Below are 56,550 nucleotides of genomic sequence, written 5' to 3'. Positions count from 1 at the left end.
GCTGCGGATCAAGCCCGAGGCGCAGGACCGGGACGTGGAGCTCGACCTGCGCAAGGACACCGACACGGCCAAGTCCCTGCTGCTGCACCGGCTGCGGCTGCTCGGCGTCGACTGGGGCGTCCCGACGGCCTCCCGGGGGAGCACGGGCACCTTCCGCGAGACCTGGCGCCTGCGCTGGGAGCCGGAGCTCGCGGTGAGGGTGGCCGAAGCCGGCATCTGGGGAACCACCGTGCTCGGGGCGGCCACCGCCCGGGCCGAGGCCGACGCCGCGGGCGCCGCGGAGCTGGGCGAGGTCACCGCCCTGGCGGAGCGGTGCCTGCTGGCCGGGCTCTCCGGGGCGCTGCCCGCCGTCCTGCGGGCCCTGGCCGACCGGGCCGCCCTGGACACCGATGTGGCGGGCCTGGCCAAGGCCCTGCCCGCGCTGGCCCGTTCGCTGCGGTACGGGGACGTACGCGGCACCGACGCGGCGGCGCTGGGCACGGTGGCGGCCGGGCTCGCGGAGCGGATCTGCGTGGCGCTGCCACCCGCCTGCGCGGCGGGCCTGGACGCCGACGCGGCGGAGGAGCTGCGGGGGCACGTGGACGCCGTGCACGGAGCGATAGGACTGCTGGACGCGGAGGGGCTGCGCGAGCGGTGGTCGGCGGTGCTGCGGACCCTGGCCGGGCGGGACACCGTCCCCGGGCTGATACGCGGGCGGGCGGCGCGGCTGCTGCTCGACGACGGGAGGCTCGCGCCCGAGGAGACCGCCCGGCTGATGGGGCTCTCGCTGTCCCCGGCCTGCGCGCCGGCCGACGCGGCCGGCTGGATCGAGGGGTTCGCGGGCGGGGGCTCGGGCGGCGGCACGCTGCTCGTGCACGACGAGCGGCTGCTGGCGCTGATCGACGGCTGGCTGGTGTCCGTGCCGGAGCGGGCGTTCGTCGATGTGCTGCCGCTCCTGCGGAGGACCTTCGGCGGGTACGAGGCGGGGGTGCGGCGGACGCTGGGGGAGCTGGTCCGCCGCGGGCCAGGCGGGGCGGGGGCCTCCGTCCCGGGGTCCGGGACGGCGCCGGCCGGCTTCGGGCCGGAGCTGGACCCCGTCCGGGCGGACGCGGTGGTGGACCTGGTCCACCTGCTGCTGGCGGGGGCACGGGGCTGACCGGGCCGGGGCCCGGCGCCGGGCGGTCCGGCTGTGCCCGGCTGCGCCCGGGCGGGGGCTGCGACGGTGCCGCTGCGCGGGGCGGAGTTCCCCTCCCCGCCCTTCCACCGTTCCCCGGGCTCCGCCCGGACCCGTTTGCCGGGTGCGGCGCCGTTGCCGGGGGCCGGCCCCCGGGACCCCCGCTCCTCAAACGCCGGAGGGGCCGATTTCGGCCGGTGTCTGAGACCCGGGGAACGGGCGAAGGGCGGGGAGGGGAACTCCGCCCCGCACAGCGGCACCGGTTGGCGGTGGTCGACGGCATTGGGTCGAGAGCGGGAGGTACGACAGATGGGTGGGGCAGGCGTGAGTGACGGCGAGCGGTTGCGGCGGTGGCGGATGGTGCTGGGCGGGGGAGAGGGGGAGGGGACCGGGTGTGTGCTGAGCGGTGCGGACGCCGGGATGGATGCCGCGCTCGGGGCGCTGTACGGCGGTGACGCGGGGCGCAAGCGGGCGGGGGAGCGGTCGGCCGGGCTCGGGGGGTCCGCGCCGCAGGTGGCGCGGTGGCTCGGGGACATCCGGACGTACTTCCCCACCTCCGTGGTGCAGGTCATGCAGCGGGACGCGATCCAGCGGCTCGGGCTGTCCGCGCTGCTGCTGGAGCCGGAGATGCTGGAGGCGGTGGAGCCGGACGTCCACCTCGTCGGCACCCTGCTCTCCCTCAACAAGGCCATGCCCGAGACGACGAGGGAGACCGCCCGCGCGGTCGTGCGCAAGGTGGTCCAGCAGTTGGAGAAGCGGCTCGCGAGCCGGACGCGGGCCACGCTGACGGGCGCGCTCGACCGGTCCGCCCGGATCAGCCGGCCGCGCCACGCGGACATCGACTGGGACCGGACCATCCGGGCGAACCTGAAGAACTACCTGCCCGAGTACCGGACCGTCGTGCCGGAGCGGCTGGTCGGCTACGGCCGCGCCGCGCGGGCGGTGAAGAAGGAGGTCGTGCTGTGCATCGACCAGTCGGGGTCGATGGCCGCCTCCGTCGTCTACGCCTCCGTCTTCGGGGCGGTGCTGGCCTCGATGCGTTCGATCGCGACCCGGCTGGTCGTCTTCGACACCGCGGTGGTCGATCTGACCGACCAGCTCGACGATCCCGTCGACGTCCTCTTCGGCACCCAGCTCGGCGGCGGCACCGACATCAACCGTGCGCTCGCCTACTGCCAGTCGAAGATCACCCGCCCCGCCGACACCGTCGTCGTCCTCATCAGTGATCTCTATGAGGGCGGCATACGCGACGAGATGCTGAAGCGGGTCGCGGCGATGAAGGCGGCGGGGGTGGAGTTCGTGACGCTGCTCGCGCTGTCCGACGAGGGCGCGCCCGCCTACGACCGGGACCACGCCGCCGCCCTCGCCGCACTCGGCGCCCCGGCCTTCGCCTGCACTCCCGACCTGTTCCCGGAGGTGATGGCCGCGGCGCTGGAGAAGCGGCCCCTGCCCGTCCCGTGACCGCGCGGAGGGACGCGCCGGGGACGTGCGGGAACGTCCGCGCCTCGGCGGATCGCACGAAGACGCAGTTCAACCGTGAGGCGATCTGTGACAGGTATCACCGCTCAGGTGTGATCTGCGATTTAGGGACCTACGTCCCACGGGGATAACCTGCGGGACGGACATGCCGCGTCCACGGTCACCGTGTGCGCCTTCCTTGTGACAGCGCCGTCACGTTGCCCTCCGCGGCACGCCCACGCAGATAGCAGACAACCGCGAATCACTGCGAATCTTTGAAGACAAGGGACGGACGCGCGTGGACCTGTTCGAGTACCAGGCGAGGGACCTCTTCGCCAAGCACGGTGTACCGGTGCTGGCCGGTGAAGTGATCGACACGCCTGAGGCGGCGCGCGAGGCCACGGAGCGGCTCGGCGGCAAGTCGGTCGTCAAGGCGCAGGTGAAGGTCGGCGGCCGCGGCAAGGCGGGCGGCGTCAAGCTCGCCGCCACCCCGGACGAGGCCGTCGCCCGTGCGACGGACATCCTCGGGATGGACATCAAGGGCCACACGGTCCACAAGGTGATGATCGCCGAGACGGCTCCGGAAATCCTGGAGGAGTACTACGTCTCGTACCTCCTCGACCGCACCAACCGCACCTTCCTGGCCATGGCCTCGGTCGCGGGCGGCATGGACATCGAGCAGGTCGCCGAGGAGACCCCGGAGAAGCTCGCCAAGGTCCCGGTGAACGCCAACGAGGGCGTGACCATCGAGAAGGCCCGCGAGATCGTCGCGCTGGCGCAGTTCCCGGCCGAGGTCGCCGAGAAGGTCGCCGAGGTCCTCGTGACCCTGTGGGCGACCTTCATCGCCGAGGACGCGCTCCTCGTCGAGGTCAACCCGCTCGCGAAGGTCGCCAACGGCGACGTCATCGCGCTCGACGGCAAGGTCTCGCTCGACGAGAACGCCGAGTTCCGCCAGCCGGGCCACGAGGAGTTCGTGGACCACGCTGCCGCGAACCCGCTCGAGGCCGCCGCCAAGGCGAAGAACCTCAACTACGTGAAGCTCGACGGCGAGGTCGGCATCATCGGCAACGGCGCGGGTCTCGTCATGAGCACCCTCGACGTCGTCGCGTACGCCGGCGAGAACCACGGCGGCGTCAAGCCCGCCAACTTCCTGGACATCGGCGGTGGCGCCTCCGCCGCCGTCATGGCCAACGGTCTCGAGATCATCCTCGGCGACCCGGACGTCAAGTCCGTGTTCGTCAACGTCTTCGGTGGCATCACCGCGTGTGACGAGGTCGCCAACGGCATCGTCCAGGCGCTGCAGCTGCTCGAGGACAAGGGCGAGGCGGTCACCAAGCCGCTGGTCGTCCGCCTCGACGGCAACAACGCCGAGCTGGGTCGCAAGATCCTCTCGGACGCCAACCACCCGCTGGTCCAGCGCGTGGACACCATGGACGGCGCGGCCGACAAGGCCGCCGAGCTCGCGGCTGCGAAGTAAGGGCAGAGGTCACAGACTCACATGGCTATCTTCCTCAACAAGGACAGCAAGGTCATCGTCCAGGGCATGACCGGTGCCACGGGCATGAAGCACACCAAGTTGATGCTGGCTGACGGCACCAACATCGTCGGCGGCGTGAACCCGCGCAAGGCCGGCACGACCGTCGACTTCGACGGCACCGAGGTCCCGGTCTTCGGCTCCGTCGCCGAGGCGATGGAGAAGACGGGCGCCAACGTCTCCGTCCTCTTCGTCCCGCCGGCGTTCGCCAAGTCCGCCGTGGTCGAGGCGATCGACGCCGAGATCCCGCTGGCCGTCGTCATCACCGAGGGCATCGCGGTGCACGACTCCGCCGCCTTCTGGTCGTACGCGTCCGCCAAGGGCAACAAGACGCGGATCATCGGCCCGAACTGCCCGGGTCTGATCACCCCCGGCCAGTCCAACGCCGGCATCATCCCGGGCGACATCACCAAGCCCGGCCGCATCGGTCTCGTGTCCAAGTCGGGCACGCTGACCTACCAGATGATGTACGAGCTCCGTGACATCGGCTTCTCCTCCGCCGTCGGCATCGGTGGCGACCCGGTCATCGGCACCACGCACATCGACGCCCTGGAGGCGTTCGAGGCGGACCCCGACACCGACCTGATCGTCATGATCGGCGAGATCGGCGGCGACGCCGAGGAGCGTGCGGCGGACTTCATCGCGAAGAACGTCACCAAGCCGGTCGTCGGCTACGTCGCGGGCTTCACCGCCCCCGAGGGCAAGACCATGGGTCACGCCGGTGCGATCGTCTCCGGTTCTTCTGGCACCGCACAGGCCAAGAAGGAAGCCCTGGAGGCCGCGGGCGTGAAGGTCGGCAAGACGCCGACCGAGACCGCGAAGCTGGCGCGCGAGATCCTGAACGCCGCGCAGTAGGCAGCGCAGCAGGCCAGTAGTGAGCAGCCGGTTCGGCTGTGCGTGCAGACGGGCGTGGCCCGCACCCTGTGAGGGGTGCGGGCCACGCCCGTTTCCGGTCCGCGGGTGACACCCGCCGCGCCGTTATTCGAGGCTCGGCGAGATCCGGGAGGGTCCGGCCGACGGATCGGACAGCAGCTTGTCGTGGAGCTGGCGGCCCTCGTCGGTGAGCTGCTGCGGGCCGCTGTGCGGGGGCACGCCCGACACGCTCGCGCCGGGGGCGCGCGGGGGCTCGTACTCGGTCGGAGCGGTCACCCAGGTGTAGGCCGTCGCCGCGGCGATGACCGCCGACACCCCGATCACCGCACGCGTCCACAGCCGGGTCCGGTGCTCGCCGGCCATCCGTACGACCGCTGCCGCGCGCGGCTCCAGCCGGCCGGCCGGCGTCAGCGTGCCGAGCCGCTCGCGCAGCACCGCGGACTGCTTGGCGGGCTCTACGCCGTCCAGTTCGGGGAGCAGGTCGGCGAGATCGGCGTGGGCGTTGAGGAGCCGGCTGCCCGCGGTCGGCGTGGACGCCTCGGTCTCGGCGGCGGTGTCGGGGAGGTCGAGCCCGACGCCGTCGTAGAGCAGCACGGTGCGGCGGTGGGCCGGGGGCAGCCCGAGCATCGCGTCCAGGAGGATGCGGTCCGCGGGGTCGGCCGGGGGCTCGTCGAGGTGCCGGTGGGAGCGGCGGAAGCGGTGCCACGGGGAGAGCGCGTACTCGTACGTGGCCGCGCGCACCCACCCCACCGGATCGGGGTCGGTGGCGACCTCGGGCCAGCGGTCCCACGCCTGCTGGAAGGCGCGCTCCACCGCCTCGCAGGCGAGGGCGTGGCGGCCGGTGAGGAGGTAGGCCTGGCGGGCCAGGGCGGGGGCGGTGCGGTCGTAGAGGGCGTCGAAGGCGGAGACCGGCGTGGCCTTCGGGGCATGCGCGTCGGAGTCCGGGCCGGGAGTCTCGCCGTGGCCGGTACGGGCCTCCCCGGCCCGGGCGTCCGCCTTGGCGGAGCCCGCCCCGGGTGCGGCCGGTGCCGCCGGTGCCGGCGATGCCGCCAATGCGGAGGCGCGGGGGCCCTTGCGGGCCGGCGCGGAGCCAGGGGGAGAGCCCGGCGCCGGGCCAGACGGGGCGTCAGTCGCGGAGCGGGTCGCGGAGCCGTGCGCTGGGCCGGGCGTGGAGCGGGTCGCGGAGCCGGACGCCGGGCCGGGCGTGGAGCCGGACGCGGACCCGGACGCTGGGTCGGACGTGGACCCCGACGCTCCGCCGGTCGCGGAGCCGGTCGCGGAGTCGGTCGCGGACCCGGACGTGGATCCGGACCCCGGGCCGGGCGTGGAGCCGGGCGTGGAGCCGGACGTGGACCCGGACGCTGGGTCGGACGTGGACCCCGACGCTCCGCCGGTCGCGGAACCGGTCGCGGAACCGGACGTGGACCCGGACGCTGGGCCGGTCGCGGAACCGGACGTGGAGTCAGGGCCGGTGCCGGGACTGGAATCAGGGCCGGAGCCGCGTGCGGGGGCCTTGCCCGTGGCCGACGCGGGATCCGGGCCAGTGGCTGCGCCGGAGCCGGAGCCGGAGCCGGTGGTGCGCGTCCGGGCGGCGGCATCGGAGGCCGGACCGGCGGGGTTCCCCGTGAACGGCTCGGTGTTCTGTGCGGCGGCGGCCTTGCCGGAGCGTGGCGTGGTGTCGGGTGCGGTGGCCTTGTCGGAGCCTGACCCGGTGTCGGGGGCGGTGGCCTTGCCGAAGCGCGGCGTGTTGTCCGGCGCGGCGGCCTTGTCGGGGCCTGACCCGGTGTCGGGTGCGCTTGCTTTGCCGGAGCTTGATCCGGTGTCGGGTGCGGTGGCCTTGCCGGAGCCTGACCCGGTGTTCTGTGCGGCGGCGGCCTTCTCGGAGCGTGGCGTGGTGTCCGGCGTGGCGGCCTTGTCGGGGCCTGACCTGGTGTCGGGTGTGGTGGCTTTGCCGGGGCCTGACCCGGTGTCGGGTGCGGTGGCCTTGCCGGGGCCTGATCCGGTGTTCGACGCGGCGGCCTTGCCGGAGCTTGATCCGGTGTCGGGTGCGGTGGCCTTGTCGGAGCGCGGCGTGTTGTCCGGCGTGGCGGCCTTGTCGGGGTCTGACCCGGTGTCTGGTGCGGAGGCCTTCCCGGAGCGGCGTCCGGAGTCCTGGCCGGTGCCTGAGCCGGAGTCCGGGCCAGTACCCGCTCCGGTGTCCGGGCCGGTGTCGGGGGGCGTGCCCGCTCCGGTGTCCGTACTCGTGCTCGGGAGGAGGGGGCCGCCGGGGCGCAGGCCCGCTCGGCCGCCTCCGCCGTGGCCGCCGCCCGACGCGGCTCCGGTTTTGACCGGGGACTTGGCCTCGTACCGGGGCATCCCGACGGGGGGCTTCGCGGCTCGCTTGGCGGCGGACTTGGGCCGGGTCTGCGCACCGGCGGGCCGGGTGAGCCCGCGCATCATGTGCAGCCCGAACCGCCCCGCAGGGGCGTCCGCGGTCGCCGCCGCTTCCGCGTCCAGGTCCACGTCCGCATCTGCGTCCGCGTTCATTTCCGCGTCCATTGCCGCGTCTGCGTCCGCGTCCACGTCAGCGCCCGCCTTCATTTCCGCGTCCGCGTCCGCGTCCAAGTCCGCATCCGCGTCCGCGCCCGCGTCCAAGCCCGCGTCCGCGTTCATTTCCACGTCCACGTCCGCGTCAGCGCCCGCGCCCGCACCCGCGTCCGCAGGACCCGGCCCGGCCGGTGCCCCGGCGCCCCCGGCGCCCTCGGCGGCGCGGTTGGGACGGCTGTCGGGGGCGGTGCCCGGGGCTGACGGTGTGTCCGTGTCCGTTCCGGCGGGGCCGGTTGATGACGGCGGCTCGACGGCTGCCGCCCCCGCGGCCTTGCCGCTCGTCCGCGGTGTGGCCGTGCCGGCGGGCTGCGGCGTGGGCCGGGCGGGCGTGTCCGCGGTGGTCCGCGCCGGGCCGGCGGCGCCCCGGGCCTGGGAGCGGTCGATGGCGGGGCCGTCGGGGCGGGATCGGGTGCCTTGGGTCCGGGCGGCCCGGGCGGCCGAGCCTTCGGTGCGGGCCGTGGGGCCCGAGGGGGCGCGGTCACGGGACGCTTCGGCCGACAGGCGGGCCAGGAGCTTGGAGTAGGCCTCCAGCTTGCGGCCCCGGGGGTGGGTGCGGCCGGTCTCCCAGGAGCGGACCGTGCTCGAGGTGACGCCCACCGCCGCCGCGACCTCTTCGTGCGTCAGATCGGCTGCTTCGCGCAGGCGTCGGCGTTCCTTCGGGGTGGGGAGGCCCAGCTCCGTGACGCTTTGTGTCATGCCACACTCCCCGCGACCCGGACGCCCTGACCGAAAAAGTACATAAACGTATATTGAGCGACACCACGGTCATTCGCCTGTTACCCGCCCATAGCGCGTGTCGTTGGCACCATGACGGGGTGACCCAAGTGACCGAACGCGGGACCTCGTTGCCCACGCCCCCACGGGCCCCCGCACGGCGACGTTCACCGGCCGCCGCCGCGTGTGTCGTGGGTGGCGCCGTCGCCGCAGGACTGGGGCTCGGTTTCCTCGCCGTGCTCGTCATCGTGCTGTGGATCAGCTCCCCCTACCCCGACAGCGGCCCCGGTGGCGCCCTGCACCTCGCCGCGGGCCTCTGGCTGCTCGCCCACGGGACCGACCTCGTCCGCTACGAGACCCTCTCCGGGGTGCCCGCCCCCGTCGGCCTCACCCCGTTGCTCCTGGTGGCCCTGCCCGCACTGCTCATCCGGCGCGCCGCCCGGCTGGGCAGCGCCGCGCAGGAGGACCGGGGCGCGGAGCCGCTGCCCGCGGGCGTGGTGTTCTCCGCCGTGCTGTGCGGCTACCTCGGGGTCGGCGCCCTCGCCGTCGTGTACGCCGCCGCCGGGCCGATGCCCGCCGACCCCCTCAGCGCGGCCTGGCACCTCCCGGCCGTCGCCGCCCTCGCCGCCGCGGGCGGGGTCTGGGAGGCCCGGGGGAGGCCGCTCGGGCAGCTGCCCGGCCGGTTCACCCGGCCCCGCTACGCCCTCGCGCTGCGGGCCGGCGCCGGCGGGGCGCTGGTGCTCCTCGGCGGCGGAGCCCTGCTGGTCGGCGCCTCGCTGGCCTGGCACGGGCCGGAGGTGCAGGGCTCCTTCGCGGCGCTGACCGGGGTCTGGTCGGGCCGCTTCGCGGTGCTGCTGCTCGCCCTCGCGCTGATCCCGAACGCCGTCGTCTGGGGCGCCTCCTACGCCCTCGGTCCCGGCTTCGCGCTGGGCACCGCCGCCACCGCGACCCCGCTCGGCTTCGGCGGCGCGCCCGCGCTGCCGGGCTTCCCGCTGCTCGCGGCGCTGCCCGCGCAGGGCACCGGCACGCCGCTGACCTGGGCCGCCGGCGCGGTGCCGGTGGTGGCCGGGCTGGCGGTGGGCTGGTTCGCGGTACGCCGGGCGCGCGACGTCTCGTACGGGGAGACCGCGCTCACGGCGGCGCTCGGCGCCCTGGTGTGCGCCCTGGTGACGACCGCGCTCGCGGCGGCTTCGGCGGGGCCGCTCGGCTCCAGGGAGCTGGCCGCCTTCGGCCCGGTGTGGTGGCAGACGGGCGCGGCGGCCCTGGGCTGGACCCTGGTCCTCGCGGTCCCGCTGGCCGTCGCGGTGCACGCCTGGCGCAACCGGCCCGCGAGGGGGCTGGACGGCGCGGGCTCCGGGGACGGCTGGCACGACAGCGGCGTGCGGGAGGTCCGCTGGGCGGCCCTGCGCCGTGCGGCGGGCACCTTGATCCCGGACTTCTCCAGTGCTCCGGCGGAGGGTGACGGGCCGCCCCCGGCCCAGGTTCCGGAAGGGGGGCCGGAGGGAGGACCCCGGCCGGTGTCCGCACCGCCGAAGCGCCCCGTGCTGGTCATGCCCGGCCTCAAGCTGGACCTGACCCCGATCCCGCTCCCCGCGCTGCCGGCGGAGCCGCCGCAGACGGCGGCCGCTCCCGCACCCGGGGACCTCGTGGGGGCGGCCGCCACGCTTCCGCAGGCACCCCCGCCCCCGCCCCCGGCCCCGTCCCCGCTCGTGCCGCCGGTGGGCGGAGCCCGCGTACTGACGCGCCGCAGGCCGCCGGAGGGAGCGCAGGCGGAAACGGCTCCGGGAACGGCTTCGGGGACGGCTGCGGAAACCGCCCCGCCGCCGCCCGGACCGACCGGCTAGCGCTGGACCTCTAGCACCTTGCCGATGAAGTTGTCCGGCAGCAGGTCGTTGCACTGCAGCTCGGCGGCCTTGGTGAGGGCGTCCTGCTTGCAGACGTAGAAGTCCTTGTACGTGAGCTGCACCGCGTACGAGGACAGGGCCAGCAGGATCGCCAGCGAAGCGGTCACCAGGCCGCTCGTGGCCGCCGTCCGCTGGGGCCGGGCGGCGGCGCCCATCGCCGCCAGTCCGCCCCGGGCCGCGCCGGGAGCCGCCCCGGCAGCCGGTTCCGCGGCCGCGGTCCTGCCCGTACCCGTACCCACGTCCGCCGCCGAGGCGCCCGTGGTGCGCGCGGGGCCGGAGGCGTCCTGCGCCCCGTCGCCCGACGGCTTCGCCGGGACCCCGCGCAGCGCGCTGATGCCCCAGTACAGGGCGAGCGCGCCCAGCAGCAGCCCCATCGACGGGATGCCGAAGACCCCGAAGAAGAAGCCCCACATGCCGGCCAGCAGCGCGTACCGGGCCCGCCGCTGGATGGGGTCCGTGGGGTCCCAGCGCGCCGGTCCCGACCCGGGGTCCGCGCCAGGTCCCGACCCGGGATCCTGCCGGTCGCGGCCGTCACCGCCGGCGCGCGGCTCCCAGAGCTGGTCGGGCCGCCCTTCCGGGGGCGCCGCGAAGGGGTTGTCGTCGGTGGAGCGGTCGGGCTGGGGGCGGTCCGGCATCGGGTGTGTTTCATCCCCTGTGTCGTGGACGCCCGCTGGACGTCCGAGGCCTGTTTACGGCGTGAACGCCAGACGCTACCGCCCACCCGTCCCCCCGTCCCTCGGGGGCCGTCCGGTGTGCCGGTATCGTTGCAGGCGGTCGGTGGCTTCGTATGGTCCCCCGTATGCCGGGGACCCGAAGTTTCATGCGATCGCACAAGACGAACGACGCGCCCCCGGTCACGCCGGGAGGCGCCCCCGCTCGACGAGAAAGGGCCTCCCATGGCCGCCTCCCGCCTGGTCGTGCTGGTCTCCGGATCCGGCACCAACCTCCAGGCCCTGCTCGACGCCATCGACGCCCACCCCGGCGGACCCGAGGGCTTCGGCGCCGAAGTCGTCGCCGTGGGAGCCGACCGCGAGAACATCGCCGGCCTGGAGCGCGCCGAGAAGGCCGGGATCCCCACCTTCGTGTGCCCGGTCAAGGCCTACGCGACCCGTGCGGAGTGGGACGCGGCCCTCACGGAGGCCACGGACGCGCACGCGCCGGACCTCGTGGTCTCGGCGGGGTTCATGAAGATCGTCGGGCCGGAGTTCATCGGCCGCTTCGGCGGCCGGTTCGTCAACACCCACCCCGCCCTCCTCCCGGCGTTCCCCGGTGCGCACGGCGTACGGGACGCCCTCGCCTACGGCGCGAAGGTCACCGGCTGCACCGTCCACTTCGTGGACGCGGGCGTGGACACCGGTCCGATCATCGCCCAGGGTGTGGTCGAGGTCCGGGACGAAGAGGACGAAGCCGCTCTCCATGAGCGGATCAAGGAAGTCGAGCGCGAGCTGCTCGTCGAGGTCGTGGGGCGCCTGGCCCGGCACGGCTACCGCATCGAGGGACGAAAGGTAACAATCCAGTGACCGCCGCAGAGGCCGCAGGGACCGTAGAGACCGTGACCGCAGGGGGCGAGGACCTCGCCGCGTCGAAGCGCCCGATCCGGCGCGCGCTCATCAGCGTGTACGACAAGACGGGACTGGAAGAGCTGGCCCGCGGTCTGCACGAGGCGGGTGTCGCCCTCGTCTCGACCGGCTCCACCGCCTCGAAGATCGCCGCCGCCGGGGTGCCCGTCACCAAGGTCGAGGAGCTGACCGGCTTCCCCGAGTGCCTGGACGGCCGGGTCAAGACCCTGCACCCGCGCGTGCACGCCGGCATCCTCGCCGACCTGCGCCTGGAGGACCACCGGGCCCAGCTCGCCGAGCTGGGCGTCGAGCCCTTCGACCTGGTGATCGTCAACCTCTACCCGTTCCTCGCGACCGTCCAGTCGGGTGCGACCGAGGACGAGTGCGTGGAGCAGATCGACATCGGCGGCCCCTCGATGGTCCGCGCCGCCGCCAAGAACCACCCCTCGGTGGCCGTGGTCACCAGCCCGGCGCGCTACGACGCCGTGATCGCCGCCGCCCAGGGCGGTGGCTTCGACCTCACCGCCCGCAAGCGCCTCGCGGCCGAGGCCTTCCAGCACACCGCCGCCTACGACGTGGCCGTGGCCTCCTGGTTCACGAACGCGTACGCGCCCGAGCCGGAGGCCGTCCTGCCCGAGTTCCTGGCCGGCGCCTGGGAGCGCAAGTCCACCCTGCGCTACGGCGAGAACCCGCACCAGGCGGCCGCGCTGTACACGGACGGTCAGCCGGGCGGGCTCGCCAACGCCGAGCAGCTGCACGGCAAGGAGATGTCCTACAACAACTACGTGGACACCGACGCGGCCCGCCGCGCCGCCCACGACCACGAAGAGCCCTGCGTCGCGATCATCAAGCACGCCAACCCGTGCGGCATCGCGGTGGGCAAGGACGTCGCCGAGGCCCACCGCAAGGCGCACGCCTGCGACCCGGTCTCCGCCTTCGGCGGGGTCATCGCCGTCAACCGCCCGGTGAGCGTCGAGCTCGCCGAGCAGGTCGCGGAGATCTTCACCGAGGTCATCGTCGCCCCCGACTTCGAGCCGGGCGCCGTCGAGGTCCTCGCGAAGAAGAAGAACATCCGCGTCCTGAAGGTGGCGGGCACCCCGCAGCAGCCGGCCGAGCTCAAGCCGATCTCCGGCGGCGTGCTGCTCCAGCAGAGCGACCTCGTCCGGGCCGAGGGCGACGACCCGGCGCACTGGACGCTCGCCACCGGCGACGCCCTCTCCGCCGACGAGCTCGCCGACCTCGCCTTCGCGTGGAAGGCCTGCCGCGCCGTCAAGTCCAACGCGATCCTGCTCGCCAAGGACGGCGCCTCGGTCGGCGTCGGCATGGGCCAGGTCAACCGCGTCGACTCCGCGAAGCTGGCCGTCGAGCGGGCGGGCGCCGAGCGCGCGCAGGGCTCGTACGCCGCCTCCGACGCCTTCTTCCCCTTCGCGGACGGGCTGGAGATCCTGACGGCCGCCGGCATCAAGGCCGTGGTCCAGCCGGGCGGTTCGATGCGCGACGAGCTGGTGATCGAGGCCGCGAAGGCGGCGGGCGTGACGATGTACCTCACCGGGACCCGGCACTTCTTCCACTGACCCGGACCTCTCACCCCCGGCGCACACGGCGAAGGCCGCGCCCCGCAGCAGTGCGGGGCGCGGCCTTCGCCGTGCGGGCGGACCGCAGGAGGCTCAGTACAGCGGGCGGCGGAAGTACTGGCCCGCGGCCGAGTTGGCCAGGCCGATCACGATCCACAGGCCCAGGCCGAACGCGATCAGGCTGGGCAGCATCGAGACCAGGACGATCGCGCCCGCGGAGTCGTCCACGCTGCTGAAGGTGGCGATGTTGACGATCAGGCCGGCTCCGGAGAAGAACGTCTGGAGCGAGCCGAAGATGATGCCGGACACGCGGACTCCGCCGCGGCCCTTGCTCAGCTTGGCCGCGGTCAGGATCGGCCACAGGGACAGGGCGACGAGGAAGAGGCCGGCGACGACGAACACCCCGCCGGCGACGGCGCCCATGTCGCTCGTGGAGGAGCTGGAGGACTCGGAGAGGGCCGAGGCGAAGAGCGCGCCGCCGACGGCGATGAACAGGCCGGCCAGGGCCTCGAAGCCGCCGAGGATGAACAGGACGACGCGGGCGCCCTTCACTCCGCCGGGCATCGGCACGTCGGCGCCCGGGTAGCCGCCGGGGGCGGGGTAGCCGCCCTGGCCCTGCGGCGGGTAGGCGTAGCCGCCCTGCGGCGGGATGCCCTGGGGGGCCTGCGGCGGGTAGCCGTAGGCGGGCTGGCCGCCCTGGGGCGGCTGCGCGTAGGGGTTGTTCGGGTCGCCGAAGCTCATGTGGGGTGTTCCTCCGTGGAAGTGCGGGGACGCACGGCATACGCGGAGGAGTCACTGCACGGCGTGCGGCCCGCCCCCCGGCACTGCCCGCGGCACTACGTTCCCCGCATCGTCGTCGGGGCGGAGCGGGCTTGTCCAGCGGGATCGCCGCCCGCCCGGGACTTGTTGTGCAAGTGCAACGAACCCCGGACGTACCCGGAACGAACCCCGGACGACCCCGGGCGTCCCCGGGGCGACCCCGGAACGAACCCGGACAGGTCGTACGGACGGTGCGGGCGGGACGTACGGACGGTGCGCGCGGGTCGTACGCACGGTGCGGACAGGCGCTACGCACGGTACGGGCGCGGGTCGTGCGGGGCCGCGACTGGATCCGCGGCCGCTCCATCCGGGAGGATGGGTCCATGACTGCCCAGATTCTCGACGGCAAGGCCACCGCAGCCGCGATCAAGTCCGAACTGACCGCCCGCGTGGCGGCGCTCAAGGCCCGGGGCATCACCCCGGGCCTCGGCACCCTGCTGGTCGGCGACGACCCGGGCAGCCGCTGGTACGTCAACGGCAAGCACAAGGACTGCGCCGAGGTCGGCATCGCCTCCCTCCAGCGCGAACTGCCCGCGACGGCCTCCCAGGAGGACATCGAGGAGGTCGTGCGCGAGCTGAACGCCAACCCGGAGTGCACCGGCTACATCGTGCAACTCCCGCTCCCCAAGGGCATCGACACCAACCGCGTCCTGGAGCTCATGGACCCGGCGAAGGACGCCGACGGCCTGCACCCGATGTCACTCGGCAGGCTGGTCCTGAACGAGCCGGGCCCGCTGCCGTGCACCCCGTACGGCATCGTCCAGCTGCTGCGCCACCACGGCGTGGAGATCAACGGCGCGCACGTGGTCGTGCTGGGCCGCGGGATCACCGTCGGCCGGTCCATCGGCCTGCTGCTGACCCGCAAGTCCGAGAACGCGACCGTGACCCTGTGCCACACCGGTACGCGCGACCTCTCCGGGCTGCTGCGCCAGGCGGACATCGTCGTCGCCGCGGCCGGCGTGCCGCACCTGGTCAAGCCGGAGGACGTGAAGCCGGGCGCGGCCGTGCTCGACGTCGGCGTCAGCCGGGACGAGAACGGCAAGATCGTCGGCGACGTGCACCCCGGGGTCGCGGACGTGGCCGGCTGGATCTCCCCGAACCCGGGCGGCGTCGGCCCGATGACCCGGGCGCAGCTGCTCGTCAACGTGGTCGAGGCCGCCGAGCGGGCGGTTCCCCGTGCCGGCTGAGCGCGTACCGGCCGAGCGCGAGCCCGCCGCGCGCGAGCGGGCCGGGCGCGAGCCGGTGGCGCGCGAGCGGGCCGGGCGCGAGCCCGCCGGGCCGGCCGAGCTCGGGACGGAGCCCGCGGACGCCGGGGAGCCGGAAGGCCCCAGGTCACGCCGCTTCCCCTCCGTCACCCGGGACACCGCCCGTCCCGAGGGCGGCGGCCGGGCCGCGCCCGGCGACGCCCCGGCTCCGGCCCGTCAGTGGCCGATGCTGTCCGTCCTCGCCGCGACGGCGGTCGGACTGCTGGTCACCGCGCTGGGCCATCCGCGCGCCGGCTGTCTGCTGATCGGCCTCGCGCTGATCGCGGGCTCGGTGATGCGCTGGCTGCTGCCCTCCGTGGGCATGCTCGCGGTGCGCTCCCGCTTCACGGACATGGTCACGTACGGCCTGCTCGGCGCGGCGATCACGCTGCTCGCGCTGGTGATGGAGCCCAAGCCGTGGCTGCACATCCCCTTCCTGGAGACCGCGGTCCGTTTCACGGTCCGCTAGGCCTTCAGGGGTCCCCGGGGACCGCCCCGTGTGCCCCGCGCCACACGGGGCGGGGGATTGGGGTGCTCCAGGGTCGGATAGCCTGACGGCGGATGTCTCTTCACGTCAAGATTTTCTGGGCCACGGAGCGGCGTCCTCCCAGCACATGGGGCAGGGACGCCCCACCGCCAGCTGTCTAACGGAGAAGGCCATGACCCGCACTCCCGTGAATGTCACCGTCACCGGCGCCGCCGGCCAGATCGGCTACGCGCTGCTCTTCCGCATCGCCTCCGGCCACCTGCTCGGCGCGGACGTGCCGGTCAAGCTCCGTCTTCTGGAGATCCCTCAGGGCATGAAGGCCGCCGAGGGCACCGCCATGGAGCTCGACGACTGCGCCTTCCCGCTGCTCGCCGGCATCGACATCTTCGACGACCCGAACAAGGGCTTCGAGGGTGCCAACGTCGCGCTGCTGGTCGGCGCCCGCCCGCGCACCAAGGGCATGGAGCGCGGTGACCTGCTCTCCGCCAACGGCGGCATCTTCAAGCCGCAGGGCGCCGCGATCAACGCGAACGCCGCGGACGACATCAAGGTCCTGGTCGTGGGCAACCCGGCCAACACCAACGCGCTCATCGCGCAGGCCGCCGCCCCGGACGTACCGGCCGAGCGCTTCACCGCGATGACCCGCCTGGACCACAACCGCGCGATCTCGCAGCTGGCCGCCAAGACCGGCGCCGCCGTCTCCGACATCAAGCGCCTGACCATCTGGGGCAACCACTCGGCGACCCAGTACCCGGACATCTTCCACGCGGAGATCGCCGGCAAGAACGCCGCCGAGCTGGTCAACGACCAGGCCTGGCTGTCGGAGAACTTCATCCCGACCGTCGCCAAGCGCGGCGCGGCGATCATCGAGGCCCGCGGCGCGTCCTCGGCCGCCTCGGCCGCCAACGCCGCCATCGACCACGTGCACACGTGGGTCAACGGCACCGCGGCGGGCGACTGGACCTCCATGGGCATCCCGTCGGACGGCTCCTACGGCGTCCCGGAGGGCATCATCTCCTCCTTCCCGGTCACCACCAAGGACGGCCGCTACGAGATCGTCCAGGGCCTGGACATCAACGAGTTCTCCCGTGCGCGCATCGACGCGTCCGTGGCGGAGCTCGTCGAGGAGCGCGACGCGGTGCGCGAGCTCGGCCTGATCTGATCGGTTGCGTACGGGCCGGCAGCGCCGGCCCCCGTACGAGCGGTACGAACACCGAAGCGCCCCGGCCAAACCTGGCCGGGGCGTTTGGCGTGAATCTTTCTGTCGCAGCCCGGAGGGGAACCCTAGGGTCGGTCGGTGACCGAGAACCCGATCCCCCGTCAGTCCAGCGGCAGTTGGGCCGGTCCCTCCGCGGGCCGTCCCCCGGTGCACCCCTCCCTCAGCGAGGCCGGCCGCTTCCTGTGTGCGGGCACGTACCTCGACGCCGGGTACCGCGACCGGGTCATCGACGAGCTGTACGTCCACGAGGAACGGATCGTCGCCCCCTCCTACGGCTACGACGCCTCCCGGGTCCTCGCCCACGCGCTGCGCGCCCGCCGCGCCGAACTCGGCTGGGCCGCCGGGGTCCTCGGGGCCTGGTTCGTCGGCTCCCTGCTCACGGGCGGCGTCCTCGCCGCGCTGATCGTGCCCTTCCTGCTGCTGAGCCTCGCCGACTGGCTGCGCGCCCGGAACGTCCCGCTGCTGCGGGTGCTCTCCGTGATCGTGCGGATCTACGCCTGGTGGACCCTGCTCTTCGTGCTGTTCGCCCTCGGCATCGGCGGGTTCGCGCTGTTCAGCCTCCTGGACGGGGCGGGAGGCTTCGGCCTGCCCTTCGGCCCGACGGGCGGGGACCTCGCGTCCACCGCCGTGCTGTGGTGGCTGCCGGTGGTCTTCGCCGGTGTGGTCACCGTCGTGGGGCTCCAGCGCGGGCACGTCTTCCGGACCATCGCCACCGACCTCGGCGAGCGCCGCTACGCCGACCACGCGAACGACGCGGCCGAAGCCGCCGAGGGGGCCCGCTTCCAGCGGGTGCGCCAGCGGATCCGGGCCGAGCAGCACGCACCGATGATCATGTACGACGTCAACGACCCGTTCTGCGGGGCGGGTGATCCCTTCCGGCCCTGGCAGCTGTCCGTGGAGCTGCGCCCGCGCGAGGGCCTCGGCCCCGACCGCAAGCCGGTCCCGGTCACCAACGCCCACATCCTGGCGCGGATCGTGCCGCTGCTGGAGCACCTGCGGGTGCCCTCCCCCCACGGCTCCCCGGAGCAGGCCGCCGCCGTGGGCGACCGGATGCGCGAACTGGTCCTGGACGAAGCCGTGTTCCTGCCCGCGGGCGGGCTGCCGCACCGGGACACCGCGCAGGTCGTGCACGGGCAGTTCGGCGAGCAGCGGGCCGCCGCCATCGAGGAGGGCGGCGAGCGCCGCCGGCACTTCCTGCGCGTGCGGGTGGGCGGCTGGGACGAGAACCTCGTCGTCACCGTCTTCGTACGGGTCCACACGCAGGGCGGGATGATGATGCTGGAGGTGGCCCCGCACGTGCTGCTGCCGGTGCGGACCGACTTCCACAACGCCGACGCGGACGCCCAGCGCTACCGCAACAACAACGCGTTCGGCAAGGCCGTCTGGGCCCTGCGCCACACCCCCGGCTCGCTCGCGGCCTCCGCGACCACGCTGGGCCGCGGCCTGGCGAGCTGGTGGCGGATCGTCACCGGCGGCCACGGCGGGGCCCGGCCCGAGGGGCCGCGGGTGTCGGTGCGCGAGCTGGCCTCCGAGGACAACGGCTCGCTGTTCCACCTGATGGACCTCGACCGCTTCCTGAAGACCATCGAGGACCGGGTCGTCGGTGGCATCGTCCTCGCGCTGCACGAAGCGGGCTGGCACACGGAGGAGTTCGCGCAGCGCGCGGTCAACGTCGCGGAGGGAGGGGTGTTCATCCAGTCGGTGGACCGCAGCTCCTTCAGCGTCGGCGGCAGCAACAACACCAACAGCACCAAGATCAAGAGGAGTACCGGTGGCAGTTGAAGACGGCGTGACGGGTACGGGTACGGGTACGGGTACGGGTACGGGTACGGGCGCGGCCGGGCAGGAGCCCGCGGTCCGCATCGGCGAGGTCACGGGCAGCGCGTTCAGCATCGGCGGCTCCCACCACACCAACACCGTGCACCACGGGGGAGCGGGGGCGGACACCGTCGGGCCGCAGGCCCTCCTCGACGCCGTACTGGAGCTGCGCGCGGCCCTCGTACGGCTGCCGCGCGGCGAGGACCGGGCGGCGCTCGACGCCGAGCTCGACGGGGTCGCGGAGGGACTGGAGGGCGCCGCGGAGATCCGGCCCGGCCTCGTCCCCCGCCTGCGCGGAGCCCTGGAACGCTGGGCCCCCCTCGTCGACTCGGTCAGCGCCGCCACCGCCCTGGCCGGTCTCCTGACCAGCCTGGGAGGCTGACCGTGCCCCCCGAGAACACCCCCCGCTGGGACCCCGCGACCCAGCGCTGGGTCACGGACCCCACCCCGCCCCCCGCCACCCCGCCGCCCGCGAAGCCGGCCCCGGACACGGCTCCGGCCGCGGACACGGCTCCGGGCGATGGGCCGGCTCCGGTCGCGGACTGGCCTCCGGCACCGGCTCCGGCCGCGGCCCCGGGCGATGGGCCGGCACCGGCCCCGGGCAAAGGCCCGGCTCCGGCTACGGGCAGGGGTTCCGCCCCGGGCGCGGCTCCGGCTCCGGGTGATGGCCCGGCTCGGGCCACGGACGCGGGTCCCGCTCCGGCGCAGGCTCCGAGCTACGACCTGGCCCCGGGCCACGCACCGGGCTACGGTCCGGCCCCGGGCCATGCCCCGGGCCCGGGTCTGCCCGTGGCTCCGGGACCGGGCCACGCTCCGGTCCCCGGCCACGCTCCGGGCTCGGGCCCGACCCAGGCTCCGGGCTACCCCCCGGGCTACGACCCGGCTCCCGGCGGGGCTGCGGCTCCGGGCTACCCCCCGGCTCCGGGGCCCGGGACGGGTGGGTACGGGCCCGGGGCGGCGGCGCAGGAACCGCAGCCGTACCCGTACCCCGCGTATCCGTACCAGCAGCCGGTGCACCCGGCTCCGCCCCCGCCCGCGCGGACCGCCGGGCGGTGGCTGACGCCGACCACGGCGGCCGTCGCCGTGGCCGCGCTCGCGATCGGCGCGGCCACCGTGTGGTTCGTGGCGCGGGACACCGGCGAGCGGCAGCCCCCGCAGGCGGGGCCGGCGGCTTCCAGCGTCCGGCCGAGCGGCGAGGGCTCGGTGGCCCCCTCGGAAACGGCCACCGGCTCCCCGTCGCCGATGGCGAGCCCCAGCCCCAGCCCCAGCCCGAGCCCGAGCGGCAGCGACCCCGCTCACGAGACCGTGCGCGACGCCAAGGGGTTCACCGTCGCGGTCCCCTCCGGGTGGGCCCGGGAGGAGAGTTCCGCGGGAGTCTTCTACCGCTCTCCCGACCGCGGGGCCCTGATCCAGATCTTCCAGGTGAGCGAGCCCGAACTGACCCCGCTCGCGGCGGTCCAAGGCGCCTCCACCTACCTGCGCGCCCAGACCTCGGGCTACCAGGAGATCGGTGTGGGACCGGCCACGGGCGTCCCCGAGGGCGCGGAGCTGGTCTACGAGTACGACAGCGCGGAATCCCACGGCCGACGGCGCGGCGTGGAACGGGTCTTCGTCGCCGAGGACGGCAAGAAGTGGGCCGTCCTGACGGCCGGCCCGGCGCCCGACTGGACGCTCACCCAGACCCACCACGCGGCGGCCCTGACCGCCTTCCGCCCCCCGGGCGGCTGACGGGGACCGTGGGACCGCCGAGACCGTGGGACCGCCGGGATCGTGGCTCGCATACTGGTCCGATGACTGGTCCGACGAGTTCGGTCTCGCCCCACCACCGGTTCCGGGACCCGCGCAGCACGGCGTACGACTTCCTCGCGTCGGTCCTCGTGCGCTGTCCCGGCTGCGACGGGGTCGCGCACGTCGTGGCGGCTCCGGAGCCGGCCGCGGCGGTCGGCCCGGACCCCTTCGCGCCACGGCGTCTCGTCTGCCGGAACTGCGGGACGGTGAAGACCCGGAGCGGTGGAGGCATGGCCCTGTACCGGGGCCGGGGCGGCCCGGCCACGGACCCCTACTTCGGAGTCCGCCTGTGGCTGCAGGCCCAGACCCGGCACGGGTGGATCTGGGCCTACGGTCCGGAACACCTGGATCTGATCCGGCGGTTCGTGCGGGCGCCGCTGCGCGAAGGGTTTCCCCGGCACGACCACGGCCGGAGGATGACCGTGGTGGCCCGCCTGCCCGCGTGGATGCAGCGGGCGAAGAACCGGGACGAGGTGCTGCGGGCCATCGCCCGCATCCAGGCGTCGCTGGGCTGCTCCTGATCCCTTCGGGGGCGGGAGCCGTTACTTGTACATCCCCGGGGTGTAGTGCCCCGGGGTCAGGCGGGTGGTGACGCCGATGCGGTTCCAGACGTTGATCGCGGCGATCAGGGCGATCACCTGGGCCAGTTCCTTCTCCTCGAAGTGCTTCGCGGCCCGCTCGTAGACCGCGTCGGGAACGAAACCGTCGGTCAGGACGGTCACCGCCTCCGTCAGCTCGATCGCGGCGAGCTCCTTCTCCGTGTAGAAGTGCCGCGACTCCTCCCAGGCGCCGAGCAGCAGCAGCCGCTCCACGTCCTCGCCCGCCGCGAGGGCGTCCTTGGAGTGCATGTCGATGCAGAAGGCGCAGTGGTTGATCTGCGAGGCGCGCAGTTTGACGAGCTCGACCAGGGCGGGGTCCAGCCCCTTGGCGGCGGCCGCGTCCAGGGCCACGGCGGCCTTGTAGAACTCCGGGGCGAGCTTCGCCAGCTGCATGCGGGGGGTGTGCTCGGGTGCCTTTTCCGTGTGGGTCATGCCCTCAGCCTAGGAGGCAGGCGGCCCGCCTATATGGTCCATTTCCATGACGGAATCATGGGCCACTTTCGGTGCCGACCTGCATCTGGAACCGCTCCCCGGGCGTGGTGTCCGGGCCGGGCTGACCGAGGCGCTGCGCGAGGCCGCGCGCAGCGGGCGGCTGGCTCCGGGGACCCGGCTGCCGTCCTCGCGGTCGCTCGCGGTGGACCTCGGGATCGCCCGCAACACCGTCGCCGAGGCCTACGCCGAGCTCGTCGCCGAAGGCTGGCTGACGGCCCGCCGCGGCTCCGGGACCCGCGTCGCGGAGCGGGCACGGGTCGGGGAGCGGGCCCGGGCCGCAGCCGGGGGCGGGGCGCGGCGTCCCGGGGCGGCCGTGCCCGTACGGCGCCCCGTGCGCGCGCAGACCTCGTACAGCCTGAAGCCCGGTTCCCCGGACCTCGGCGGCTTCCCGCGCGCCGCCTGGCTGGCGGCGGCCCGGCGGGCGCTGACCGGGGCCCCGAACGAGGCCTTCGGGTACGCGGACCCGCGCGGCCGCGTCGAGCTGCGCGAGGCGCTCGCCGGGTACCTGGCGCGGGCCCGCGGAGTCCACGCGGACCCCGAACACATCGTGCTGTGCGCGGGCTTCGGCCAGGCCCTGCTGCTGCTCGCGAGGATGCTGCGGGCGCGCCGGATCCGGGAGATGGCGGTGGAGGGGTACGGGCTGGACGTGCACCGCGAGCTGCTGACCGGCGCCGGGCTGCGGACGCTGCCGCTGACGGTGGACGGGGCGGGGGCCCGTACGGAGGAACTGGCCGGGTCGGGCGCGGGGGCGGTCCTGCTGACGCCGGCGCACCAGTTCCCGACGGGCGCCGCGCTGACGCCCGGGCGGCGGGCGGCGGCGGTGGACTGGGCGCGGTCCACGGGCGGGCTGATCCTGGAGGACGACTACGACGGGGAGTTCCGCTACGACCGCCAGCCGGTCGGCGCGCTCCAGGGCCTGGACCCGGACCGGGTGGTCTACCTGGGCACGGCGAGCAAGTCCCTGGCGCCGGGGCTGCGCATGGGCTGGATGGTGCTGCCGGGGCCGCTGCTGGAGGAGGTGCTCGCGGTGAAGGGCCGCACCGACTGGAGCTCCAGCGCGCTGGACCAGCTGACGCTCGCGGAGTTCATCCGGTCCGGGGCGTACGACCGGCACGTGCGGGGGATGCGGCTGCGGTACCGGCGGCGGCGGGACGAGCTGGTGGCGGCGGTCGGGGAACGGGCGGAGGTTTCCGGGATCGCGGCGGGGTTGCACGCGGTGCTGGATCTGCCGGCGGGTGGGGAGCGGGCGGCGTTGCGGTCCGCCGCCTGGCAGGACTTGGGACTCCTCCCGCTGTCCTTCTTCCGGCATCCGGCGGCGGGGATGCCTCCGCGGGAGGCGCTGGTCGTCGGCTTCGGGACTCCGTCCCAGAGTGCGTGGGCGCCCACGCTGGCGGCCCTGGTCGCGTCACTGCCGTAACGGGGGCCCTGCGGGGCGAAGTCCCCGCCCCACCCTTCGCCCGTTCCCCGGGACTGCGCCCCGGCCCCCTTCCCGGGGGCTGCGCCCCCGACCTTCCGGGGCTGCGCCCCCGACCCCCCGGGGCTCTGCCCCCGACCTTCCGGGGCTGCGCCCCCGACCCCCCGGGGCTGCGCCCCCGACCCCCCGGGGCTCCGCCCCCGACCTTCCGGGGCTGCGCCCCCGACCCCCCGGGGCTCCGCCCCCGACCTTCCGGGGCTGCGCCCCCGACCTTCCGGGGCTGCGCCCCCGACCCTGCGCCCCCCGGGGCTGCGCCCCCGACCCTCCGGGGCTGCGCCCCCCGGGGCTGCGCCCCCGACCCCCTGGGGCTGCGCCCCCGACCCTCCGGGGCTGCGCCCCCGACCCCCTGGGGCTGCGCCCCCGACCCTCCGGGGCTGCGCCCCCGACCCCCTGGGGCTGCGCCCCCGATCTTCCGAGGCTGCGCCCCGACCCCCCGGGGCTGCGCCCCAGCCCCCGGACCTCACGCGCAGGACGGCTCGACGGGCCAGTGCCAGGGTCCGGGGCTCAGGTGGTGGGCGGGTGGGTGTCGGTCGGGTCCGCCGGGGGTTCGCCGAAGCGGGCCAGGGCCAGGGCTCCGGCCACGGCCACCAGGAAGCCTGTGACGGCCAGCCAGGTCAGGCCCTCGCGGGTGCGGTCGCCCAGCCAGGCCACGCCCACCGCCGCCGGGCCGATCGTCTCGCCCAGGACGAGGCCGGCCGTCGCCGCCGTCACCGAGCCGCGCTGGAGCGCCGAGGTGAGCAGGAGGAACGCGGAGCCGCCGCCGAGCAGCAGGGCGTAGAACGCCGGGTTGGACAGGGCCGAGAGCGAGATGTCGTCGATGAGCCGGACCGCGACCTCGACCACCCCGAAGCCGGTCCCGGCGGCCAGACCCAGGGTCAGGGCCCGGCTGCGGTCCGGCAGCCCGCCCGCCACGGCCCCGACGACCAGGACCAGACCCGCCACCGCCAGCAGCCCCAGCTTCAGCGCGAGCGTGCCCTTGCCCGAGCCCTCCTCCCCGGACGCCAGCCCGAGCATCACCAGCCCCGCGCACACCACCGCGACCGCGCCCCACTCCGTCCCGCTCAGCCGCACCTTCAGCAGCCGCGCCGCGACCACCGCGGTCACCGCGAGGCTGGCGGCGAGGGCCGCGCCCACCGCGTAGATCGGGATGTGCCGCAGGGCGATGATCTGGAGGACGAAGCCGACCCCGTCCAGGCAGAGTCCGGCGAGATAGCGCCACTGGCGCAGTGCCCGCAGCAGGAGGGCGGCGTCCACCCCGGAGCCCGTTCCCGGCTCCGCCGCCCGCGCCGCCACGGCCTGCAGGACCGACGCCGTGCCGAAGCAGACCGCCGCACCGAGCGCGCAAATCATCCCAATGAGCACGAACCGACTCTAGGTCACGGATCCGGCGTCGGCCGGATTCCGTCGGCCGGGGCGGCCGTTCTAGTCTGGGCGCAGCCGGCCACCCAGGGGGAGCGAACAGTCCATGGACAGCAGCAGTAGCAGCAGTAGCAGCACCGACAGCACGCGCACCGCGCGCCGCATGCGCTCCGGCACCGTCGCACTCGGCGGCATGGGCCTGCTCGCCGCGGCCCTCGTGGCGTGCGGAAGCAGCAGCGAGCCCGACAAGCGCTGCGCGGACCGCGCCACCATGGAGAAGCTGAACTCCAAGGAGTGCAAGAGCGGCGGCCGCGGCGCGTACTACTACGGCGGCACCGTCGCGAAGAACAGGGTCAGCGGCGGCAGCTTCGACAAGTCCGCCGTCACCCGCGGCGGCATCGGCGGCAGCCACAAGAGTTCCTCGGGCGGCTGATCCAGCGTGCAGCGACACACCATCGAGCCCCGCCCCGACTGGCAGAAGACCGTCGAGGAACAGGGGCTGATCTATCCCCTGACCCGCTACCCCGACGACTCCCTGCGCCCCTACTGGGACGAGAGCGCGTACTACTCCTTCACCCTCCCCGAGGTCGAGGCGCTGGAGAACGTGGTCGAGGAGCTGCACGCCATGTGCCTGGCGGCGGCGCAGCACATCGTCGACCACGACCGCTTCGCCGACCTCGGCATCACCGATCCGAAGCTCGCCGCGCTGATCGCCGAGTCCTGGCGGCGCCGCGCCGAACAGCCCTCGCTCTACGGCCGCTTCGACCTGCGCTACGACGGCACGGGCAGCCCCGCCAAGCTGCTGGAGTACAACGCGGACACCCCCACCTCCCTCGTGGAGGCGGCCAGCCCGCAGTGGTTCTGGATGGAGGAACGGTTCCCCGGCGCCGACCAGTGGAACTCCCTCCACGAGCGGCTCGTCGACGCCTGGCGCCGCCAGGCGGAGCTGCTGCCGCCCGGCCCGGTGCACTTCGCGCACTCCGAGACCGACGAGCTCGGTGAGGACCTGATGACGGTCGCCTACCTCCAGGAGACCGCCGAGCAGGCCGGCATCGAGACGCGGGAGCTGTCGGTGGAACGGATCGGCTGGGACTCCCTGTCCGGCCGGTTCGTGGACGAGAAGCTCGGCTTCATCCGCGCGATCTTCAAGCTCTATCCGTGGGAGTGGCTGGCCACCGACGAGTTCGCCCCGCAGGTCCTGGGCACGTACGACCACGGCGGCGGCTCCGGCACCACCGCCTGGATCGAGCCGCTGTGGAAGATGCTGCTCTCCAACAAGGCGCTGCTGGCGGTCCTGTGGGAGCTCTTCCCGGAGCACCCGAACCTGCTGCCCGCCTACCTGGACGGCCCGCGCGAACTCGCCACGACCACCGGCTACGCGGCGAAGCCGCTGCTGGGCCGCGAGGGCGCGGGCGTCACCCTGCACCCGGTCGGCGGCGAGCCGTTCGCCCCGGAGGAGGACGAGACGTACGTCTTCCAGGGCCTCGCCCCGCTGCCCGACTTCGACGGCAACCGGGTGGTGCTCGGCGCGTGGGTCGTCGAGGACGAGTCGGCGGGGCTGGGCATCCGCGAATCGGCGGGGCCGGTCACGGACGAGTACGCCCGCTTCCTGCCCCACGTCATCCTCTAGGGGGTGTCCGCGGACCTGCCGGTCAGGCGCCGAGGACCGACCTGAGCTGGTCCAGCCCCCAGTCCAGGTCCTCCTTGGAGATGACCAGCGGCGGTGCGATCCGGATGGTCGACCCGTGGGTGTCCTTGACGAGCACCCCGAGTCCCATCAGCTTCTCGGAGATCTCCCGGCCGGTGCCGCGCGCCGGGTCGATGTCGACGCCCGCCCACAGCCCGCGGCCCCGTACGGCGGTCACCGCACCGCCGCCGACCAGCAGGTTCAGCTCCCGGTGCAGGTGGTCGCCGAGCTCGGTGGCGCGCTGCTGGTACTCGCCGGTCCTCAGCATCGCGATGACCTCCAGGGCCACCGCGCAGGCCAGCGGGTTGCCGCCGAAGGTGGAGCCGTGCTCGCCCGGCCTGAACACGCCGAGCACGTCGCGGTCGGCCACCACCGCCGAGACGGGCACGACCCCGCCGCCCAGCGCCTTGCCGAGGATGTACACGTCGGGGACGACCCCCTCGTGCTCGCACGCGAAGGTCTTCCCGGTGCGGCCCAGGCCCGACTGGATCTCGTCGGCCATGAACAGGACGTTCCGCTCGCGCGTCAGTTCCCGTACGCCCTGCAGGTATCCGGCGGGCGGCACGAGCACGCCGGCCTCGCCCTGGATCGGCTCCAGGAGCACGGCGACGGTGTTGGAGGTGACCGCGTGGGCGAGCGCGGTGAGGTCCCCGTACGGGACGATCTCGAAGCCGGGGGTGTACGGGCCGAAGTGGTCGCGGGCCTCGTGGTCGGTGGAGAACGACACGATGGTCGTGGTCCGGCCGTGGAAGTTGTCGGCCGCCACCACGATCTTCGCGTGCCCGTCCGGGACGCCCTTGACCTCGTACCCCCACTTGCGGGCGGTCTTGACCGCCGTCTCCACGGCCTCGGCGCCCGTGTTCATGGGCAGGACGGCCTCCTTGCCGCACAGCGCCGAGAGCTCCGTACAGAAGTCCGCGAAGCGGTCGTGGTGGAAGGCTCGCGAGGTCAGGGTGACCCGCTCCAGCTGGGCGCGGGCGGCGTCGAGCAGCCGGCGGTTGCCGTGGCCGAAGTTCAGGGCGGAGTAGCCGGCGAGCATGTCGAGGTAGCGGCGGCCCTCCACGTCGGTCATCCACGCGCCCTCGGCGGTGGCGACGACGACGGGCAGGGGGTGGTAGTTGTGCGCGCTGTGCGCGTCGGCGGAGCGGATGGCATCAGCAGTTGTCGACACGGGGTCTCCGATCGTCCGTCAGGCCGGTGACGAGGGTGGCGTCACCCTCCATCCTCGCTCGAATACCGGACGGAGAAACCTTTCTCGTGGCGCGCCCGCTAAGGTGTCGGACACGCACGGCGACTGGCGCACGGAGATCCAACTCCGGGGGAGCCGTGCGCGCACGACCGCATACAGGGCCGCTCGCCTGGGCCTCGCGGGGACGAGAACCGACATCGACCCCGGAGGAACCGCCATGAGCGCGAACCACCACCCGTACCGCCACCCCGCCCTGCTCGCCACCGACCCCGAGCTGGCGTCCTTCGTCGCCGCCGAGGAAACCCTCCAGGCGCAGACCCTGCGCCTCATCCCGAGCGAGAACTACGTGTCCTCGGCCGTGCTGGAGGCCTCCGGCACGGTGCTGCAGAACAAGTACAGCGAGGGCTACCCGGGCCGCCGCTACTACGAGGGCCAGCAGAACATCGACCGCATCGAGGCGCTGGCCGTGGAGCGGGCGAAGGGCCTCTTCGGCGTCGACCACGCCAACGTGCAGCCGTACTCCGGCTCCCCGGCGAACCTGGCCGTGTACCTGGCCTTCGCCGAGCCAGGCGACACGGTCATGGGCATGGCGCTGCCGATGGGCGGGCACCTGACGCACGGCTGGGGGGTCTCGGCGACGGGCTCCTGGTTCCGGGGCGTGCAGTACGGGGTCCGGGCGGAGAACGGCCTCATCGACTACGACGCGGTGCGGGACCTCGCGCTCGCGGAGCGGCCCAAGCTGATCTTCTGCGGTGGTACGGCGCTCCCGCGCACGATCGACTTCGAGGCCTTCGCCTCGATCGCGAAGGAGGCGGGCTCGGTGCTCGTCGCCGACGTGGCGCACATCGCCGGCCTGATCGCGGGCGGGGCGCACCCCTCCCCGGCGGGTCACGTCGACGTGATCTCGACGACCACCCACAAGACCCTGCGCGGGCCGCGCGGCGCGATGCTGATGTGCCGCGAGGAGCACGCGAAGGCCATCGACAAGGCGGTCTTCCCCGGCCTCCAGGGCGGCCCGCACAACCAGACGACGGCCGGTATCGCGGTGGCGCTGCACGAGGCGGCGCAGCCCTCGTTCGTGTCGTACGCGCACGCGGTCGTGGCCAACGCGAAGGCGCTGGCCGCGGCTCTGCTGGAGCGGGGCTTCGACCTGGTCTCGGGCGGTACGGACAACCACCTGATCCTGATCGACCTCACGGGGAAGTCGGTGTCCGGGAAGATCGCGGCGAAGGCGCTGGACCGGGCGGGGATCGTCGTGAACTACAACACGGTGCCGTTCGACCCGCGCAAGCCGTTCGACCCGTCGGGGATCCGGATCGGCACGCCGTCGCTGACGTCGCGGGGCCTGGGCGTCGAGCACATGCCGGTGGTCGCCGACTGGATCTCGGACGCGGTGTCCGCGGCCGCCCTCGGCGATGAGGCGGCCCTCGGCAAGATCCGCTCCGCGGTGGCCGACCTGATGGCCGCCTTCCCGGCCCCGGGCCTCCCGGTCGCCTGACCCCCTCCGGGGCGAGGGGCCGCCCCCTGCGGGGCGGGCGGGTGCGGCCCCGGTCCCGGACCCCGGTGGAAAGCGGTCGCTCGGCCGAGGCAAGATCCGGACGGGGCGCTACCGGTCGGTACCGGGCGGGGGAGGGGCGGGGGCGGCGCGACCCGCCGGGTTCCGGCCAGTGGCGGGGCCGAGCCCGGTGCCGCACCTGAGAGAATGGGGCCATGGCTTCTGATCGTCCTCGCGCGCTCTCCGGCATCCAGCCCACCTCCGGTTCGTTCCACCTCGGGAACTATCTCGGAGCCATCCGGCAGTACGTCGCCCTCCAGGAGACGCACGACGCCTTCTACATGGTCGTCGACCTGCACGCGATCACCATGCCGCAGGATCCGAAGGATCTGCGCGCCAATACCCGGCTGTCCGCCGCGCAGCTCCTCGCCGCCGGTCTCGACCCCGAGCGCTGCACCCTCTTCATCCAGAGCCACGTGCCCGAGCACGCGCAGCTCGGCTGGGTCATGAACTGCATCACCGGTTTCGGCGAGGCCAGCCGGATGACCCAGTTCAAGGACAAGTCCGCGAAGGGCGGCGCCAACAACGCCACCGTCGGCCTGTTCACGTACCCGATCCTCCAGGTCGCCGACATCCTGCTCTACCAGGCGAACTCCGTCCCGGTCGGCGAGGACCAGCGCCAGCACATCGAGCTGACCCGAGACCTGGCCGAGCGCTTCAACCAGCGCTTCGGGCAGACCTTCACCCTCCCCGCCGCGCACATCGTCAAGGAGGTCGCGAAGATCTACGACCTCCAGGACCCGGCGATCAAGATGTCGAAGTCGGCGTCCTCGCCCAAGGGCCTGATCAACCTCCTCGACGAGCCCAAGGCCACCGAGAAGAAGATCAAGAGCGCGGTCACCGACACCGAGGCCGTGGTCCGCTTCGACACGGAGAACAAGCCCGGCGTCAGCAACCTGCTCACGATCTACTCCACTCTCACGGGCGAGTCCGTCCCCGCGCTGGAGGCCGCGTACGAGGGCAAGGGCTACGGCGCGCTCAAGACCGATCTGGCCGGTGTGATGGTCGATTTCGTCACACCGTTCAAGCAGCGCACCCAGGAGTACCTGGACGACCCGGAGACCCTGGATTCCCTGCTGGCCAAGGGTGCGGAGAAGGCCAGGGCGGTCGCCGCCGAGACCCTGGCACAGGCGTACGACCACCTCGGTTTCCTGCCCGCGAAGCACTGACGGGCACGCAAGAGAAAGAGGGCCCTGGCGATCTGGGGGGTGCTGCCGCCACACTGGGGCGGCAGCACTCGTGCGACGCACATGCGGAGCACATGCGAAGCACAGACCACGCACAGGGACTACAGGCGGAGGAGAGCTACGTGGGGACCGTAACGCTCGGCGTTTCGATCGCGGTCCCGGAGCCGTACGGCAGCAGCCTGCAGGAGCTGCGCGCCGGCTTCGGGGACGCCGCCGCGCACGGCATTCCCACGCACGTCACCCTCGTACCGCCGACCGAGGTGGCCGCGGAGCGGCTGCCCGCGATCCGCGCCCACCTGGCCCAGGTCGCGGCCGCCGGCCGTTCCTTCGTGATGCGGCTGGCCGGCACGGGAACCTTCCGTCCCCTCTCGCCGGTCGTCTTCGTCCAGGTCGTCGAGGGCGGCGCCGGCTGCACCCGGCTCCAGGGCCAGGTCCGCGACCCCGAGGGGCCGCTCAGCCGGGAGCTCTCCTTCCCGTACCACCCGCACGTCACGGTCGCCCACGGGATCTCCGAGGAGGCGATGGACCTGGCGTTCGGCGCCCTCGCCGACTACGAGGCGCAGTGGGTCTGCTCCGGCTTCGCCCTCTACGAGCAGGGCTCGGACGGGGTCTGGCGCAAGCTGCGTGAATATCCGTTCGGCAACGGGGCAAGCGGTGGAGCGAGTGCCGTACCGGCGCAGCTCGGCTCGGCGACGGACAGCAGTGCGGCGGCGGCGGGCGAGGCGACCGCACGCCGTTCCTGACGCAGGAACCGGAACCGGAAACCGATCCTTCGCAGGACCAGGGCATGGAACGGCCGAGCCGTCGGGCGAAAAGTCACAATCGACGACCGTAGTCCCCAAAAGTGGCAATCCCGGCTATTTACGACAGCTCATTTACGGTGACCGTATGGACTGGCTGACGAAACTCCCGCTGATCGGGCCCCTGGTGTCCGCCGTGATGCGGACCCACCTGTGGCGTTCGTACCAGCGCCTCGACCGCGTGCACTGGAGCCGGCTGGCCGCGGCCATCACCTTCATCAGCTTCCTGGCCCTCTTCCCGCTGATCACCGTGGCCGCCGCGATCGGCGCCGGGCTGCTCACCCAGGACCAGCTCGACCGGCTCCAGAAGAACCTCGCCGAGCAGGTCCCCGGCATCTCCGACCAGCTCGACATCAACGCCCTCGTCGCCAACGCAGGCACCGTCGGCCTGGTCGCCGGAGCCGTGCTCCTCTTCACCGGAATCGGCTGGATCACGTCGATGCGGGACTGCCTGCGCGCGGTGTGGGAGAAGGACGACGAGGACCAGGGCAACCCCTTCGTCCGCAAGGGCAAGGACGCGCTCGTCCTCATCGGCCTCGGCGGCGTCGGCCTGTGCTCGGCCGCCGCCTCGATCTTCGGCTCCAGCGCGGTCGGCAAGGCCGGGGACTGGCTGGGCGTACCGCGCGACGGCGCGGGCGGCACCCTGCTGCGCAGCGGGGCCTTCCTCGTCGGAGTGGTCGCGGCCTTCCTGCTCCTGCTCTACGTCCTGACCCTGCTCCCGGGCGTCGAACCGCCCCGCCGCCGCCTGATCGAGGCGGCCCTCCTCGGCGCGGCCGGCTTCGAGCTGCTGAAGCTGCTGCTCAGCGGCTACATGCGGGAGGTCGCCACGAAGAGCATGTACGGGGCCTTCGGCGTGCCGATCGCGCTGCTGATCTGGATCAACCTCACGGCGAAGCTGCTGCTGTTCTGCGCGGCGTGGACCGCGAGCCGTGACGATGCGGACGGCGACGGCGCGGAGGACCCGGAGCCGGGCACCGCGCCGGGGGCGGGCACCACGCCCGAGGCGGACGCCGCGCCCGGGGCGGACGCCGCGCCCGGGGCGGAGGCCGCGCCCGGGGCGGACGCCGCCCCGGAGCGCGCCGGCTCCGCTACGCCCGGCCGCGAGAGCGGCGGCCGCGCCCCCGCGGCCAGCGCCGGTTGACGGCGTAGGCCCCGCCGGCCACCACGGCCAGCACCCCGCCCGCCACCCCGAGGGCGGTACCGATCCCGCCGCCGGAGTCCGTGCCGGACGCCGACGGGGTGTTCTCGTGGGACTGGGCGGGGGAGCCGTGGGAGGTGGTGTCCGCGCTCTTCGGCGGCACCAGCTCACCCACCGGCTTGACCTTCCCGGCGGCCGCGAAACCCCAGTCGAACAGGTCGGCGGTCTCCTCGTACACGGAGTTGGCGCCACCGCCGCCCGGGTTCATCACCGTGACCAGCAGCTTCTTGTTCCCCTGCTGCGCCGCGCCGGTGAAGGTGGACCCGGCCATCGTGGTGTTGCCGTTCTTCACCCCGGCGATCCCCTTGTACGGGGAGAGGCCGCCGGCGCCCGTCATCAGCCGGTTGGTGTTCTGGATCTCGAAGGTCTCGCGCGGCTTGCCGGGCTCCTGCCGGCCGGGGAACTTCGCGCTGGCCGTGCCGCAGTACTCCCGGAAGTCCTGCTTCTGCAGGCCCGAGCGGGCGATGAGGGTGAGGTCGTAGGCGCTGGAGACCTGGCCCGGAGCGTCGTAGCCGTCGGGGGACACCACGTGCGTGTCCAGGGCCTGGAGCTCCTCGGCGTGCGCCTGCATGTCCTTGACGGTCTTCTCGACGCCGCCGTTCATGGCCGAAAGCACGTGCACGGCGTCGTTCCCGGAGCGCAGGAACACCCCGAGCCACAGGTCGTGGACGCTGTACTCGGTGTCCTCCTTGATGCCCACGAGGCTGGAGCCGGCGCCGACCCCGTCCAGCTCCTGGTCGGTGACCTTGTGGACCTGGTCCTTGGGCAGACTGGGCAGCACGGTGTCGGCGAAGAGCATCTTCATGGTCGAGGCCGGGGGGAGCCGCCAGTGCGCGTTGTGCGCGGCGAGGATCTCGCCGGTCTCGGCGTCGGCCACGACCCACGAACGGCCCGTCAGGCTCGTCGGCAGCGCGGGCGCGCCGGGCAGCAGGTTGACCTGCGTACCGGGCTGCCCGAGCGCCGAGCCGCCCACGGTGGACATCGAGGCGGGCGGTGCGGGCGCCTTGGGCGGCTGCCCCTTCCCGTCCGCCGGTGGCGTCGGTACGGCGTACGCGGGCGAGGCCAGCAGTGCCGGGACCAGCAGGGCGGGCAGCGCGGCGGAAAGGACCGTCAACGCGGTCTTCTTGGCAGACACGCAGGTGAAAGTACATCCCGATGCTGTGATGAGCGGCACGGACCGGCCAACCCGCCGCAACCACCGCCGGGACAGCCCACCCCGGCGCGTCCGTCCTGGGGAGGAAACCGATACTGGGCTCATGAGACTCAGCCGCGCCGCTTCCTGGTTCCTGCTCGCCTTCGGAGTGTGGAGCTGGTTCATCTGGGTGTCTTTCGTCCGGAACCTGTGGAAGGACGGCAGCGGTCTGGCCTTCGACGCCGCGGGGGACCCGACCGCGTACTTCTGGGTCCACCTTCTCCTGGCGGTGGCGTCCTTTCTCCTGGGGACGGCCGTCGGAGTGATCGGGTTGCGCGGGGTGCGGGCTCTGCGGCGTGAATCACGTACGGAGGCGGGCGCATGACGATCGTTCTCGTCGCGGCCGTGGCCCTGCTGGTCCTGGCCCTCCTGGTCCTGGTGCACCGCTGGCTCTGGATCCGCCTGGTCCGCGACACCACCGCCCCCGGCGGCGCGGCCCGCCGCACGGGCACCGCCCTGGCCTTCGCGCTCCCGCTCCTGTCCGTGGCCGCGCTCGTCGGGGGCCGCGCGGGAGCCCCCTTCTGGCTGGAGCGCACGGTCGCCTGGCCCGGCTACCTCTGGCTGGCCGTCCTCCTCTACCTCTCCCTGGCGATGCTCCTGGCGGAGCCGGTCCGAGCACTCTGGCTCCGCCGGCAGAACACCCCCACCCCCCGAGCCACCCCGGGGCCGGGGACGCAGCCCGGCAGCCTCCCGGCCGCCGCAGGCGCGCCCGCTCCGGGGCCCGGGGCGGAGCCCCGCAACGTCCCGGCCCCGGAATCCGTTGCGGAGCCCCGCTCCACGCCCACCCCCGCCCCGGGGCCCGGGGCGGAGCCCCGCAACGCCCCCGCAGCCGCAGCCGCGAACGCGCCGGGGTCCGGGGCGGAGCCCCGGTTTCGGGAAGGGGCGGGGAGGGGAATCGCGCCGCAGGCCACCCTCGAAGCCACCGCCGCACCCGCGGCCCCGGCCGGGCAGAACGCCACGCCGGCCGACCCGGCACAGGCCGGCTCCGCACAGGCCGACTCCGCACAGGCCGACTCCGCGACGGCCGGTCCCGCGGCGGGCAGCCCCGCGGAGCCCACCCCCTCCGGCGTCAGCCGCAGGCGCTTCGCGCGGATCGTCGCCGGCACGGCCGCCGCCGCCACGGCCGGCACCGTCGGCTACGGCACGTACGGAGTACTCCGCGGCCCCCGCGTCAAGCGGGTCCAGGTCCCCCTGGCGAAGCTCCCCCGCGCGGCCCACGGCTTCCGCATCGCCGTCGTCAGCGACATCCACCTCGGCCCGATCCTGGGCCACGCCCACACCACCCGCATCGTGGACACCATCAACCGCACGCAGCCCGACCTGATCGCCGTCGTGGGCGACCTCGTCGACGGCAGCGTCGAAGACCTCGGCCCCGCCGCCGAACCGCTCCGCGGCCTCCGCTCCCGCCACGGCTCGTACTTCGTCACCGGCAACCACGAGTACTTTTCCGGCGCCCGGCAGTGGGTCGAGCACGTCCGCGAGCTGGGCCTCACCCCCCTGGAGAACGCCCGCCGCGAGCTCCCGTACTTCGACCTCGCCGGGGTCAACGACATCGCGGGCGAGAGCGAGGGCCAGGGGCCGGACTTCCAGGCGGCGCTCGGCGACCGGGACCGCGCCCGCAGCGCCGTACTCCTCGCGCACCAGCCGATCGTCATCGACGAGGCCGTCCGGTACGGGGCCGATCTCCAGCTCTCCGGCCACACCCACGGCGGGCAGCTCTGGCCCGGCGAGTACGTCGCCGCGCTCGCCAACCCCACCGTCGCCGGGCTGGAGCGCTACGGCGACACCCAGCTGTACGTCTCGCGCGGTGCGGGTGCCTGGGGGCCGCCGGTCCGGGTCGGCGCGCCGTCGGACATCACAGTCGTCGAACTCGCCTCATATCAGGCCTGAACCCCCCGAACCCGCAACGCCACGCGACAAAACGGCCTTCCCGAGGCTGAAATTCCATGATGGGATGTGACCGATAATCGGATAACTGGTCGCGCACTGCGGTGTGCGTCCGCGTGGGGTGGAGTCAAGGATGCTGCGGTCTGTCCGCTCGAAAGTCATCGCGGCCGGGCTGGTCCTCGGCGTGGCAGGCGTCGCCACCTGGCAGTTGCTGCCGCAGACCGCCGGCGGCGGGGAGCCGATCCGCGTCGGCACGAGCGACGTGGTCTCCTCCCTCGACCCCGCGGGCGCCTACGACGCCGGCTCCTGGGCCCTGTTCAGCAACGTCTACCAGTCGCTGCTGACCATCAAGCCCGGTGCGGACACCCCGGTCCCCGACGCCGCCTCGGCCTGCAACTTCATCGGCGACAAGCTCACCACGTACCAGTGCGAGCTGCGCCCGGACCTGAAGTTCTCCTCCGGCCGCGCGATCACCGCCGAGGACGTCAAGTACTCCTTCGACCGGATCAAGGCGATCAACTCCGACCAGGGCCCGGCGCCGCTGTTCACCACCCTGGAGTCGGTCAAGGCCGAGGGCCGCACCGTCACCTTCAGCCTCTCCGCCGGGGACGCCACCTTCCCGTTCAAGATCGCGACGGGCGCCGCCTCGATCGTGGACAAGGACAAGTACCCGGCCAAGGCCCTGCGCGAGGAGGAGAAGGTCGACGGTTCCGGCCCCTTCACCCTCGGCGACTACACGGCCGGCGCGAGCGCCGAGCTCAAGCCCAACACCTCGTACAAGGGCCAGGGCAAGGTCTCCAGGACCGCGGTCACCGTGAAGTACTTCAAGGACTCCGCGCAGCTGGAGCAGGCCTGGACCGACCACGGGATCGAGGTCGCCCACCGCGACATGCCCCCGGCGGTCCTGGCCGGCCTGAACCCGGGCCTGGAGGACACCCGGTACCAGGCCTCGGGCGGTACGGAGATCCGCAGCATGGTCTTCAACCTCCGCCCCGGCTCCCCGGTGGCCCAGCCCGCCGTCCGCCAGGCCGTGGCGGCGGTCGTGGACCGGGCCAAGGTGGCGACCGACGTCTACAAGGGCACGGTCACCCCGCTCTACTCGCTCGTCCCGGCGGGCATCGCCGCCCACAGCACGCCGTTCTTCGACGCCTGGCCCTCGCCGAGCGGGGTCACCGCCAAGAAGCTGCTCAAGGACGCCGGGATCAGCACCCCGGTCGCCCTCACCCTCGGGGTCAACGAGCGCGGTGCGAGCGTGCCCGAGGCCGAGGAGCTGAAGGCCCAGCTGGAGTCCACCGGCCTCTTCAAGCTGACCATCAAGCCGGTCGAGAAGTGGAACGACTTCCAGAAGGCCTACGCGGCGGGCGAGTTCGACGCCTACACCATCGGCTGGATCGCCGACTTCCCGGACGCGGACAACTTCATCGCCCCGCTGGTCGGCGCCGACAACTCGATGAACAACGGCTACTCCGACAAGGCCGTCGACGCCCTCGTCTCCCGCACCCAGTCCTTCTCGGACCGCGGCGCCGCCGCGAACGACTTCCGCGACCTGCAGAAGCTGGTCGCGCAGCAGGTCCCGATGATGCCGATCTGGCAGAAGAAGGACTACGTGATGTCCCGCGAGGCCGTCGCGGGCACCCAGTACCTCTCGGACGGCACCGGCGTGTGGCGCCTGTGGGAGCTCAGCTGGATCTAGAGGGCTGGGGGTTGCCCCTACGGCCCGACCTCCGGGCCCTCCTCCGGGCCCGCGTCCGGGTCGGAGGCCCGCTTGCGGCCCGGACGGGACACGGCCGACTGGGCCATGCCCGGCAGGAAGTCCGTGAACAGCTCGTGCACTTCGCGCACCAGCGGCCGCAGCACCCGGAACCGGGCCAGGATGATGCCCCGGGTGGTGAGCTGCGCGCCGCGCTGGGCGAGCTTGCGGGTCTTCTCGCTGTCCGGGGAGCGGTCGAAGACCCAGTAGAGGACCAGACCCATCTGCGAGAGCCACATCAGCTCGGGCAGTACGTCGGCCAGCTCGTCGGGCACCTTGGTCCTGGCCCCCGCGAGCACCTCGCGGTGCATGTCGATCGCCTGCTTGCGGGCCGGTTCCGACTCCGGGGAGAACGGGCTGAGCGGGCTCTCGGGGTCCGCGGCGTTCTTGAAGAACTGCGAGGCGAACTCGTGGTACGGCGCCGCGATGTCCAGCCAGCTGGTCAGGACGCCCGCGAGCCGCTTCTGCAGATCGGTCTCGTTGTCCAGGATCGGCCGGACCGCCGCCAGGTGGGCGGCGCCGATCCGGTCGTAGAACCCCTGGACCAGGTGTTCCTTGGACTCGAAGTAGTAGTAGGCGTTGCCGACGGATACTCCGGCCTCCTTGGCGATACCGCGCATCGTCGTCTTGTCGAAGCCGCGCTCCTGGAAGAGGCGGAGCGCGGTCTCGAGGATGAGCGTGCGGGTCTGCTCGCTCTTGGGAGCCTTCTGATCTGTCACGGTCCCGAGCCTATCGGGGAGCGGAACAGTGGTCGTCACAGGCCGGTTCCCCGTCGTCCGCGGGGGAGCCGTCCCGTACGGCCTCGCGCCAGGTGGACGCGGTGTACATGGCGGCCCGGGCGAAGGGCCGGCCGGCCGCGGTGGCGAGCCAGTTCGCCTTCGGCCGGTGCTCGGCCAGCGCCCACAGGCAGACGATGAAGGCGTCGGTCCCGGTCCACACCTGTCCGGAGTCGCCGATGACGGTGATCTCCTTCAGCGTCGAGGCGTGGTCGAGCCGCGGGAACCGGCGGCGCGCCTCGGCGGAGGCCGCCGGGACGAGCCGCAGCGGTACCAGCTGCCGCTGGCCGAGCAGCCAGTGCCGGATGTGCACGCAGAGCGGGCAGTTCGCGTCGTAGAGCACTGTCAGGTGCCGGGTCGCGGTGGTGGCCACGGGGTCAGGCCCCGGTCGGCGCGGTCCACCCCTGGGGCGCGGTCCACCCCTGCGGGGCGACGGGCGGGGTCCCCTGACGCTCCATGATCCCCCGGCGGCGCATCTTGTTCAGCACCCAGACGTTGCCGAGGTGCATGAAGCCGAGGACCAGGAGCACGACTCCGAGCTTGACCGACAGGGCCTCGAAGAGCCCGCGGGCCGAGACGATCTCATCGGCCGAGCGCAGGTAGAGGGTCACGAAGCCGATGTTGACCAGGTAGAAGCCGACCACCAGGAGCTGGTTGACGGCGTCCGCGAGCTTCTCGTTCCCCTGGAGGACGTCGCCGATGAAGACGCGGCCGTTGCGGCTGAGCGTGCGGGCCACCCAGACGGTGAGTCCGATGCTGATGAGCAGGTAGATGACGTACGCGACCACGGTGAGGTCCATTGCCCTCAGCCCCCTTGAACGTGTTCAACTGCTGACAGCACTGACTGTAGCCCTGTTTTTGAACAGGTTCAAGCGAATGTGTGAGGGCGTTCCCGTCAGCGTCCGGTCAGCGTCCGGTCAGGAACTCCAGCACCAACCGGCTGATCTCCTCCGGGCGTTCCAGGGAGGGGAGGTGGCCGGCCCAGGGGAGTTCCAGAGCGGTGGCGGCGGGGAGGAGGGAGGACAGCTCGGCGGGGACGTCCCGGAACTCGGGGATGTCGTGCGCGCCGCCGACGGCCAGCACGGGGGCGGTGACGGCGGCCGGGTCGAAGGCCGGCTCGGGGAGCTCGTGGTCTTCTTCGCCGGCCGGGGTGCCCCGCAGGTTCCCGAGCTGCATCGCCCGTACGAGGGCGTGTGCGGCCTCGCCGGCGGCCGGGCCGAGCCACTGGCGGGCGTTGAGCTCCGCCGCCCCCTCCAGGTCGCCCGCTTCCACCAGGGCGGCTTCGGCCGCGTTGAAGGCGAGCAGTGCGGGGCCGCGGCGCTGCGCGGGCCGGGCGGGGCAGAGCAGCGCCAGCGCGCTCACCAGCTCCGGGTGCAGCGCGGCCAGCGTCAGCGCGATGCGGCCGCCGTACGAGCTCCCGACGAACGCGGCCCGCCGGATGCCGAGGTGCGCCAGCAGCTCCCGTACGTCCCCGTGGTCGCTGTACGGGGCTTCGGCGGCGGGGGAGTCGCCACAGGTCCGGAAGTCCGGCCGGACCACCCGGAACCCGGCGTCGAGCAGCGGCCGCCACTGCGGCTCCCACATCCGCCGGTCGCACACGGAGGAGTGCAGCAGGACGACGGCGGGGGCGTCGGCCGGACCGTCCACATCATGAGAAAGGATCATCCCAAGATCTTCGGGGGGCGCCGCCCGGGCCGCCATCGGATTTCCCGCGGCCGGGCTCACATGCTCAGTGCGCGCGCCTGGTTGAGCTGGCTCATGACCCACATGTAAGTGCCCGGGTCCACCGCGGGGATCATCGTGGAGTGGTGGCGGCCGGCGCTGTTGACGGTGATCTGGATGTAGCCCGTCGTACGGCGCTCCTTCATCAGGAGGAAGAACAGGCCGAGCAGGCAGAACAGGAAGAAGATGACCGCCAGCACGATCGCGTGCGCCGGGATCTTCTCCTCCGTCCGGGAGAAGTCCGTGGCGTTCCAGATCGCGCCCCTGAGCGGCATGGTGCCCGACGGGGTGATGATCTGGTCGCCGGCGATCGTGATGTCGCCCAGGGAGAGTCCGGCGGCCGGGTAGCCCATGGGCTGTATCGGCGGCATCTGGGCCGGGATGCCCGCCCCGCCGATGGTCGGCTGGTAGGCCGGGGGGTGCGGATACCCGTACCCGGGCTGGGCCGGGCCGGCCGGCGGGTAGCCGTAACTCGGGGTGCCGGGGCCCCACTTGTACTGGTCACCCTGGCCCGGGTCGCTCGCGTAGGGGTTCGGCTGCTGCTCACTCATGTGCCGATGATTCCACAGGCTCCGGCAGCCCAGTAGGGCCATCAAGGGTGCGCGAAGGGCCCCGCGCCCGGTGCGAACACCGGGCGCGGGGCCCTCGTACGTCGAAGATCAGAAGCGGCGCGTGATGAGGGCGCGCTTGACTTCCTGGATCGCCTTCGTGACCTCGATGCCGCGGGGGCACGCGTCGGTGCAGTTGAAGGTCGTGCGGCAACGCCACACGCCGTCCTTGTCGTTCAGGATCTCCAGCCGCTGCTCGCCGGCCTCGTCGCGCGAGTCGAAGATGAAGCGGTGCGCGTTGACGATCGCCGCCGGGCCGAAGTACTGGCCGTCGTTCCAGAACACCGGGCACGAGGACGTGCACGCGGCGCACAGGATGCACTTGGTGGTGTCGTCGAAGCGCTCGCGGTCCTCGGCGGACTGCAGGCGCTCGCGCGTCGGCTCGTTGCCCTTGGTGACCAGGAACGGCATGACGTCCCGGTACGCCTGGAAGAAGGGCTCCATGTCGACGACGAGGTCCTTCATCACCGTCAGGCCCTTGATGGCCTCGACCGTGATCGGCTTCTCCGGGTTGATGTCCTTGATCAGCGTCTTGCAGGCGAGCCTGTTCTTGCCGTTGATCCGCATCGCGTCGGAGCCGCAGATGCCGTGCGCGCACGAGCGCCGGAAGGTGAGCGTGCCGTCGAGGTCCCACTTGATCTTGTGGAGACCGTCGAGCACGCGCTCCTTCGGGTCGATCTCGATCTGGAAGTCCTGCCAGGTCGACTCGTCCGAGATCTCCGGGTTGAACCGGCGGATCCGGAACGTGACCGTGATGAAGGGCGACGCCGCGGCCGCGGCCTCCATCGCGTCCGTCTTGCTCAGGGTGGGGGTGGCCATCAGTACTTACGCTCCATCGGCTGGTAGCGGGTGACGACGACCGGCTTGTAGTCCAGGCGGACGGAATCCTTGCCGTCGTCGCCGACCTCGCGGTACGCCATGGTGTGGCGCATGAAGTTGACGTCGTCGCGGTTCGGGTAGTCCTCGCGGTAGTGGCCGCCGCGGGACTCCTTGCGCGCCAGCGCGGACACGGCCATGACCTCGGCCAGGTCGAGCAGGTTGCCCAGCTCGATGGCTTCCAGCAGGTCCGTGTTGAAGCGCTTGCCCTTGTCCTGGACGGACACGTTCAGGTAGCGCTCGCGCAGCTCCGCGATCTTCTCGACCGCGGTCTTGATCGTCTGCTCGGTGCGGAACACCATCACGCAGGCGTCCATCGTCTCCTGGAGCTCCAGACGCAGGTCCGCGACCCGCTCGTTGCCCGTGGAGTTGCGCAGCCGCTCGACCTGGTCGATGACCTGCTGCGCCGGGTTCTCGGGCAGCTCGACGTAGTCGTGGGCGTGGGCGTACGCGGCGGCCGCGATGCCCGAGCGCTTGCCGAAGACGTTGATGTCCAGCAGCGAGTTGGTGCCCAGGCGGTTCGCGCCGTGCACCGACACGCACGCGACCTCGCCGGCCGCGTACAGGCCCGGGACGACGGTGGTGTTGTCCATGAGGACCTCACCCTCGACGTTCGTCGGGATGCCGCCCATGGCGTAGTGCGCGGTGGGCTGGATCGGGATCGGGTCCGTGTACGGCTCGATGCCCAGGTAGGTGCGCGCGAACTCGGTGATGTCCGGGAGCTTCGCGTCGAGCTGCTCCGGCGGCAGGTGCGTCAGGTCCAGGTACACGTGGTCACCGGCGGGACCGCAGCCGCGGCCCTCACGGATCTCGGTGTAGATGGAGCGCGAGACGACGTCACGGGACGCGAGGTCCTTCATGACCGGCGCGTACTTCTCCATGAAGCGCTCGCCGTCCTTGTTGCGGAGGATGCCGCCCTCACCGCGGGCGCCCTCCGTCAGCAGGATGCCCATGCGCCAGATGCCCGTCGGGTGGAACTGGAAGAACTCCATGTCCTCCAGCGGCAGGCCGCGGCGGTAGCAGGCCGCCTGGCCGTCACCCGTGAGGGTGTGCGCGTTGGAGGTCACCTTGAAGAACTTGCCGGTGCCGCCGGAGGCGTAGATGACGGACTTCGCCTGGAACACGTGGATCTCGCCGGTGGCGAGCTCGTACGCGACCACGCCGGCCGACTTCTTGACGCCGTCCTCCTCGACCAGGAGCTGGTCCAGGACGTAGAACTCGTTGAAGAACTCCACGCCCTCCTTGACGCAGTTCTGGTAGAGCGTCTGGAGGATCATGTGGCCGGTGCGGTCCGCGGCGTAGCAGGACCGGCGGACCGGGGCCTCGCCGTGGTTGCGGGAGTGGCCGCCGAAGCGGCGCTGGTCGATGGTGCCGTCCGGGGTGCGGTTGAACGGCAGACCCATCTTCTCGAGGTCGAGGACCGCGTCGATGGCTTCCTTCGCCAGGATCTCGGCGGCGTCCTGGTCGACCAGGTAGTCACCGCCCTTGACCGTGTCGAAGGTGTGCCACTCCCAGTTGTCGTCCTCCACGTTGGCGAGCGCGGCGGCCATGCCGCCCTGCGCGGCGCCCGTGTGGGAGCGGGTGGGGTAGAGCTTGGTCAGCACGGCGGTGCGGCTGCGCTTCGTCGACTCGATGGCGGCGCGCATGCCTGCGCCGCCCGCCCCGACGATGACGGTGTCGTACTTGTGGATCTTCATTGGTTTCGCCTCAGCCCCGTTGCCTAGCGGATGTTCGGGTCGAAGGTGAAGATCACCAGCGTGCCCAGAAGAATGGTGAACACCGTGGCGGTGTAGAGCAGGCCCTTGAGCCACAGACGCGTGTTGGCGCGCTCCGCGTAGTCGTTGATGACGGTACGCAGACCGTTCGCGCCGTGCAGCATCGCGAGCCACAGCATCAGCAGGTCCCAGCCCTGCCAGAACGGGGAGGCCCAGCGGCCGGCCACGAAGGCGAAGCCGATCTTGGAGACTCCGCCGTCGAGGACGAGCTGGATCACCAGGTGCCCGATGACCAGGACGACGAGCACGATGCCCGAGAGGCGCATGAAGAGCCACGCGACCATCTCGAAGTTGCCGCGGGTCGAGCGCGGGGTCTTGGACGTGCGCTTGCGCGGGGCCTCGATGTACGGCGCCGGGTTGTCGACGTCGTAGAGGGCCACGCCCTCCACGTCACCGATGCCCTTTTCGAAAGAAGTGTCAGAAGACATGCGTGTCACTTCCCGAAGAGTTCGAGGTAGGCGTGGTGCAGGACGGGGTACACGGCCCCGGCCATCAGCACGACCCAGATGCCCACCACGGTCCAGAGCATCTGCTTCTGGTAGCGGGGACCCTTGGACCAGAAGTCCACGGCGATGACACGGAGACCGTTGAGCGCGTGGAACAGGATTGCGGCGACGAGGCCGTACTCCAGCAGCGCGACGATCGGAGTCTTGTAGGTAGCCACGACATCGTCGTACGCCTCGGGGGAGACGCGGACGAGAGCGGTGTCGAGGACGTGTACGAACAGGAAGAAGAAAATGAGGACGCCGGTGACTCGATGAGCCACCCAGGACCACATTCCTTCCCGGCCGCGGTACAACGTTCCAGCCGGCACGGAAAACCCTCCGGAAGCGGGGCGGGGGCCAGCCGGCTTCTTTGTCGGTCGGGCCCGGCCGGGTACGGTCCTCCGGCCCCGGACATCGTAGCGACGCTTTGTCGGTTCCCTCGCGCGGGGGCCATCGGTGTGATCAAACAGGCACGGACGGACTATCCCACAGGGGCGAATAGCCCGAATTCGGCAGCAGATACCCCATCCGCCGAGGTCAGCCAGTGTGTCAGGTCGGCGAGCCGGACCTGCGCGACGCGACGGAGCTCGTCCGCGGAGATCGCGCGCTCCTCGTCCACGTCCAGCTCCATCCGCCGGCGGATCGCGGCCAGCAGCTGGTCCGCCTGCTCCTCCGGGGTGGTCCCGTCGAGGCAGATCACGAAGGCGTGGCCGAAGGTCCGCTCGTACTCCCCGTGCGCCGCGTCGAGCGCGAGGAAGGCGGCGTACGCGGCCCCGTGCTCCAGTTCCGGCGGGAACTCGCAGGCCAGCGCCTCGGAGAGGTCGGTTTGAGAGAGGTCGTACGAGGCTTCGTCCGCGGCGGCGAGTAGCGCGCCGACGTCCGGGTACGGGCGGTGGGCGGCCACCCGGTGGGCCCAGCGCCCGCTGCCGCAGCACTGCAGCAGGGCGGAATGGGCGGCCTCGGGGGACAGCGCGTTGAACCGTGCGAGACCGGTGTCGCCGAAGGGAGCGGCGTCGCGCAGGTCGTCACGGAGGGGAAGGGAGCCGTGGGAAGGGTCGGAGCCTCCGCGGGCCTGTGCCGGAAGGTGGCTGGACAGCGGGGGGCTCCTCGTGGCGTGGCGCGGGTGTCCCGCCACGCTATCGACGCGGACCCGGGTGTGTCGTACCCATTCCGGGATTTCACCCGGAAGTGAGCCGAAAGGATGACGGGATCGCGTGTCGGGCCAGGTGCGGGGCCGCTCGGGGCCCCTGCGGAGGGCCGGGGCATGATGGCCGTGAGGAAGGCCGGGAAGGGGAGGGCGACCGAGGCCGCCACCCCCCACAGGAGAGGCCCCGGCCGCCATCCGTCGCGGACTCGTGCGACAAGCCCGCACCCCTCTCAGCGTCTTCGGTGCGTTTTGTGTCACACCTCGCTCCGCGCAGGGATGGTTGCGCGTTGTACAACTCGTGGACGAAGGTGCGGGAAAGCCGTAACGTGCTGATTTGCGCCACACATACGGGACTGTGAACGGGTTGGGGATTTTGCTGGGGGACGACGCGGAGCTGACCACCGCGGTGCTCGCGGCACAAGACGGCGACGAGCTCGCGTTCCGTTCTGTGTACCGCGCCGTGCACCCGCGCCTGCTCGGATACGTCCGCACGCTCGTCGGGGACGGCGACGCCGAGGACGTCACCTCCGAAGCCTGGCTGCAGATCGCCCGCGACCTCGATTCCTTCACCGGCGACGCCGACCGCTTCCGCGGCTGGGCCGCCCGGATCGCCCGCAACCGCGCCCTCGACCACATCCGCATGCGCGGACGCCGGCCCGCGGTCGGCGGCGACGAGACCGAGCTGACGGGCCACGCCGCGGAGTCCGACACCGCCGGCGAGGCCATGGAGTCCCTTTCCACCTGCCGCACGATGGAACTCATAGCCCAGCTCCCGCAGGACCAGGCCGAGGCCGTCGTCCTGCGGGTGGTCGTCGGCCTCGACGCCAAGAGCGCGGCCGAGACCCTGGGCAAGCGCCCCGGCGCGGTGCGCACCGCCGCGCACCGGGGCCTGAAGAAACTCGCCGAGCTGCTCGGCGCCGACGAGGACTTCGACCCAGGTTCCGACCCCGATTCAGGCATCGGCTCCGGCACCGGATCCGGGAGGGGCCCCGGGAGCGGCTCCGCCGCCGGAAGCGGGCTCGCCGTCGGCTCCGGACGGGTGCGCGGCCTCGGCGATAATGACGGGAGTCGCGCACGGGGCGCAGGGGGCGGACGGGACCTCGACGCCGTACCGGCGCAGCGGGCCCGCGCCGCGGGTCTCGTAGAACAAACCGGTGTGACGGATTCACGTTGGCGGACGCAGAAGGACATGTGATGGCCGACGAGCGCGACAGGTGGCTGGACAGAGCCGCGGCGGACGGGCTGCTGCGCGGAGAACCGGCCGCACCTGGCGCCGAGCACCACGCCCGGGTCCGGGCCGAGCGGCTGCGCGCCGCCCTCGACGACCTCGGCGCACTCGCCGATCCGCCCCCGGCGGCCCCGGGCGGGCTCCCGGGGGAACTGCGCGGAGAGGCCGCCGCGGTGGCCGCCTTCCGTGCGCGCGGCTCGGTACTCCAGGCACAGGAGCAGGCACAGGATCCCGGTACCGCGCTGTTCGGCTCCGCCGACACGGTCGTCGAGCTCGGCGCGCCCGCCGGTCCGGACGCACGGGTTTCCCGGCGAGGCCGTCCGGTCCGCTTCGCGCTGGCCGCCGCCGTGGCGAGCGTCGCCGTGGGCGGCCTCGCCGCCGCCGCGGGCACCGGACTGCTGGACCGGCCGGCCCGGCACGCGGCCGGCGGGCTGCCCGCCGTCTCCGTGACGGCCGGATCCTCCCCGGCGGCCCTGTCGGACGGCCGCTACGCGACACCCCTCGCGCCCTCCCGCACCACCGCGCCGCGCGGCGAACCCCGCGGCGGCATCCCGAGCCCGGGCACCACCCCGGACGGGGACGGGCGTACGACGACGGAACCCGGCGGCGACGCCGGAGTGAACGGCGACACCGGCACGCAGCCGCCCCCGGACGGCTCGGCCGGGGACAAGGGCGGCCGGGGGGACCGGTCCCGCCAGGGCGCCGACGAGGCGTCGAGCGGCTCCGGGGGCGGTTCGGGCCGGGACCGGGAGGGCCGCACCGGAGCGGTGGAGCTCTGCCGGGACTTTCGGGCGGGGCGGCTCGACGACGCCCGCCGCGAGAAGCTCGTGCGCCTGGCCAAGGGGCTGTTGCGGGTCCCGCGCTACTGCCAGGCCGTGCTCGGCCTGACCACCGGCGGGACATCGGGCGCGGCCACACCGGGTTCGCCTCCGGGATCCGCGCCGGGCTCCGGGCCCGGCCGGGGATCCGACTCGGACCCGGACTCCCCGTCGCGCTCGCTGGGTCTGGTCCCGGCCGGGACGGCTCCGCCGGGGCGCTCGGACGCGGGTCCGCGCCGCTGAGGACCGGGTATCGGACACTGGCCGGAAACGGTTCTCGTCCCGCCTGTAACACTTTTCGAACCGGCGACGCAGTACATAACGAGCCGACTGGTCATCGGCCGCGCATGAGCCGGGGTTCCCCCCGTACCCCTGGGCTCTGCGCAACCGGCGCGGGCGGGATTCGTTCCCCCGATCCCGCCCGCGCCCTCAACTTCCGACCGGCGAAGCCCGGACCGGACACCGGCCGGATCGCATGCCGCCCGGATCGCACGCCGCCCCGCCGGCCGCCCGCGGGTCACCAGTAGACGACGACCTTGTCGCCGACCTTCACCGCGTCGAACAGCGTCGCCAGCTTGGCCTTGTCCCGGACGTTCACGCAGCCGTGCGAGGCGCCGGCGTAACCGCGGGCCGCGAAGTCCGCCGAATAGTGCACGGCCTGGCCCCGGCTGAAGAACATCGCGTACGGCATGGGCGTGTGGTAGAGCGTCGAAACCCAGTCCTTGGCCTTCCACTCCACCTTGAACTCGCCCTCGCGGGTCGGGGTGTTCTCCGAGCCGAAGCGCACGTCCAGCGTGGTGACGATCTTCCCGTCGATCATCCAGGCGAGGGTGCGGCTCTCCTTGCTGATGCACATCACCCGGCCCGTCATGCAGCGCGGGTCGGGCGCGTCGGGCTCGTTGACGGTCGGCGGGCGCAGCTCGGCCTCGGTCGGCTTCCTGGTGGCGCTCTGGATCTTCTTCCAGGTGGCCTCGTCCACGCCGCCGGTGGCGGTGAGGCCGTTCCTCGACTGGAAGGACTTGACGGCGGCGGTGGTCTTCGAACCGTAGAAGCCGGTCGGGGCGACCGACATCAGCTTGAGCTGGCGCAGCCGGGCCTGCAGTTCGCGGACCAGCTCGCTGTCGTCGCCGTTCGCCATGATCTGCTTCACGGTCGGCGTGGGCGAGGCGGAGGGCGAGGGCGACGAGGACGGCGACGAGGACGGGGAGGCGGACGCCGACGGCGAGGCGTCGCCCGGCTTTCCGTCCGTCGACGGCGAGGTGTCGGGAGAGGCGACCGCCGTGGGCGATGCGGGAGCGGAAGAGCCGGAGCCCGTGGCATCCGTCTTCTGCGGTCCGCAGGCGGTCGCGGCAAGTGCGACGGCGGTGGCCAGGCCGAGTGCTCGGATTATTACCTTCTGGCGGTGCATTGCAGTCCCCCGATTTCTACGTGTGTATCTAGGTGATGCGACGTGGGCGTGGTCAGTTGCAGGGACGGCCGTGATGTTGCGCCATTGTGACCAGCGGTCGCGGAACGGTCGCAGAGCGGTGGCCGCGGGGACGTTTTATCAGCCCCGGGCCCCTCGGATCCACGCAAGGAGCGCAGCGCATGGAGCGGCACGAGCGGCACGAGCGGCACACCGAGAGCGGGATCCCGATCGCGCCCGTCTACCGCCCGGGCGACCTCGCCGGCTGGGATCCCGGGACCGAGCTGGGGGAGCCGGGGGAGTACCCGTACACCCGGGGCGTCCACCCGACCATGTACACGGGGCGGCCCTGGACCATGCGCCAGTACGCCGGTTTCGGGACCGCCGCCGAGTCCAACGCCCGCTACCGGCAGCTCATCGCGGGCGGCGCCGCCGGGCTGTCCGTGGCCTTCGACCTGCCCACTCAGATGGGTCACGACTCCGATGCCCCGCTCGCGCACGGCGAGGTCGGGAAGGTGGGGGTCGCGATCGATTCGGTCGAGGACATGCGGGTGCTGTTCGACGGGATCCCGCTCGACCGGGTCTCCACCTCGATGACGATCAACGCACCGGCCGCGCCGCTGCTCCTGCTCTACCAACTGGTCGCCGAGGAGCAGGGGATCGAGCCCGGCCTGCTGACCGGAACGGTCCAGAACGACGTGCTGAAGGAGTACGTCGCACGGGGGACCTACATCTTCCCGCCCGGCCCCTCCCTGAGGTTGACGGCCGACGTGTTCCGCTACTGCCGGGACGAGCTCCCGAAGTGGAACACCATCTCCGTCTCCGGCTACCACATGGCCGAGGCCGGGGCCTCGCCCGCGCAGGAGATCGCCTTCACGCTGGCCGACGCGATCGCCTACGTACGGACCGCGCTGGCCGCCGGGATGGAGGTCGACGCGTTCGCGCCCCGGCTGTCCTTCTTCTTCGTGGCCCGCACCACGCTGCTGGAGGAGGTCGCGAAGTTCCGCGCGGCCCGGCGGATCTGGGCCCGCGTCATGCGCGAGGAGTTCGGGGCCCGGGACCCCAAGTCCCTGATGCTGCGCTTCCACACCCAGACCGCCGGGGTGCAGCTGACGGCGCAGCAGCCCGAGCTCAATCTCGTACGGGTCGCCGTGCAGGGCCTGGCCGCCGTGCTGGGCGGCACCCAGTCGCTGCACACCAACTCCTTCGACGAGGCGATCGCGCTGCCCACCGAGAAGTCGGCCCGCCTCGCGCTGCGGACCCAGCAGGTGCTGGCGTACGAGACGGACGTGCCGCACACCGTCGACCCCTTCGCGGGGTCCTACGCGGTGGAGCGGATGACGGACGAGGTGGAGGCGGCGGCGCTGGACCTGATGGCGCGGGTCGAGGCGATGGGCGGGGCGGTGGCCGCGATCGAGGCGGGCTTCCAGAAGGAGGAGATCGAGCGGAACGCGTACCGGATCGCCCGGGAGACCGAGAGCGGCGAGCGCGTGGTGGTCGGGGTCAACCGCTTCGCGCTGGACGAGGAGGAGCCGTACGAGCCGCTGCGGGTGGATCCGGCGATCGAGGACCGGCAGCGGGCCTCCCTGGCCGCGCTGCGGGCGACCCGCGACGGGGCGGCCGTGGACGAGGCGCTCGCGGCGCTGCGGGAGGCGGCGGCGGGCACGGAGAACGTGCTCTACCCGATGCGGGAGGCGCTGCGGGCCCGGGCCACGGTGGGGGAGGTGTGCGGGGCGCTCAGGGAGGTGTGGGGGACCCATGTGCCGGCTGATTCCGGCTGGTGAGCGTGGCTGATTCCGGTTTGGTCCCGATCCGTGAAATGCGGTGGCGCGACAGGTGTGTCCCCATGGGACACTCCTGCACATGCTGGGTGTCACAGATCTTCCGACCTACGTCGCCGGCCTGGTGCTGATCATTCTGCTGCCGGGGCCGAACTCGCTCTACGTGCTCTCCGTCGCCGCGCGCGGCGACGTCCGCCAGGGATACCGGGCCGCCGCCGGCGTGTTCACCGGGGACGCCCTGCTCATGACCCTGGCCGCGGTCGGCGCCGGAGCGCTGCTGCAGACCAGCCCCATCGTGTTCGGCGTCGTCAAACTGCTCGGCGCCGGATACCTGACCTGGCTCGCCGTCGGCATGCTGCGCGGCGCGTGGACCATGTGGCGCACCCGCCGCGAGCGCGCCGGAGCGGACGCGGCCGGCGAGAGCGCCCCCGAGGCTGCCGCCGCGGCCGCCGGGGTGAAGGCCGGCGAGACGGAGCGGCCCTACCGGCGGGCGCTGCTGATCAGCGTGTTCAACCCGAAGGCCATCCTCTTCCTGATGTCCTTCTTCGTGCAGTTCGTGGACTCGTCCTACGCCTACCCGGCGCTGTCGTTCCTGCTGCTGGGCACCCTGATGCAGATCGGCAGCTTCCTCTACCTGACCACGCTGATCTTCGGCGGCAACCGCCTGGCGGCCGCCTTCCGGCGCCGCAAGCGGCTCGCCGCCGGGGCCAGCTCGGCGGCGGGCGTGCTGTTCCTCGGCTTCGCCGCCAAGCTCGCCGTCAGCTGACCCGGCGGACCCGGCCGGTCAGCGGACCGCCCTGCGCAGCAACCGGGCGACCCGGCGCGCGGCGCGGCTGCGGGGCAGGAAGGACAGCTGCGCCGGGATGCCGCCCGGCAGGCCCAGGGTGGTCAGCCGGCGGCGGGTGACGTAGCGCCAGGTGTCCGGGGTCAGGTGCGCGGCCAGCCAGCTCTCGGCCTCCGCACGGCGCTCCGCGAGGATCTTGGGCTGCATGGTGAAGCCCACCGCCGTGATCAGACCGGCCAGCCCGGCCGCCCGTTCGGGCCCCGGCGGGGTCCAGGAGCGTACGGCCGCGGGATCCGCGAGGTCGGGCAGCAGGGCGTCGGCCAGCACGAGCGGGATCCGGTTGCTGTTCGGGTACGGGGACAGCCGCGCGAGGACGGCCCCCGTGCCGGTCCGGGCCACCGGGAGCCCGTACAGGGTGGCGGCGGTCAGCAGTCCCGTGGAGAAGCAGCCGACGACCAGCGCCGGGCGCAGCCGCTCGTAGAGGGTCTCGGCGAGCACCGGGGTGTCCAGCACGGTGAGCCGGACGCCGAGCCGCCCGGCCTCCTCCTGCGCCCGGCGCGCGTAGGCGGCGGGGGCGCTGGGGTGCGGTTTGAAGACCAGCTCGCGGTGGCCCAGCGCGTGCGCGCCCCGGACCATCTCCGCGTGCAGCTCCTCCTCCTCGGCGGCCGGCACCAGGTCGAGGGCGGAGAGGTACTGGCCCAGCAGCAGCGCGGGGGCTTCGGAACCCGCTCCGGCGCTCTGCGCCGGCGCCTCCACCGCTCCTTCGAGCTCGCCGATGACCTTGAGGAAGGCGGCGGCCGGGATCGCCTCGGCGCGTACGCCGAACTCGGTCAGCAGCAGCGGCTCCAGACCCGGTACGAGGTCCAGGTGCAGCACCCGCCGTACGCGCATCCCGAGCCCGGGGTCGAGGCGGTGACGGGTGGGACCGTAGCTCATCAGCCCGTCGGCGTAGACCTCCATGGCGGCCCCGGGGAAGAGCCGGCACAGGCTCTGGGCCGGCGGGACCTGGAGCGATTCCACGATCAGCTCGACGCGGTCGGTGCCCAGACCCCAGGAGGAGCGCAACTGGCGCTCCCACAGCGGGACGTCCTCGGGGCGCGGGCTCCAGGTGCTGGGGTGCAGCGGGGCGATGACGGCGTTCCAGTCGAGGACCTCGTCGAAGCGGGTGCTCAGCGTGGCGAAGCCGGGCGCGGCGGCCAGGGCGGGGCTGATCTCGGCGGTGACGGAGTGGTTGCTGGTCAGCAGGATCCGGCGGCCGGCGGGCGGGAAGAGGTCCGCGTCGAGGGCGGCGGCGAGGGTGGCCGTTCCGTAGAGGGTGGAGGCCATGAAGATCTGGGTGACGTTCACGCCGTCACCCCGGCGGGCGCGGCGGGCGCGGCGGGAGCGGATCCGGCCGTGGAGCGCTTGCGGAGCCGGCGCAGCAGGGCCGCCCGGTCGGGGTCCATCGAGTCCAGGGTCTGGTCCAGGACCTGCCGGGGCATTCTGCCGAGTGCGGCCGTGCTCATCGAGCGGAGTTTTCTGGCCACGGCTGGTTCGAACCTTTCGATGGACCCGACATGGTGCGCGATAATTGCGCAGTATGTTCGGACGGCCTTCGGGAGGAGAAGATCGGAATCCCGGTCGGCGGCCGTTTCCGTCAGCACCTGATCGAATGCCCGAATGAAATCGAGCTGACGCTCGTCGCCGATTTGTGTCAGCGAGGTGGAAACCCCGCGGCGGTAGAAGATTCCGGGCAGGCCCACCGGGGCGAAGGACTCCGCCTCCCGGTGCAGCCGCCAGATCCACGGCCGGTCCTCCGCGGTCCGCAGGCCGTCCGTGAAGTGCAGTAGGCCGCGGTCCAGCAGCCGCCGGTGGTACATCCCCGCCCAGGCGTACGGATAGTCCACCGAGGTCGCGCGGGAGACGGGCAGGATCCCGCTGCGCGGATCGGCCACCACCGCCTCCGGCCCGTAGGGGACGCGCTGGACCACGCGGGTCCTGTCCGTGCACTGCACGTGATCGGTGCGGACGAAGTCGCAGCCCAGGGCCTCGATGGCGGCCAGGGTCCGGGCCAGGTGGCCCGGCGCCAGCCAGTCGTCCCCGTCCATGAAGGCGATGTACTCCCCGCGGGCCGCGTCCAGACCGGTGTTCCGGGCCGTGGCCAGACCGCCGTTGTGCTCGTGTCTGAGGTGCACGGCCCCGGGCAGCTCGCGGGCCGCCCGCTCCAGGAGCGCCGGGGTCCCGTCCGTCGAACGGTCGTCGACGAGCAGGAACTCGAAATCTTCCCGGGCATTGAGTTCGAGGCTTTTCAGGGCATCCGGCGCATACGTCTGCACGTTGAAGAACGGCACGACAACAGAGAGCTTGAGCACGTTCGAGACATTAGGGCGCCGCTCGTCATTCACCGTGGCCCGCACGCGGATTCCACGTGAACGACGCACGGCGGGGAAGTTAACCCGGGCGCTTTCGCACGGAGTCGGCGGGTTGTTAACCCGCTGTTGTGCGTTCGTTGGGCCGATCACCGAAAAGCCGGAATAACTTCTGCCGGGTGCCAGCAAGCAACCGCGAGGCTCCTCCGCCCGCCCTCCGTGTGGCCGTACTCGCCGATTCCGACACCCGCTGGAAATGGGGAGCGCTCACCGCGCGCCGCCTTTCCGCGGAACCGGACGCCGTCCACCTGACCGGATACCTGCTGCGCGGCCGGGCCACCCCCACCGCGCGCCAGCTCGGCGAGGTCGGGGTCCGGGCGGACCGGCTCACCGAGGTCACCTGCGCGCAGTTCCTCGCCGAACTCTCCGCGCCGCGGGGCGAGTCCGGCGCCACCGGAGACCCCGCGTACGACGTGGTCGTGCTCGCCCTGGTCGGCGGCGCCGTCCAGGCCGTCCTGCACGGAGCCCGGGCCCTGTGGCCCGAGCCGGCCGCGCGGCCGGTGTTCGTCACGGGGTACGTCGGAGTCGTCTACGAGAAGCTCGCCGACGGCCTGCTGCTGCGCCACGGGGCCGACCTCGTCCTCGCCAACTCCCGCCACGACGCCGAGCGGTTCCGCGCCGTGTACGAGGGGGTCGGCGCCGACGCCGGAGCCGTCGTGGAAACCGCCCTGCCCTTCCTCGCACCGGCCGACGCCCACACGTACGAGCCCGTGTCGAGCGAGGCCCACCGCGTGGTCTTCGCCGTCCAGCCCTCCGTCCCGGACAACCGCGCGGACCGCACGTACCTGCTGCGCCGCGCCGCGGAGCACGCCCGGCTGCACCCCGGGCGCGAGGTGCTGATCAAACTGCGCAGCCGGCCGGGGGAGCACACCACGCACCTGGAGGAGCTCCCGTACCAGCGCCTCGCCCAGCAGCTCCCCGGCGGCCTGCCCTCCAACTGCCGTCTGGTGTACGGGAACATGGGCGAGGTCCTGGACACCACGGACCTGCTGGTCACCGTCTCCTCCACGGCGGCACTGGAATCCCTCCACCGGGGCATCCCGACGGCCGTGCTGACCGACCTCGGCGTCCGCGAGATCCTCGGCAACCACCACTTCCTGGGCTCCGGCTGCATGGCCTCCTGGACCCAGCTCGACGCGGGCCTGCTCCCCAAGGCCGACCCGCACTGGCTGGCGGCCCAGGGCGTGGGCACCCCGCAGGCCGGCCCGGCCGAAGCCTCCGGCGCCCACGACCCCCACACCGCCGCACGGGCACGGCTCACGCAGCTGCTGGCCGGGCGGCCGCTCCCGGCCGTGGCGCCCCACTACACGCAGGACACCGCGCCGGGCTACCTGCCGGGGATCCTGGCCCGGCACCATCTCGGCCCCGACGGGCACCCGCTGCCCGGTGCGCCCCGGCCCGCGGCCGGGGAGTCCCGGCTGCGCCGCCGGCTCCGCGCCCACCTGCGCGAAGCTGCCCGGGGCGCCTACCGCCACGGCGTCCAGCGCGTCGCGCCGGTGATCCGCCGCCTGGGGGAGCTGTGAGCCCCCGCCCGGCCGGAGCCGTCACCCGCGCCGCCGTGGCGCGCGCCGCCGCCACGCGCGCGGCGGCCACCCGCGCCGCCGCCACGCGTGCCGCTGCCCCCGCCGTTCCCGAGGCCACGGCCGCCGTCACCGCCGCAGTCACCGCCGCCGTCCCCGCCCCGGCCACCGCGGGGTCCCTCCGCGAGGCCCGCGCCGTGCCCAGGGTGCTCGCCGTGATCCCGGCACGCGGGGGGTCCAAGGGCGTGCCCGGGAAGAACCTGGCCGACGTCGGCGGGATGCCGCTCGTGGTCCGTGCCGTCCGCGCCTGCCTGGGCGCCGCGACCGTCACCGATGTGCTGGTGTCCACCGACTCCGCCGCCATCGGGGAGGCCGCCCGAGAGGCCGGGGCCGTGGTGCTGCGGCGGCCCGCCGGGATCTCCGGGGACACCGCCACCAGCGAGGCCGCCGTGCTGCACGCCCTCGACTCCTTCGAGGAACTGCACTCCGTCACCGTCGACGTGGTCCTCCTCGTCCAGTGCACCAGCCCCTTCGTCACCGCCTCCGACGTGGAGTCCGTCGCCGCCGCCGTCGCGTCGGGCGCCGCCGACTCCGCGCTCACCGCGGCCCCCTTCCACGGCTTCCTCTGGCGGGCGGCCCCCGACGGGTCCGGGAGCGGGGTCAACCACGACATCGCGTACCGCCCCCGCCGCCAGGACCGCCCCCAGGACCTCCTGGAGACCGGCGCCGCCTACGCCATGGACGCCGCCGGATTCCGGACCGCCCGCCACCGCTTCTTCGGGCGGACCGTCCCGGTCGCCACCGATCCGGCACGGGTGCTGGAGATCGACGACCCCCACGACCTGGCCCGGGCCCGCGCCCTGGTCCCCGTACTCGCCCCCGCGGCCACCCCGGCCGCCCCGCCCCTCCTCACCTCGGTCCACACCCCGGTCCACACCCCGGTCCACACCCCGGTGCCGGCACCCCTGCCCGCACCCGCCCGTACTCGTACACCCCACGCTCCGAAGGACAGCCCTGCCATGACGCTCCCCCCCACCCCCCGCCTCCGGACCTTCGGCTCCCGTCCCGCCGGCCCCGGCCACCCCGTCTACGTCGTCGGCGAGATCGGCATCAACCACAACGGCGAGCTCGGCAACGCCCTCGCCCTCATCGACGCCGCCGCCGAAGCCGGCTGCGACGCCGTGAAGTTCCAGAAGCGCACCCCCGAGATCTGCACCCCCCGCGACCAGTGGGACATCGAGCGCGACACCCCCTGGGGCCGGATGACCTACATCGACTACCGCCACCGCGTGGAGTTCGGCGAGGAGGAGTACCGCGCCATCGACGAGCACTGCGCCAAGCGCGGCATCGACTGGTTCGCCTCCCCGTGGGACACCGAGGCCGTCGCCTTCCTGGAGAAGTTCGACGTCCCCGCCCACAAGGTCGCCTCCGCCTCGCTGACCGACGACGAACTGCTGCGCGCCCTGCGCGCCACCGGCCGCACCGTCGTCCTGTCCACCGGCATGTCCACCCCGAAGCAGATCCGGCACGCGGTGGAGGTGCTCGGCAGCGACAACATCCTGCTCTGCCACGCCACGTCCACGTACCCGGCCAAGGCCGAGGAGCTCAACCTGCGGGTGATCAACACCCTCCAGGAGGAGTACCCGAACGTCCCGATCGGCTACTCCGGCCACGAGACGGGCCTGCAGACCACCCTGGCCGCCGTCGCCCTGGGCGCCACCTTCGTCGAGCGCCACATCACCCTCGACCGCGCGATGTGGGGCTCCGACCAGGCCGCCTCCGTCGAGCCGGGCGGCCTGACCCGCCTGGTCCGCGACATCCGCACCATCGAGACCGCGCTCGGCGACGGCATCAAGCGGGTCTACGACTCCGAGCTCGGCCCGATGAAGAAGCTCCGCCGCGTCCAGGGCGAGCTCGCCTCGGTCTGATCCTTCCCGCGCCCCTCGCGCCCCTCGCGCCCCTCGCGCCGCTCGGCCCCGGCGGGCCCCACGGGCTTCGGGGCGCCGCGCCGGACTCCGTCCGGCGGTACGCCTGCCGTGGCCGCACCGTTCCCCTCCACCCTCCGACGAGGAGTACCTGGTGACCCGCTCAGCCCCCGCACCGACCCTGGCCTTCGTC

At 73.1% G+C, this 56,550-nt stretch carries 51 protein-coding genes, 1 pseudogene and 1 riboswitch (2 of these 53 only partly in view); of the genes and pseudogenes, 32 read left to right on the top strand and 20 right to left on the bottom strand.

Going from position 1 to position 56,550, the window contains the following annotated elements; genetic code table 11:
• From ACWCP2_RS14790 to sucD, 4 genes are all read left to right on the top strand, one after another.
• Positions 1-1,135: the final stretch of a DUF5682 family protein gene (locus ACWCP2_RS14790; protein ID WP_450908951.1), read on the top strand. Its footprint begins 1,190 nt before the window's first position; 1,135 of the gene's 2,325 nt are visible here — the last part of the coding sequence; its start codon lies beyond the left edge, outside the window; the stop codon is at positions 1,133-1,135.
• A 327-nt stretch (positions 1,136-1,462) separates the two neighbouring features.
• Positions 1,463-2,614, top strand: coding sequence for a VWA domain-containing protein (locus tag ACWCP2_RS14785; RefSeq protein WP_450908950.1), 1,152 nt, complete (start codon positions 1,463-1,465; stop codon positions 2,612-2,614).
• A gap of 295 nt (positions 2,615-2,909) precedes the next feature.
• Entirely contained in the window at positions 2,910-4,088 is a 1,179-nt protein-coding gene (gene sucC / locus ACWCP2_RS14780) for an ADP-forming succinate--CoA ligase subunit beta (protein ID WP_250744077.1), read from the top strand.
• Positions 4,089-4,109: 21 nt separating this feature from the next.
• Positions 4,110-5,000, top strand: coding sequence for a succinate--CoA ligase subunit alpha (gene sucD / locus ACWCP2_RS14775; protein ID WP_274549144.1), 891 nt, complete (start codon positions 4,110-4,112; stop codon positions 4,998-5,000).
• 123 nt (positions 5,001-5,123) lie between these two features.
• On the opposite strand, the gene ACWCP2_RS14770 is transcribed toward sucD, so the two are convergent.
• Positions 5,124-8,300: a helix-turn-helix domain-containing protein gene (locus ACWCP2_RS14770; protein ID WP_450908949.1), complete on the bottom strand. Its 3,177-nt coding sequence runs from the start codon at positions 8,298-8,300 to the stop codon at positions 5,124-5,126.
• Between the two features lie 209 nt (positions 8,301-8,509).
• Here ACWCP2_RS14770 and ACWCP2_RS14765 point away from each other — a divergent pair, with 209 nt between their 5' ends.
• Entirely contained in the window at positions 8,510-10,162 is a 1,653-nt protein-coding gene (locus ACWCP2_RS14765; RefSeq protein ID WP_450908948.1) for a cell division protein PerM, read from the top strand.
• On the opposite strand, the gene ACWCP2_RS14760 is transcribed toward ACWCP2_RS14765, so the two are convergent.
• Complete coding sequence (locus ACWCP2_RS14760) at positions 10,159-10,857, bottom strand: hypothetical protein (RefSeq protein WP_450908947.1); 699 nt, start codon at positions 10,855-10,857, stop codon at positions 10,159-10,161. The genes ACWCP2_RS14765 and ACWCP2_RS14760 overlap by 4 nt on opposite strands.
• Before the next feature lie 261 nt (positions 10,858-11,118).
• Here ACWCP2_RS14760 and purN point away from each other — a divergent pair, with 261 nt between their 5' ends.
• Together purN and purH are read left to right on the top strand one after the other, a co-directional pair.
• Positions 11,119-11,742 carry a phosphoribosylglycinamide formyltransferase gene (purN, locus tag ACWCP2_RS14755; protein WP_450908946.1) on the top strand — a complete coding sequence of 208 codons (624 nt, stop codon included), beginning with the start codon at positions 11,119-11,121 and terminating at the stop codon, positions 11,740-11,742.
• 32 nt (positions 11,743-11,774) lie between these two features.
• Positions 11,775-13,355, top strand: a complete 1,581-nt coding sequence (gene purH, locus ACWCP2_RS14750; protein ID WP_450908945.1) for a bifunctional phosphoribosylaminoimidazolecarboxamide formyltransferase/IMP cyclohydrolase — start codon at positions 11,775-11,777, stop codon at positions 13,353-13,355.
• A gap of 93 nt (positions 13,356-13,448) precedes the next feature.
• Here the strand turns inward: purH and ACWCP2_RS14745 are convergent, their stop codons facing one another.
• Positions 13,449-14,096: a DUF3824 domain-containing protein gene (locus ACWCP2_RS14745; RefSeq protein WP_450908944.1), complete on the bottom strand. Its 648-nt coding sequence runs from the start codon at positions 14,094-14,096 to the stop codon at positions 13,449-13,451.
• Between the two features lie 401 nt (positions 14,097-14,497).
• Here ACWCP2_RS14745 and ACWCP2_RS14740 point away from each other — a divergent pair, with 401 nt between their 5' ends.
• From ACWCP2_RS14740 to ACWCP2_RS14710, 7 genes are all read left to right on the top strand, one after another.
• A complete protein-coding gene (locus ACWCP2_RS14740) occupies positions 14,498-15,361 on the top strand; it encodes a bifunctional methylenetetrahydrofolate dehydrogenase/methenyltetrahydrofolate cyclohydrolase (protein WP_254382492.1) in 864 nt (287 codons plus the stop codon).
• Positions 15,351-15,887: a DUF3017 domain-containing protein gene (locus ACWCP2_RS14735; protein WP_450908943.1), complete on the top strand. Its 537-nt coding sequence runs from the start codon at positions 15,351-15,353 to the stop codon at positions 15,885-15,887. The genes ACWCP2_RS14740 and ACWCP2_RS14735 overlap by 11 nt, the downstream gene beginning before the upstream one ends.
• A 190-nt stretch (positions 15,888-16,077) precedes the next feature.
• A complete protein-coding gene (locus tag ACWCP2_RS14730) occupies positions 16,078-17,067 on the top strand; it encodes a malate dehydrogenase (RefSeq protein WP_450908942.1) in 990 nt (329 codons plus the stop codon).
• Positions 17,068-17,202: 135 nt separating this feature from the next.
• The gene (locus tag ACWCP2_RS14725) at positions 17,203-18,906 is read left to right on the top strand and encodes a hypothetical protein (RefSeq protein ID WP_450908941.1); all 1,704 of its coding nucleotides are present in this window, start codon (positions 17,203-17,205) and stop codon (positions 18,904-18,906) included.
• Positions 18,896-19,324, top strand: a complete 429-nt coding sequence (locus tag ACWCP2_RS14720; RefSeq protein ID WP_450908940.1) for a hypothetical protein — start codon at positions 18,896-18,898, stop codon at positions 19,322-19,324. The genes ACWCP2_RS14725 and ACWCP2_RS14720 overlap by 11 nt, the downstream gene beginning before the upstream one ends.
• A gap of 629 nt (positions 19,325-19,953) precedes the next feature.
• Complete coding sequence (locus ACWCP2_RS14715) at positions 19,954-20,670, top strand: hypothetical protein (RefSeq protein WP_450908939.1); 717 nt, start codon at positions 19,954-19,956, stop codon at positions 20,668-20,670.
• Positions 20,671-20,732: 62 nt separating this feature from the next.
• Positions 20,733-21,251, top strand: a complete 519-nt coding sequence (locus tag ACWCP2_RS14710; RefSeq protein WP_450908938.1) for a hypothetical protein — start codon at positions 20,733-20,735, stop codon at positions 21,249-21,251.
• Positions 21,252-21,272: 21 nt separating this feature from the next.
• Here ACWCP2_RS14710 and ACWCP2_RS14705 read toward each other — a convergent pair whose 3' ends face one another.
• On the bottom strand, positions 21,273-21,761 hold the full coding sequence (locus ACWCP2_RS14705) for a carboxymuconolactone decarboxylase family protein (protein ID WP_450908937.1): 489 nt from the start codon (positions 21,759-21,761) through the stop codon (positions 21,273-21,275).
• 46 nt (positions 21,762-21,807) lie between these two features.
• On the opposite strand from ACWCP2_RS14705, the gene pdxR reads away from it, so the two are divergent.
• Positions 21,808-23,238, top strand: a complete 1,431-nt coding sequence (gene pdxR, locus ACWCP2_RS14700; protein ID WP_450908936.1) for a MocR-like pyridoxine biosynthesis transcription factor PdxR — start codon at positions 21,808-21,810, stop codon at positions 23,236-23,238.
• Between the two features lie 561 nt (positions 23,239-23,799).
• Here the strand turns inward: pdxR and ACWCP2_RS14695 are convergent.
• Positions 23,800-24,645 (bottom strand): hypothetical protein, encoded by an 846-nt coding sequence (locus ACWCP2_RS14695; protein ID WP_450908967.1) that lies wholly within the window; start codon positions 24,643-24,645, stop codon positions 23,800-23,802.
• A 115-nt stretch (positions 24,646-24,760) separates the two neighbouring features.
• On the opposite strand from ACWCP2_RS14695, the gene ACWCP2_RS14690 reads away from it, so the two are divergent.
• Positions 24,761-25,087, top strand: coding sequence for a hypothetical protein (locus tag ACWCP2_RS14690; protein ID WP_450908935.1), 327 nt, complete (start codon positions 24,761-24,763; stop codon positions 25,085-25,087).
• A gap of 6 nt (positions 25,088-25,093) precedes the next feature.
• The gene (locus ACWCP2_RS14685) at positions 25,094-26,284 is read left to right on the top strand and encodes a glutathionylspermidine synthase family protein (RefSeq protein WP_450908934.1); all 1,191 of its coding nucleotides are present in this window, start codon (positions 25,094-25,096) and stop codon (positions 26,282-26,284) included.
• A 22-nt stretch (positions 26,285-26,306) separates the two neighbouring features.
• On the opposite strand, the gene rocD is transcribed toward ACWCP2_RS14685, so the two are convergent.
• Complete coding sequence (gene rocD / locus ACWCP2_RS14680; protein WP_450908933.1) at positions 26,307-27,512, bottom strand: ornithine--oxo-acid transaminase; 1,206 nt, start codon at positions 27,510-27,512, stop codon at positions 26,307-26,309.
• A 109-nt stretch (positions 27,513-27,621) separates the two neighbouring features.
• Positions 27,622-27,712: riboswitch (ZMP/ZTP riboswitch) on the top strand.
• Between the two features lie 35 nt (positions 27,713-27,747).
• On the opposite strand from rocD, the gene ACWCP2_RS14675 reads away from it, so the two are divergent.
• The 4 genes from ACWCP2_RS14675 (at position 27,748) to ACWCP2_RS14660 (ending at position 32,213) form a co-directional block, all read left to right on the top strand.
• Positions 27,748-29,028: a serine hydroxymethyltransferase gene (locus ACWCP2_RS14675; RefSeq protein WP_450908932.1), complete on the top strand. Its 1,281-nt coding sequence runs from the start codon at positions 27,748-27,750 to the stop codon at positions 29,026-29,028.
• 212 nt (positions 29,029-29,240) lie between these two features.
• On the top strand, positions 29,241-30,254 hold the full coding sequence (gene trpS / locus ACWCP2_RS14670; RefSeq protein ID WP_450908931.1) for a tryptophan--tRNA ligase: 1,014 nt from the start codon (positions 29,241-29,243) through the stop codon (positions 30,252-30,254).
• A gap of 140 nt (positions 30,255-30,394) precedes the next feature.
• Positions 30,395-31,015, top strand: coding sequence for a 2'-5' RNA ligase family protein (locus ACWCP2_RS14665; RefSeq protein WP_450908930.1), 621 nt, complete (start codon positions 30,395-30,397; stop codon positions 31,013-31,015).
• A gap of 145 nt (positions 31,016-31,160) precedes the next feature.
• On the top strand, positions 31,161-32,213 hold the full coding sequence (locus tag ACWCP2_RS14660) for a YihY/virulence factor BrkB family protein (protein WP_450908929.1): 1,053 nt from the start codon (positions 31,161-31,163) through the stop codon (positions 32,211-32,213).
• On the opposite strand, the gene ACWCP2_RS14655 is transcribed toward ACWCP2_RS14660, so the two are convergent.
• Positions 32,161-33,405: a D-alanyl-D-alanine carboxypeptidase family protein gene (locus tag ACWCP2_RS14655; RefSeq protein WP_450908928.1), complete on the bottom strand. Its 1,245-nt coding sequence runs from the start codon at positions 33,403-33,405 to the stop codon at positions 32,161-32,163. The two genes, ACWCP2_RS14660 and ACWCP2_RS14655, sit on opposite strands and share 53 nt — an antisense overlap.
• A gap of 121 nt (positions 33,406-33,526) precedes the next feature.
• Here ACWCP2_RS14655 and ACWCP2_RS14650 point away from each other — a divergent pair, with 121 nt between their 5' ends.
• The 3 genes from ACWCP2_RS14650 (at position 33,527) to ACWCP2_RS14640 (ending at position 37,042) form a co-directional block, all read left to right on the top strand.
• Positions 33,527-33,787, top strand: coding sequence for an SCO4848 family membrane protein (locus tag ACWCP2_RS14650; protein ID WP_250744046.1), 261 nt, complete (start codon positions 33,527-33,529; stop codon positions 33,785-33,787).
• A complete protein-coding gene (locus ACWCP2_RS14645) occupies positions 33,784-35,352 on the top strand; it encodes a metallophosphoesterase (protein WP_450908927.1) in 1,569 nt (522 codons plus the stop codon). Before ACWCP2_RS14650 ends, ACWCP2_RS14645 begins: the two co-directional genes overlap by 4 nt.
• 133 nt (positions 35,353-35,485) lie before the next feature.
• Positions 35,486-37,042, top strand: coding sequence for an ABC transporter substrate-binding protein (locus tag ACWCP2_RS14640; protein WP_450908966.1), 1,557 nt, complete (start codon positions 35,486-35,488; stop codon positions 37,040-37,042).
• Between the two features lie 17 nt (positions 37,043-37,059).
• On the opposite strand, the gene ACWCP2_RS14635 is transcribed toward ACWCP2_RS14640, so the two are convergent.
• The 10 genes from ACWCP2_RS14635 to ACWCP2_RS14590 all read right to left on the bottom strand — a co-directional run bounded on the left by ACWCP2_RS14635 (position 37,060) and on the right by ACWCP2_RS14590 (position 44,476).
• Positions 37,060-37,818 (bottom strand): TetR family transcriptional regulator, encoded by a 759-nt coding sequence (locus tag ACWCP2_RS14635; protein WP_450908926.1) that lies wholly within the window; start codon positions 37,816-37,818, stop codon positions 37,060-37,062.
• 10 nt (positions 37,819-37,828) lie between these two features.
• Positions 37,829-38,248, bottom strand: coding sequence for a thiol-disulfide oxidoreductase DCC family protein (locus ACWCP2_RS14630; RefSeq protein ID WP_450908925.1), 420 nt, complete (start codon positions 38,246-38,248; stop codon positions 37,829-37,831).
• Between the two features lie 4 nt (positions 38,249-38,252).
• Positions 38,253-38,675, bottom strand: coding sequence for a hypothetical protein (locus tag ACWCP2_RS14625; RefSeq protein WP_450908924.1), 423 nt, complete (start codon positions 38,673-38,675; stop codon positions 38,253-38,255).
• Between the two features lie 106 nt (positions 38,676-38,781).
• Positions 38,782-39,540, bottom strand: coding sequence for an alpha/beta fold hydrolase (locus ACWCP2_RS14620; protein ID WP_450908923.1), 759 nt, complete (start codon positions 39,538-39,540; stop codon positions 38,782-38,784).
• 56 nt (positions 39,541-39,596) lie between these two features.
• Positions 39,597-40,148, bottom strand: coding sequence for a hypothetical protein (locus tag ACWCP2_RS14615; protein WP_450908922.1), 552 nt, complete (start codon positions 40,146-40,148; stop codon positions 39,597-39,599).
• Positions 40,149-40,256: 108 nt separating this feature from the next.
• Entirely contained in the window at positions 40,257-41,024 is a 768-nt protein-coding gene (locus ACWCP2_RS14610; RefSeq protein WP_266880718.1) for a succinate dehydrogenase iron-sulfur subunit, read from the bottom strand.
• Positions 41,024-42,778 carry a succinate dehydrogenase flavoprotein subunit gene (sdhA, locus tag ACWCP2_RS14605; RefSeq protein ID WP_266880719.1) on the bottom strand — a complete coding sequence of 585 codons (1,755 nt, stop codon included), beginning with the start codon at positions 42,776-42,778 and terminating at the stop codon, positions 41,024-41,026. The genes ACWCP2_RS14610 and sdhA overlap by 1 nt, the downstream gene beginning before the upstream one ends.
• A 23-nt stretch (positions 42,779-42,801) precedes the next feature.
• Entirely contained in the window at positions 42,802-43,284 is a 483-nt protein-coding gene (locus ACWCP2_RS14600) for a succinate dehydrogenase hydrophobic membrane anchor subunit (RefSeq protein ID WP_450908921.1), read from the bottom strand.
• Positions 43,285-43,289: 5 nt separating this feature from the next.
• Positions 43,290-43,670, bottom strand: a complete 381-nt coding sequence (gene sdhC / locus ACWCP2_RS14595; RefSeq protein ID WP_399376455.1) for a succinate dehydrogenase, cytochrome b556 subunit — start codon at positions 43,668-43,670, stop codon at positions 43,290-43,292.
• Positions 43,671-43,822: 152 nt separating this feature from the next.
• Complete coding sequence (locus ACWCP2_RS14590) at positions 43,823-44,476, bottom strand: 2-oxo-4-hydroxy-4-carboxy-5-ureidoimidazoline decarboxylase (protein WP_450908920.1); 654 nt, start codon at positions 44,474-44,476, stop codon at positions 43,823-43,825.
• A 385-nt stretch (positions 44,477-44,861) separates the two neighbouring features.
• Here ACWCP2_RS14590 and ACWCP2_RS14585 point away from each other — a divergent pair, with 385 nt between their 5' ends.
• Together ACWCP2_RS14585 and ACWCP2_RS14580 are read left to right on the top strand one after the other, a co-directional pair.
• On the top strand, positions 44,862-45,683 hold the full coding sequence (locus ACWCP2_RS14585) for an RNA polymerase sigma factor (RefSeq protein ID WP_450908965.1): 822 nt from the start codon (positions 44,862-44,864) through the stop codon (positions 45,681-45,683).
• Positions 45,683-46,777, top strand: coding sequence for a hypothetical protein (locus ACWCP2_RS14580; protein ID WP_450908919.1), 1,095 nt, complete (start codon positions 45,683-45,685; stop codon positions 46,775-46,777). The genes ACWCP2_RS14585 and ACWCP2_RS14580 overlap by 1 nt, the downstream gene beginning before the upstream one ends.
• Positions 46,778-47,051: 274 nt before the next feature.
• Here ACWCP2_RS14580 and ACWCP2_RS14575 read toward each other — a convergent pair whose 3' ends face one another.
• Positions 47,052-47,942 (bottom strand): L,D-transpeptidase family protein, encoded by an 891-nt coding sequence (locus ACWCP2_RS14575; protein ID WP_450908918.1) that lies wholly within the window; start codon positions 47,940-47,942, stop codon positions 47,052-47,054.
• 179 nt (positions 47,943-48,121) lie between these two features.
• Here ACWCP2_RS14575 and ACWCP2_RS14570 point away from each other — a divergent pair, with 179 nt between their 5' ends.
• A complete protein-coding gene (locus tag ACWCP2_RS14570) occupies positions 48,122-49,723 on the top strand; it encodes an acyl-CoA mutase large subunit family protein (RefSeq protein WP_450908917.1) in 1,602 nt (533 codons plus the stop codon).
• Positions 49,724-49,802: 79 nt separating this feature from the next.
• Positions 49,803-50,486, top strand: a complete 684-nt coding sequence (gene leuE, locus ACWCP2_RS14565) for a leucine efflux protein LeuE (protein WP_450908916.1) — start codon at positions 49,803-49,805, stop codon at positions 50,484-50,486.
• A gap of 18 nt (positions 50,487-50,504) precedes the next feature.
• On the opposite strand, the gene ACWCP2_RS14560 is transcribed toward leuE, so the two are convergent.
• Together ACWCP2_RS14560 and ACWCP2_RS14555 are read right to left on the bottom strand one after the other, a co-directional pair.
• A complete protein-coding gene (locus ACWCP2_RS14560; protein WP_450908964.1) occupies positions 50,505-51,830 on the bottom strand; it encodes a polysialyltransferase family glycosyltransferase in 1,326 nt (441 codons plus the stop codon).
• Positions 51,831-51,847: 17 nt separating this feature from the next.
• Positions 51,848-52,855, bottom strand: coding sequence for a glycosyltransferase family 2 protein (locus ACWCP2_RS14555; RefSeq protein ID WP_450908915.1), 1,008 nt, complete (start codon positions 52,853-52,855; stop codon positions 51,848-51,850).
• 176 nt (positions 52,856-53,031) lie between these two features.
• Between ACWCP2_RS14555 and ACWCP2_RS14550 the strand changes: the two genes are divergently transcribed.
• The 4 genes and pseudogenes from ACWCP2_RS14550 to ACWCP2_RS14535 all read left to right on the top strand — a co-directional run.
• Positions 53,032-54,435, top strand: a complete 1,404-nt coding sequence (locus ACWCP2_RS14550) for a DUF6716 putative glycosyltransferase (protein WP_450908914.1) — start codon at positions 53,032-53,034, stop codon at positions 54,433-54,435.
• Positions 54,432-55,001 (top strand): annotated as a pseudogene (locus ACWCP2_RS14545) (acylneuraminate cytidylyltransferase family protein); the annotation flags it as partial. The gene ACWCP2_RS14550 and the pseudogene ACWCP2_RS14545, both read left to right, overlap by 4 nt.
• Before the next feature lie 450 nt (positions 55,002-55,451).
• Complete coding sequence (locus ACWCP2_RS14540) at positions 55,452-56,360, top strand: N-acetylneuraminate synthase family protein (RefSeq protein WP_450908963.1); 909 nt, start codon at positions 55,452-55,454, stop codon at positions 56,358-56,360.
• Positions 56,361-56,508: 148 nt separating this feature from the next.
• A protein-coding gene (locus ACWCP2_RS14535; RefSeq protein WP_450908962.1) for a hypothetical protein crosses the window boundary here: on the top strand, positions 56,509-56,550 show its 5' portion. The gene runs 1,122 nt beyond the window's last position; 42 of the gene's 1,164 nt are visible here — the first part of the coding sequence; it begins with the start codon at positions 56,509-56,511; its stop codon lies beyond the right edge, outside the window.

Source organism: Streptomyces sp. NPDC002104, assembly GCF_053593795.1.
Note: the sequence above shows the minus strand (reverse complement) of the source record. Positions and strands in the feature narration are given on the sequence as shown.

What these genes read in the sequence shown, in the direction of transcription:
- leuE (WP_450908916.1), top strand. Translation starts at nt 49,803, where the DNA reads ATGCTGGGTGTCACAGATCTTCCGACCTACGTCGCCGGCCTGGTGCTG.
- ACWCP2_RS14650 (WP_250744046.1), top strand. Translation starts at nt 33,527, where the DNA reads ATGAGACTCAGCCGCGCCGCTTCCTGGTTCCTGCTCGCCTTCGGAGTG.
- ACWCP2_RS14625 (WP_450908924.1), bottom strand. Translation starts at nt 38,675, where the DNA reads ATGGACCTCACCGTGGTCGCGTACGTCATCTACCTGCTCATCAGCATC.
- pdxR (WP_450908936.1), top strand. Translation starts at nt 21,808, where the DNA reads ATGACGGAATCATGGGCCACTTTCGGTGCCGACCTGCATCTGGAACCG.
- ACWCP2_RS14580 (WP_450908919.1), top strand. Translation starts at nt 45,683, where the DNA reads ATGGCCGACGAGCGCGACAGGTGGCTGGACAGAGCCGCGGCGGACGGG.
- purN (WP_450908946.1), top strand. Translation starts at nt 11,119, where the DNA reads ATGGCCGCCTCCCGCCTGGTCGTGCTGGTCTCCGGATCCGGCACCAAC.
- ACWCP2_RS14610 (WP_266880718.1), bottom strand. Translation starts at nt 41,024, where the DNA reads ATGGCCACCCCCACCCTGAGCAAGACGGACGCGATGGAGGCCGCGGCC.
- sucD (WP_274549144.1), top strand. Translation starts at nt 4,110, where the DNA reads ATGGCTATCTTCCTCAACAAGGACAGCAAGGTCATCGTCCAGGGCATG.
- ACWCP2_RS14645 (WP_450908927.1), top strand. Translation starts at nt 33,784, where the DNA reads ATGACGATCGTTCTCGTCGCGGCCGTGGCCCTGCTGGTCCTGGCCCTC.
- ACWCP2_RS14570 (WP_450908917.1), top strand. Translation starts at nt 48,122, where the DNA reads ATGGAGCGGCACGAGCGGCACGAGCGGCACACCGAGAGCGGGATCCCG.
- ACWCP2_RS14770 (WP_450908949.1), bottom strand. Translation starts at nt 8,300, where the DNA reads ATGACACAAAGCGTCACGGAGCTGGGCCTCCCCACCCCGAAGGAACGC.
- ACWCP2_RS14760 (WP_450908947.1), bottom strand. Translation starts at nt 10,857, where the DNA reads ATGCCGGACCGCCCCCAGCCCGACCGCTCCACCGACGACAACCCCTTC.
- ACWCP2_RS14710 (WP_450908938.1), top strand. Translation starts at nt 20,733, where the DNA reads ATGACTGGTCCGACGAGTTCGGTCTCGCCCCACCACCGGTTCCGGGAC.
- ACWCP2_RS14705 (WP_450908937.1), bottom strand. Translation starts at nt 21,761, where the DNA reads ATGACCCACACGGAAAAGGCACCCGAGCACACCCCCCGCATGCAGCTG.
- ACWCP2_RS14745 (WP_450908944.1), bottom strand. Translation starts at nt 14,096, where the DNA reads ATGAGCTTCGGCGACCCGAACAACCCCTACGCGCAGCCGCCCCAGGGC.
- ACWCP2_RS14615 (WP_450908922.1), bottom strand. Translation starts at nt 40,148, where the DNA reads ATGAGTGAGCAGCAGCCGAACCCCTACGCGAGCGACCCGGGCCAGGGT.
- ACWCP2_RS14675 (WP_450908932.1), top strand. Translation starts at nt 27,748, where the DNA reads ATGAGCGCGAACCACCACCCGTACCGCCACCCCGCCCTGCTCGCCACC.
- ACWCP2_RS14660 (WP_450908929.1), top strand. Translation starts at nt 31,161, where the DNA reads ATGGACTGGCTGACGAAACTCCCGCTGATCGGGCCCCTGGTGTCCGCC.
- ACWCP2_RS14785 (WP_450908950.1), top strand. Translation starts at nt 1,463, where the DNA reads ATGGGTGGGGCAGGCGTGAGTGACGGCGAGCGGTTGCGGCGGTGGCGG.
- ACWCP2_RS14695 (WP_450908967.1), bottom strand. Translation starts at nt 24,645, where the DNA reads ATGATTTGCGCGCTCGGTGCGGCGGTCTGCTTCGGCACGGCGTCGGTC.
- ACWCP2_RS14620 (WP_450908923.1), bottom strand. Translation starts at nt 39,540, where the DNA reads ATGATCCTTTCTCATGATGTGGACGGTCCGGCCGACGCCCCCGCCGTC.
- ACWCP2_RS14740 (WP_254382492.1), top strand. Translation starts at nt 14,498, where the DNA reads ATGACTGCCCAGATTCTCGACGGCAAGGCCACCGCAGCCGCGATCAAG.
- ACWCP2_RS14560 (WP_450908964.1), bottom strand. Translation starts at nt 51,830, where the DNA reads ATGGCCTCCACCCTCTACGGAACGGCCACCCTCGCCGCCGCCCTCGAC.
- ACWCP2_RS14730 (WP_450908942.1), top strand. Translation starts at nt 16,078, where the DNA reads ATGACCCGCACTCCCGTGAATGTCACCGTCACCGGCGCCGCCGGCCAG.
- ACWCP2_RS14690 (WP_450908935.1), top strand. Translation starts at nt 24,761, where the DNA reads ATGGACAGCAGCAGTAGCAGCAGTAGCAGCACCGACAGCACGCGCACC.
- ACWCP2_RS14575 (WP_450908918.1), bottom strand. Translation starts at nt 47,942, where the DNA reads ATGCACCGCCAGAAGGTAATAATCCGAGCACTCGGCCTGGCCACCGCC.
- sdhA (WP_266880719.1), bottom strand. Translation starts at nt 42,778, where the DNA reads ATGAAGATCCACAAGTACGACACCGTCATCGTCGGGGCGGGCGGCGCA.
- ACWCP2_RS14600 (WP_450908921.1), bottom strand. Translation starts at nt 43,284, where the DNA reads ATGTCTTCTGACACTTCTTTCGAAAAGGGCATCGGTGACGTGGAGGGC.
- trpS (WP_450908931.1), top strand. Translation starts at nt 29,241, where the DNA reads ATGGCTTCTGATCGTCCTCGCGCGCTCTCCGGCATCCAGCCCACCTCC.
- ACWCP2_RS14540 (WP_450908963.1), top strand. Translation starts at nt 55,452, where the DNA reads ATGACGCTCCCCCCCACCCCCCGCCTCCGGACCTTCGGCTCCCGTCCC.